Annotated in this window: 62 protein-coding genes and 3 pseudogenes (1 of these 65 running past the window's edge); 24 read left to right on the plus strand and 41 right to left on the minus strand. The window is 66.9% G+C overall.

Features of this window, described 5'->3' with window-relative positions; all coding sequences use genetic code 11:
* From VKI00_RS12030 to hemL, 6 genes and pseudogenes are all read right to left on the minus strand, one after another.
* Positions 1-402 (minus strand): annotated as a pseudogene (locus VKI00_RS12030) (c-type cytochrome biogenesis protein CcsB); the annotation flags it as partial.
* Positions 399-1,958, minus strand: a complete 1,560-nt coding sequence (locus tag VKI00_RS12035; RefSeq protein ID WP_324437758.1) for a cytochrome c biogenesis protein ResB — start codon at positions 1,956-1,958, stop codon at positions 399-401. The gene VKI00_RS12035 and the pseudogene VKI00_RS12030, both read right to left, overlap by 4 nt.
* A 47-nt stretch (positions 1,959-2,005) precedes the next feature.
* On the minus strand, positions 2,006-2,797 hold the full coding sequence (locus tag VKI00_RS12040; RefSeq protein ID WP_324437684.1) for a cytochrome c biogenesis CcdA family protein: 792 nt from the start codon (positions 2,795-2,797) through the stop codon (positions 2,006-2,008).
* A complete protein-coding gene (locus VKI00_RS12045; protein ID WP_324437685.1) occupies positions 2,794-3,408 on the minus strand; it encodes a TlpA disulfide reductase family protein in 615 nt (204 codons plus the stop codon). Before VKI00_RS12045 ends, VKI00_RS12040 begins: the two co-directional genes overlap by 4 nt.
* A gap of 2 nt (positions 3,409-3,410) precedes the next feature.
* Positions 3,411-4,019 carry a histidine phosphatase family protein gene (locus VKI00_RS12050; RefSeq protein ID WP_324437686.1) on the minus strand — a complete coding sequence of 203 codons (609 nt, stop codon included), beginning with the start codon at positions 4,017-4,019 and terminating at the stop codon, positions 3,411-3,413.
* A complete protein-coding gene (hemL, locus tag VKI00_RS12055; RefSeq protein WP_324437687.1) occupies positions 4,019-5,332 on the minus strand; it encodes a glutamate-1-semialdehyde 2,1-aminomutase in 1,314 nt (437 codons plus the stop codon). The genes VKI00_RS12050 and hemL overlap by 1 nt, the downstream gene beginning before the upstream one ends.
* 113 nt (positions 5,333-5,445) lie before the next feature.
* Between hemL and VKI00_RS12060 the strand changes: the two genes are divergently transcribed.
* Together VKI00_RS12060 and VKI00_RS12065 are read left to right on the plus strand one after the other, a co-directional pair.
* Positions 5,446-5,745 (plus strand): hypothetical protein, encoded by a 300-nt coding sequence (locus tag VKI00_RS12060; protein WP_324437688.1) that lies wholly within the window; start codon positions 5,446-5,448, stop codon positions 5,743-5,745.
* Between the two features lie 3 nt (positions 5,746-5,748).
* Positions 5,749-6,972, plus strand: a complete 1,224-nt coding sequence (locus tag VKI00_RS12065) for a hypothetical protein (RefSeq protein ID WP_324437689.1) — start codon at positions 5,749-5,751, stop codon at positions 6,970-6,972.
* Between the two features lie 27 nt (positions 6,973-6,999).
* On the opposite strand, the gene VKI00_RS12070 is transcribed toward VKI00_RS12065, so the two are convergent.
* Positions 7,000-7,488, minus strand: coding sequence for a hypothetical protein (locus VKI00_RS12070; RefSeq protein ID WP_324437690.1), 489 nt, complete (start codon positions 7,486-7,488; stop codon positions 7,000-7,002).
* Positions 7,489-7,794: 306 nt separating this feature from the next.
* The gene (locus VKI00_RS12075) at positions 7,795-8,253 is read right to left on the minus strand and encodes a hypothetical protein (RefSeq protein ID WP_324437691.1); all 459 of its coding nucleotides are present in this window, start codon (positions 8,251-8,253) and stop codon (positions 7,795-7,797) included.
* 98 nt (positions 8,254-8,351) lie between these two features.
* On the opposite strand from VKI00_RS12075, the gene VKI00_RS12080 reads away from it, so the two are divergent.
* The gene (locus VKI00_RS12080) at positions 8,352-8,747 is read left to right on the plus strand and encodes a nitroreductase family deazaflavin-dependent oxidoreductase (RefSeq protein ID WP_324437692.1); all 396 of its coding nucleotides are present in this window, start codon (positions 8,352-8,354) and stop codon (positions 8,745-8,747) included.
* Positions 8,748-8,752: 5 nt separating this feature from the next.
* The gene (locus tag VKI00_RS12085) at positions 8,753-9,628 is read left to right on the plus strand and encodes a hypothetical protein (protein WP_324437693.1); all 876 of its coding nucleotides are present in this window, start codon (positions 8,753-8,755) and stop codon (positions 9,626-9,628) included.
* Here the strand turns inward: VKI00_RS12085 and VKI00_RS12090 are convergent.
* Entirely contained in the window at positions 9,609-10,010 is a 402-nt protein-coding gene (locus tag VKI00_RS12090; protein WP_324437694.1) for a nitroreductase/quinone reductase family protein, read from the minus strand. The two genes, VKI00_RS12085 and VKI00_RS12090, sit on opposite strands and share 20 nt — an antisense overlap.
* A gap of 22 nt (positions 10,011-10,032) precedes the next feature.
* On the opposite strand from VKI00_RS12090, the gene VKI00_RS12095 reads away from it, so the two are divergent.
* Entirely contained in the window at positions 10,033-10,428 is a 396-nt protein-coding gene (locus tag VKI00_RS12095) for a nitroreductase family deazaflavin-dependent oxidoreductase (protein ID WP_324437759.1), read from the plus strand.
* A 108-nt stretch (positions 10,429-10,536) separates the two neighbouring features.
* On the plus strand, positions 10,537-11,586 hold the full coding sequence (locus VKI00_RS12100) for a Kelch repeat-containing protein (protein ID WP_324437695.1): 1,050 nt from the start codon (positions 10,537-10,539) through the stop codon (positions 11,584-11,586).
* On the opposite strand, the gene VKI00_RS12105 is transcribed toward VKI00_RS12100, so the two are convergent.
* The 3 genes from VKI00_RS12105 to VKI00_RS12115 are packed head-to-tail and all read right to left on the minus strand — an operon-like array spanning position 11,564 to position 14,441.
* A complete protein-coding gene (locus tag VKI00_RS12105; protein ID WP_324437696.1) occupies positions 11,564-12,946 on the minus strand; it encodes an amino acid permease in 1,383 nt (460 codons plus the stop codon). The two genes, VKI00_RS12100 and VKI00_RS12105, sit on opposite strands and share 23 nt — an antisense overlap.
* 39 nt (positions 12,947-12,985) lie before the next feature.
* Entirely contained in the window at positions 12,986-13,597 is a 612-nt protein-coding gene (locus VKI00_RS12110) for a helix-turn-helix domain-containing protein (RefSeq protein WP_324437697.1), read from the minus strand.
* Positions 13,578-14,441, minus strand: coding sequence for an oxygenase MpaB family protein (locus VKI00_RS12115; protein ID WP_324437760.1), 864 nt, complete (start codon positions 14,439-14,441; stop codon positions 13,578-13,580). Before VKI00_RS12115 ends, VKI00_RS12110 begins: the two co-directional genes overlap by 20 nt.
* A 147-nt stretch (positions 14,442-14,588) precedes the next feature.
* Here VKI00_RS12115 and VKI00_RS12120 point away from each other — a divergent pair, with 147 nt between their 5' ends.
* The gene (locus VKI00_RS12120) at positions 14,589-15,416 is read left to right on the plus strand and encodes an alpha/beta hydrolase (protein WP_324437698.1); all 828 of its coding nucleotides are present in this window, start codon (positions 14,589-14,591) and stop codon (positions 15,414-15,416) included.
* A gap of 2 nt (positions 15,417-15,418) precedes the next feature.
* Here VKI00_RS12120 and VKI00_RS12125 read toward each other — a convergent pair whose 3' ends face one another.
* The 8 genes and pseudogenes from VKI00_RS12125 to VKI00_RS12160 form a co-directional block, all read right to left on the minus strand.
* Positions 15,419-15,664, minus strand: coding sequence for a hypothetical protein (locus VKI00_RS12125; protein WP_414687176.1), 246 nt, complete (start codon positions 15,662-15,664; stop codon positions 15,419-15,421).
* The gene (locus VKI00_RS12130; protein WP_324437700.1) at positions 15,664-16,215 is read right to left on the minus strand and encodes a DUF3093 domain-containing protein; all 552 of its coding nucleotides are present in this window, start codon (positions 16,213-16,215) and stop codon (positions 15,664-15,666) included. Before VKI00_RS12130 ends, VKI00_RS12125 begins: the two co-directional genes overlap by 1 nt.
* 48 nt (positions 16,216-16,263) lie before the next feature.
* Positions 16,264-16,704, minus strand: coding sequence for a hypothetical protein (locus VKI00_RS12135; protein ID WP_324437701.1), 441 nt, complete (start codon positions 16,702-16,704; stop codon positions 16,264-16,266).
* Positions 16,701-17,633 (minus strand): porphobilinogen synthase, encoded by a 933-nt coding sequence (gene hemB, locus VKI00_RS12140; RefSeq protein WP_324437702.1) that lies wholly within the window; start codon positions 17,631-17,633, stop codon positions 16,701-16,703. The genes VKI00_RS12135 and hemB overlap by 4 nt, the downstream gene beginning before the upstream one ends.
* A gap of 47 nt (positions 17,634-17,680) precedes the next feature.
* On the minus strand, positions 17,681-19,339 hold the full coding sequence (locus tag VKI00_RS12145) for a bifunctional uroporphyrinogen-III C-methyltransferase/uroporphyrinogen-III synthase (RefSeq protein ID WP_324437703.1): 1,659 nt from the start codon (positions 19,337-19,339) through the stop codon (positions 17,681-17,683).
* A pseudogene (hemC, locus tag VKI00_RS12150) lies at positions 19,320-20,301 on the minus strand (hydroxymethylbilane synthase). Before hemC ends, VKI00_RS12145 begins: the two are co-directional and overlap by 20 nt.
* Positions 20,302-20,314: 13 nt before the next feature.
* Entirely contained in the window at positions 20,315-21,664 is a 1,350-nt protein-coding gene (locus VKI00_RS12155) for a glutamyl-tRNA reductase (RefSeq protein ID WP_324437704.1), read from the minus strand.
* 97 nt (positions 21,665-21,761) lie between these two features.
* Entirely contained in the window at positions 21,762-22,025 is a 264-nt protein-coding gene (locus VKI00_RS12160) for a glutaredoxin family protein (RefSeq protein WP_324437705.1), read from the minus strand.
* Between the two features lie 78 nt (positions 22,026-22,103).
* Between VKI00_RS12160 and VKI00_RS12165 the strand changes: the two genes are divergently transcribed.
* From VKI00_RS12165 to VKI00_RS12200, 8 genes are all read left to right on the plus strand, one after another.
* On the plus strand, positions 22,104-22,415 hold the full coding sequence (locus tag VKI00_RS12165; protein WP_324437706.1) for a WXG100 family type VII secretion target: 312 nt from the start codon (positions 22,104-22,106) through the stop codon (positions 22,413-22,415).
* Entirely contained in the window at positions 22,408-22,698 is a 291-nt protein-coding gene (locus VKI00_RS12170) for a WXG100 family type VII secretion target (RefSeq protein ID WP_324437707.1), read from the plus strand. Before VKI00_RS12165 ends, VKI00_RS12170 begins: the two co-directional genes overlap by 8 nt.
* Before the next feature lie 4 nt (positions 22,699-22,702).
* On the plus strand, positions 22,703-25,561 hold the full coding sequence (locus VKI00_RS12175; RefSeq protein ID WP_324437708.1) for an NAD(+)--arginine ADP-ribosyltransferase: 2,859 nt from the start codon (positions 22,703-22,705) through the stop codon (positions 25,559-25,561).
* Positions 25,561-25,983 carry a hypothetical protein gene (locus VKI00_RS12180; RefSeq protein WP_324437709.1) on the plus strand — a complete coding sequence of 141 codons (423 nt, stop codon included), beginning with the start codon at positions 25,561-25,563 and terminating at the stop codon, positions 25,981-25,983. Before VKI00_RS12175 ends, VKI00_RS12180 begins: the two co-directional genes overlap by 1 nt.
* Positions 25,984-26,014: 31 nt before the next feature.
* Positions 26,015-26,386 carry a hypothetical protein gene (locus VKI00_RS12185; RefSeq protein WP_324437710.1) on the plus strand — a complete coding sequence of 124 codons (372 nt, stop codon included), beginning with the start codon at positions 26,015-26,017 and terminating at the stop codon, positions 26,384-26,386.
* A 129-nt stretch (positions 26,387-26,515) separates the two neighbouring features.
* Positions 26,516-27,379 (plus strand): HAD-IB family hydrolase, encoded by an 864-nt coding sequence (locus tag VKI00_RS12190; protein WP_324437761.1) that lies wholly within the window; start codon positions 26,516-26,518, stop codon positions 27,377-27,379.
* Between the two features lie 43 nt (positions 27,380-27,422).
* Positions 27,423-27,935 carry an FAS1-like dehydratase domain-containing protein gene (locus VKI00_RS12195; RefSeq protein WP_324437711.1) on the plus strand — a complete coding sequence of 171 codons (513 nt, stop codon included), beginning with the start codon at positions 27,423-27,425 and terminating at the stop codon, positions 27,933-27,935.
* A 37-nt stretch (positions 27,936-27,972) separates the two neighbouring features.
* Positions 27,973-28,845, plus strand: coding sequence for a cyclopropane mycolic acid synthase family methyltransferase (locus VKI00_RS12200; RefSeq protein WP_324437712.1), 873 nt, complete (start codon positions 27,973-27,975; stop codon positions 28,843-28,845).
* Positions 28,846-28,851: 6 nt separating this feature from the next.
* On the opposite strand, the gene VKI00_RS12205 is transcribed toward VKI00_RS12200, so the two are convergent.
* From VKI00_RS12205 to VKI00_RS12245, 9 genes are all read right to left on the minus strand, one after another.
* Positions 28,852-29,919, minus strand: a complete 1,068-nt coding sequence (locus tag VKI00_RS12205) for a lysophospholipid acyltransferase family protein (RefSeq protein ID WP_324437713.1) — start codon at positions 29,917-29,919, stop codon at positions 28,852-28,854.
* A gap of 22 nt (positions 29,920-29,941) precedes the next feature.
* Positions 29,942-31,000 (minus strand): SDR family oxidoreductase, encoded by a 1,059-nt coding sequence (locus VKI00_RS12210; RefSeq protein ID WP_324437714.1) that lies wholly within the window; start codon positions 30,998-31,000, stop codon positions 29,942-29,944.
* A 146-nt stretch (positions 31,001-31,146) separates the two neighbouring features.
* Positions 31,147-31,248 carry a 30S ribosomal protein bS22 gene (locus VKI00_RS12215; protein ID WP_003402602.1) on the minus strand — a complete coding sequence of 34 codons (102 nt, stop codon included), beginning with the start codon at positions 31,246-31,248 and terminating at the stop codon, positions 31,147-31,149.
* Between the two features lie 198 nt (positions 31,249-31,446).
* Entirely contained in the window at positions 31,447-31,710 is a 264-nt protein-coding gene (locus VKI00_RS12220) for a helix-turn-helix domain-containing protein (RefSeq protein ID WP_324437715.1), read from the minus strand.
* A gap of 138 nt (positions 31,711-31,848) precedes the next feature.
* On the minus strand, positions 31,849-32,724 hold the full coding sequence (gene proC, locus VKI00_RS12225; RefSeq protein WP_324437716.1) for a pyrroline-5-carboxylate reductase: 876 nt from the start codon (positions 32,722-32,724) through the stop codon (positions 31,849-31,851).
* Between the two features lie 91 nt (positions 32,725-32,815).
* Positions 32,816-33,622 carry a thioesterase family protein gene (locus VKI00_RS12230; RefSeq protein WP_324437717.1) on the minus strand — a complete coding sequence of 269 codons (807 nt, stop codon included), beginning with the start codon at positions 33,620-33,622 and terminating at the stop codon, positions 32,816-32,818.
* A 36-nt stretch (positions 33,623-33,658) separates the two neighbouring features.
* Positions 33,659-34,501 (minus strand): sugar phosphate isomerase/epimerase, encoded by an 843-nt coding sequence (locus tag VKI00_RS12235; protein ID WP_324437718.1) that lies wholly within the window; start codon positions 34,499-34,501, stop codon positions 33,659-33,661.
* A gap of 18 nt (positions 34,502-34,519) precedes the next feature.
* Positions 34,520-35,524: a hypothetical protein gene (locus VKI00_RS12240; protein WP_324437719.1), complete on the minus strand. Its 1,005-nt coding sequence runs from the start codon at positions 35,522-35,524 to the stop codon at positions 34,520-34,522.
* Positions 35,521-36,540 (minus strand): Ppx/GppA phosphatase family protein, encoded by a 1,020-nt coding sequence (locus tag VKI00_RS12245; protein ID WP_324437720.1) that lies wholly within the window; start codon positions 36,538-36,540, stop codon positions 35,521-35,523. Before VKI00_RS12245 ends, VKI00_RS12240 begins: the two co-directional genes overlap by 4 nt.
* A gap of 48 nt (positions 36,541-36,588) precedes the next feature.
* Between VKI00_RS12245 and VKI00_RS12250 the strand changes: the two genes are divergently transcribed.
* Complete coding sequence (locus VKI00_RS12250; protein WP_324437721.1) at positions 36,589-37,383, plus strand: hypothetical protein; 795 nt, start codon at positions 36,589-36,591, stop codon at positions 37,381-37,383.
* A gap of 1 nt (position 37,384) precedes the next feature.
* Positions 37,385-38,332 carry a hypothetical protein gene (locus VKI00_RS12255; RefSeq protein ID WP_324437722.1) on the plus strand — a complete coding sequence of 316 codons (948 nt, stop codon included), beginning with the start codon at positions 37,385-37,387 and terminating at the stop codon, positions 38,330-38,332.
* On the opposite strand, the gene regX is transcribed toward VKI00_RS12255, so the two are convergent.
* From regX to VKI00_RS12270, 3 genes are all read right to left on the minus strand, one after another.
* Positions 38,314-38,997: a two-component sensory transduction protein RegX gene (regX, locus tag VKI00_RS12260; protein WP_324437723.1), complete on the minus strand. Its 684-nt coding sequence runs from the start codon at positions 38,995-38,997 to the stop codon at positions 38,314-38,316. The genes VKI00_RS12255 and regX overlap by 19 nt on opposite strands.
* A gap of 49 nt (positions 38,998-39,046) precedes the next feature.
* Positions 39,047-40,273, minus strand: a complete 1,227-nt coding sequence (locus VKI00_RS12265; RefSeq protein WP_324437724.1) for a sensor histidine kinase — start codon at positions 40,271-40,273, stop codon at positions 39,047-39,049.
* A 130-nt stretch (positions 40,274-40,403) separates the two neighbouring features.
* Positions 40,404-41,156: a phosphoglyceromutase gene (locus VKI00_RS12270; protein ID WP_324437725.1), complete on the minus strand. Its 753-nt coding sequence runs from the start codon at positions 41,154-41,156 to the stop codon at positions 40,404-40,406.
* A 144-nt stretch (positions 41,157-41,300) separates the two neighbouring features.
* On the opposite strand from VKI00_RS12270, the gene VKI00_RS12275 reads away from it, so the two are divergent.
* A complete protein-coding gene (locus tag VKI00_RS12275) occupies positions 41,301-42,557 on the plus strand; it encodes an FAD-dependent oxidoreductase (RefSeq protein WP_324437726.1) in 1,257 nt (418 codons plus the stop codon).
* A gap of 35 nt (positions 42,558-42,592) precedes the next feature.
* Positions 42,593-43,369, plus strand: a complete 777-nt coding sequence (locus VKI00_RS12280) for a TetR/AcrR family transcriptional regulator (RefSeq protein WP_324437762.1) — start codon at positions 42,593-42,595, stop codon at positions 43,367-43,369.
* Here the strand turns inward: VKI00_RS12280 and VKI00_RS12285 are convergent.
* The 3 genes and pseudogenes from VKI00_RS12285 to VKI00_RS12295 form a co-directional block, all read right to left on the minus strand.
* Positions 43,366-43,984: pseudogene (locus tag VKI00_RS12285) on the minus strand (YbjN domain-containing protein). The gene VKI00_RS12280 and the pseudogene VKI00_RS12285 sit on opposite strands and share 4 nt — an antisense overlap.
* 52 nt (positions 43,985-44,036) lie before the next feature.
* Positions 44,037-45,380, minus strand: a complete 1,344-nt coding sequence (gene mshA / locus VKI00_RS12290) for a D-inositol-3-phosphate glycosyltransferase (RefSeq protein ID WP_324437727.1) — start codon at positions 45,378-45,380, stop codon at positions 44,037-44,039.
* Between the two features lie 45 nt (positions 45,381-45,425).
* Positions 45,426-46,727, minus strand: coding sequence for an ROK family transcriptional regulator (locus VKI00_RS12295; protein WP_324437728.1), 1,302 nt, complete (start codon positions 46,725-46,727; stop codon positions 45,426-45,428).
* 184 nt (positions 46,728-46,911) lie between these two features.
* Here VKI00_RS12295 and VKI00_RS12300 point away from each other — a divergent pair, with 184 nt between their 5' ends.
* Positions 46,912-47,652, plus strand: coding sequence for an SDR family oxidoreductase (locus VKI00_RS12300; protein ID WP_324437729.1), 741 nt, complete (start codon positions 46,912-46,914; stop codon positions 47,650-47,652).
* On the opposite strand, the gene VKI00_RS12305 is transcribed toward VKI00_RS12300, so the two are convergent.
* Positions 47,630-48,943 carry a L,D-transpeptidase gene (locus VKI00_RS12305; protein ID WP_414687177.1) on the minus strand — a complete coding sequence of 438 codons (1,314 nt, stop codon included), beginning with the start codon at positions 48,941-48,943 and terminating at the stop codon, positions 47,630-47,632. The genes VKI00_RS12300 and VKI00_RS12305 overlap by 23 nt on opposite strands.
* A 46-nt stretch (positions 48,944-48,989) precedes the next feature.
* Entirely contained in the window at positions 48,990-50,063 is a 1,074-nt protein-coding gene (locus VKI00_RS12310; protein WP_414687178.1) for a UDP-N-acetylmuramate dehydrogenase, read from the minus strand.
* 17 nt (positions 50,064-50,080) lie between these two features.
* Between VKI00_RS12310 and VKI00_RS12315 the strand changes: the two genes are divergently transcribed.
* Positions 50,081-50,605, plus strand: a complete 525-nt coding sequence (locus VKI00_RS12315; protein ID WP_324437731.1) for a DUF2505 domain-containing protein — start codon at positions 50,081-50,083, stop codon at positions 50,603-50,605.
* An 11-nt stretch (positions 50,606-50,616) separates the two neighbouring features.
* Here VKI00_RS12315 and VKI00_RS12320 read toward each other — a convergent pair whose 3' ends face one another.
* Positions 50,617-51,051, minus strand: coding sequence for an SRPBCC family protein (locus VKI00_RS12320; RefSeq protein WP_324437732.1), 435 nt, complete (start codon positions 51,049-51,051; stop codon positions 50,617-50,619).
* Positions 51,052-51,325: 274 nt separating this feature from the next.
* Here VKI00_RS12320 and VKI00_RS12325 point away from each other — a divergent pair, with 274 nt between their 5' ends.
* The 3 genes from VKI00_RS12325 to VKI00_RS12335 all read left to right on the plus strand — a co-directional run bounded on the left by VKI00_RS12325 (position 51,326) and on the right by VKI00_RS12335 (position 54,330).
* Positions 51,326-52,162, plus strand: coding sequence for a carbon-nitrogen hydrolase family protein (locus tag VKI00_RS12325; RefSeq protein WP_324437733.1), 837 nt, complete (start codon positions 51,326-51,328; stop codon positions 52,160-52,162).
* Positions 52,159-53,154, plus strand: coding sequence for a DUF2993 domain-containing protein (locus VKI00_RS12330; RefSeq protein WP_324437734.1), 996 nt, complete (start codon positions 52,159-52,161; stop codon positions 53,152-53,154). The genes VKI00_RS12325 and VKI00_RS12330 overlap by 4 nt, the downstream gene beginning before the upstream one ends.
* 465 nt (positions 53,155-53,619) lie before the next feature.
* Positions 53,620-54,330, plus strand: coding sequence for a DUF2993 domain-containing protein (locus VKI00_RS12335; protein WP_324437763.1), 711 nt, complete (start codon positions 53,620-53,622; stop codon positions 54,328-54,330).
* 64 nt (positions 54,331-54,394) lie between these two features.
* Here VKI00_RS12335 and deoC read toward each other — a convergent pair whose 3' ends face one another.
* The 3 genes in view from deoC to VKI00_RS12350 are tightly spaced (at most 4 nt apart) and all read right to left on the minus strand, a layout consistent with a single transcriptional unit that may run on beyond the window.
* Complete coding sequence (deoC, locus tag VKI00_RS12340) at positions 54,395-55,066, minus strand: deoxyribose-phosphate aldolase (RefSeq protein WP_324437735.1); 672 nt, start codon at positions 55,064-55,066, stop codon at positions 54,395-54,397.
* A complete protein-coding gene (locus tag VKI00_RS12345) occupies positions 55,066-55,506 on the minus strand; it encodes a DUF2599 domain-containing protein (protein WP_324437736.1) in 441 nt (146 codons plus the stop codon). Before VKI00_RS12345 ends, deoC begins: the two co-directional genes overlap by 1 nt.
* A gap of 4 nt (positions 55,507-55,510) precedes the next feature.
* On the minus strand, positions 55,511-55,523 hold the end of the coding sequence (locus VKI00_RS12350) for a DUF2516 family protein (RefSeq protein WP_324437737.1). The gene runs 263 nt beyond the window's last position; 13 of the gene's 276 nt are visible here — the last part of the coding sequence; its start codon lies beyond the right edge, outside the window; the stop codon is at positions 55,511-55,513.

Below are 55,523 nucleotides of genomic sequence, written 5' to 3' on the forward strand. Positions count from 1 at the left end.
GTACTGCGGGCGGCGCAGCACGATCGCGCCGGCGACCAGGCCGCAGAAGCAGGTCAGGTTGATGAACTCGTACATGTTGCCCCACGGCACCCGCACGGTGGCCAGACCGCGCAGCACAATGCACAGCAGCAACAGGCAGATACCGGCGTAGACCAGGATCAGCCCGGCCCGCCCGACGCGCTCGTCGAACGGCCGCCGCGGGGCGTCCAACACGACGCCAGGGGTCGCGCTATCGGCGGCCACCGCGCCGGCGCTGACCAACTCGCGTTCGACTCGTCGGCTGCGGGCATAGGCGAGTTCGACGGCCAGCAGCAACAAGGCGACCACCAAGATCACCACCGAGGAAGTGAACGCCAAGTCTGAATTGCGCGCCAAGCCCAAATCGACATGCGAGGTGTTCACTCGAGGCTCCTTCCAGCGGTCCCGACGGGCTCGGCAGTGGCGACGGCCGGCGTTTCCAACCCGTCCAGCAACCGGTCGACGAGCCGCTCGAATTCGTCGCCCCAGCCCGAGTTGTCCGTCCGCGCCAGGCCGCCTAGCTCGACGTTCACCGTACCGGCCGCGGCCGGTACCAGCCGGACCCAGACCCGCCGTCGGCGCACCAGCAGCGAAATCACCAGCCCGGCCATCATCGCGATGGCGAACACCAGCACCCAGATCTGCCCGGGATCGTGCGAAACCTGCAGGTTGACGAACGGAACGGCGCCGTCGAACCGCACGACGGTGCCGGCCGCCGGACCCTGATCGACCCGCACACTGTCACCGACGCGCAGGTTGATCCGTTTGACCCGGGTGAGTCGGTGCTGGTCGATCAGACGCGGATCCAGGGTGTACAGCGACTGCGGCCGGCCGGTGTCCAGGCCGGTGTCGCCCGAATAGATGTCGACCGCGACCGCCGGGGCGTTCAGCGCGGGAAAGCTCGACGACAGCAAGGTGCCCTCGAGCTGCTCGGTCGGCGCAAGCAGACCCTGGATGGCGATCTGGTGCTTGCGCCGTTCGCCGGCGTCCGGATACGCGCCGGCCGGCGGGTCGATACGCGCGACGCCCGACGACAGCAGCGTGCGGGGGTTGTCGGGTCGCCACTGCACCGTCGAGGTGCGGGTCTGCCCGTCGGGGAAGGTCACCGTGAACGTCGGCGCGTAGCCGTGGCCCTGCAAGTAGACCCGGTTGCCACCGACCCGCAGCGGGTGGTTGACCTCCAGCCGGTAGCGCCGCCAACTGTCGTTCGCGAGGTCACGCCCGGCCTGGTAGTCGATGTCGGCGGCGAACGACGTGGCCTGCCCGTTCGAAAGATAGTGCGCGTCAAAGTCCTTGACACGCATGCAAATCGGGTACAGCGACGTGCCGTCGACGGTGTTGCCGGCCCGGAACGAATCGAATGCGGCCGGCGATGCCGAGCACAAACCGGGACCGCCGTCGGCGATCACGACGACGTTGCCCTCGTAGCCGAACAGCTTCCCAGCGGCCACCGCCACTAGCAGGCCCACCAGCGAGAAGTGGAACACCAGGTTGCCGAATTCGCGTAAATAGCCCTTCTCGGCGGAGATTTCGATGTCGTCATCGCTCGTGCGGGTGACCTTGCGCCAACCGTGCAGCCGGTCGGCCATGGTCGCCGCCAGCGTGTCGGGTTCGCCGACGAGCGTGGCGCCGGCGTGCTTGGGCAGCCGAGCCAGGTTGCGTGGAGTCGGCACCGGTGTTGCCCGCATGCTGCGGGCATGCTCGATCATCCGCGGTGTCAGGCAGCCCACCAGTGAGACGAAAAGCAGCGTGTAGATGGCGGTGAACCAGAAGCTGCCGAAAACGTTGAACGCTTGCAGCCGATCCAGCCACGGCCCGATCAGCGGGTGGGCGGCCAGATAGTCGGCGACCTTGGTCGCGTTGAGGCTGCGTTGGGGTAGCAGCGCGCCGGGCACCGCACCCAAAGCCAGCAGGAACAACAGCACCAGCGCGGTGCCCATCGAGGTCAGCGCGCGCCAGGTGTTGCGGGTCAGGGCAAGCAGCCGGGTCAAATCGGCAACCTCACATCGGAGACGAACGCGTCGCGCAGCCAGGATATGAAGTCATTCCACACGCCGCTGACCAGCGCGACGCCAACCGCGATCAGCAGCACGCCGCCGAAGATCTGTAGCGCCCGGGTGTGCCGGCGCAGCCAGGCGAGGCCGGCGACGGCCGAGGCCGACCCAAATGCCAACAGCACGAACGGGATTCCCAGGCCCAGGCAGTAGGCGATCGTCAACACGATTCCGCGGGCCACGCTCGCGCCGTCGGTGGCCGAAGCGACGGTGATCACCCCGGTCAGCGTCGGCCCCAGACACGGCGTCCATCCCAGCGCGAACACCGCGCCCAGCAGCGGCGCGCCGGCCACCGTCGACAACTGCCGCGGCGCGAACCGGACCGGGCGCTGCAGCGCCGGAACGTATCCCACGAACACCAGCCCCATCAGGATGGTGAGCGCGCCGCCCACCCGCTGCAGCAGCAGCTGATCGGTGATCAACGTGGTCGTCATGCCCAGTACGGCGACCGTGCCGAGCAGGAACACGACGGTGAAACCGGCGACGAACAACGCCGCCGACCCGGCGACCCGCCACCGTGCGGCAGGCGGCGCCTTCACCGTGTTTTGTCCGACGCCGACGGCGTCCGCCTCGTCGACACCGACCACCGCGGCCAGATACGACAGATAACCAGGCACCAGCGGCACCACGCACGGCGAAGCGAAGGACACCAGGCCCGCCAATAGGCACACGCCCAGCGCCACGAATATTGGCCCGGCAGCAGCGATTTCGGTGAAGCCGCTCATTGCGGTCTCGGTGGTTCCTGCTGCCCGGTGGGTTCGGACGCGATTCGTTGCACCACCGGCCGCAGGTCCTCGGCGAGCAGCTCACGCAGGAAAACCGCCGCGACCCGATGCTGGCGGTCAAGCACCAGCGTGGACGGGATCACGGTGGTGGGGTACTTGCCGCCGAACGCGATCATGGTGCGCATCGCCGGGTCGTAGATCGACGGGAACGTCACGCTACGGTCCTTGACGAAGTCCTGGGCCGCCTGGCGGTTGTTGTCGCGGACGTCGATGCCCAGCAGCGTGACGCCGTCGGCATGGGTGGCGTTGTACACCTGCTGCAGCTGGGTCACCTCGGCCCGGCACGGCCCGCACCATTGGCCCCAGACATTGATGACGACAACCTTGCCGGCGAACTCGTCGACCGACACGGTGCGCGACGGGTCCATCAGGTCCGGGCCCGCGACCGGTCCGGGCCGGCCGCGGTGGTCGGGCGGGTCGTAGTAAATGTCGGTTTTGCCGCCGGGAGCGACGAATTCGAAGGTGCCGCCCTGAGCGACGGCGTCATCGCCGCTGGAACAGCCGACCACCAGGCCGGCCACCGCCGCGGCGACAAGCGCCGGCCGCCACATGGTCAACTGCCCGCCGGCTCGCTGTAGACCACGTCGACCAGCCGGTCGCCGTCGTAGACCAGCGACGTCACCGACCCCACCGCGCACTGGCGGCGCCGCGGGTCGTGCCAGAGCCGCTTGCCGGTCAGCAAGAGCCGCACCGTCCACACCGGCAGCTGGTGGCTCACGCACACTGCTTCATGGCCGGCGGCCCGCGCGCGGGCCTTGTCCACCGCGGTCGTCATCCGCGCCGCGATCTGCTTGTACGGTTCACCCCACGACGGGGTGAACGGGTTGCGTAGCTGCCACCAGAACCGCGGGTCGCGCCAGGCGCCGTCGCCGGGCCCAATCCGCTTGCCCTCGAAGAAGTTTGCCGATTCAATCAGGTCGGGGTCGGTGTCCAAGGTCAGGTCGTGTCGGCCGACGATGGGCGCGGCGGTCTCCTGCGCCCGCTGCAGCGGGGAGGCGATGACCGCGACGATGTCGCGGTCGGCCAACGCGTCGGCCACTGCCTGAGCTTGCCGAATTCCTTTGTCGGACAGCCGGTATCCGGGCAGCCTGCCATAAAGCACGCCCTCGGGGTTGTAGACCTCGCCGTGGCGCACCAGGTGGATTCGGGTCTGTTCGGCCATCAGGGTGTGCCCTCCTTGGCTGCGGCGGCGGCCGCAGCGGCCGCGGGTAGCGCATCGGCGATCCGGGCAAAGGCGCCGTCGTCGAGCGCCGCCGAGACGAACCATGCTTCGAAGGCGCTGCACGGCGGGTACACACCGGCGTCCAGCAGTGCATGAAAGAAGGACGGGAAGCGCCACGTCTGGCTGGCCCGCGCCGACGCGAAATCGATGACGGGCGCATCGCCGAAGAACACGCTGAGCATATTGCCGGCGCGCGGAATCTGATGCGGCACACCGGCATCCGTCAGCGCCGCGGACAGCAGGGCGGCAAGCCGATCCGCATTGGCATCCAGCGTCGCATACACCGACTCGTCGGCAGCTCGCAGCGTTGCCAGCCCGGCCGCCATCGCGACCGGGTTGCCCGACAGCGTGCCGGCTTGATACACCGGCCCCAGCGGCGCCAGCCGTTCCATCACCTCGGCTCGCCCGCCGAACGCCGCAGCGGGCAGTCCGCCGCTCATCACCTTACCGAAGGTTAACAGGTCGGCGTCGACCGGATCGATTCCGTACCAACCGCTTCGGCTGACCCGAAAGCCCGTCATCACCTCGTCGACGATCAGCAGCGCGCCGTGCTCGGCGGTGGTTTCGCGCATCGTCGCGTTGTAACCCGGGGCCGGCGGGACAACGCCCATGTTGCCGGGGCTGGCTTCGGTGATCACCGCGGCGATCTGATCGCCGAACTGCGCGAAGGTCTGCCGCAGGGCATCAATATCGTTGTACGGCAACACAATCGTGTCGGCCGCGGTGGCGCCGGTGACGCCGGGCGATGACGGCAGACCCAGTGTCGCAACCCCGGAGCCCGCGTCGGCCAGCAACGCGTCGACGTGGCCGTGGTAGCAGCCGGCGAACTTGACGACCTTGGCGCGGCCGGTGAACCCGCGGGCCAGTCGCACCGCGCTCATCGTTGCCTCGGTGCCGGAGTTGACCAGCCGTATCCGCTGCACCGGTGGCACCCGGTCGATGATTTCGGCGGCCAGTTCGGTTTCGGCGGGCGTCGGCGCCCCGAAGGACAGCCCGGTGGCGGCGGTCTTGGCGACGGCGTTCACCACCGACGGGTGCGCGTGACCCAGGATCATCGGTCCCCACGAGCAGACCAGGTCGACATAGCGGTTGCCGTCGGCGTCGGTAAGCCAGCAGCCGTGGGCTTCGGTGATGAAGCGTGGCGTGCCGCCGACCGCCTTGAAGGCCCGCACCGGTGAGTTCACCCCGCCAGGTATGACCGCGCAGGCGTCGTCGAACAGCTTCGCCGAGACGTCGGTACGGGTACTGCACACGTAGACCAGTGTCCCAGCCGCCGGGAGTGGCTTCACTACAGGGTGTAGTTGTCCGTCGCCCGATCGACCGCGGTGACTGGCAGGCCGGTGACGTTCCTGCCTAGGCTTCCGCCATGCAGCAACAGTTGCGTGTGGACACCGCTGGTGTGCAGGCGATGGCCAGCTGCTGGGGTCAGTCGGCTGACGAATTGAGCGAAACGACGGCTCCGACAGGGCTCGGCATGTCTTGTCAGGCAAGCGTGACGGCCGTTAACGCAGCCCACGCCGACGTCACAGCTTTCGCGGCCACGCTGGCGACGCGGGTGGGCGTCCGCGCAACCCGTGTCGCCGAAGCCGACAGCCGCTACGTCGCCACTGAGGCTAACTCCTGCAAAGAGTTGGCCGCTGTGGCCGATCCGGTGACCGGCGTGTAGCAGATGGTGGCCGTAGCAGGGTTTCCCAGCCTGTCGCAGCTGTTGGCTTGGCCCACCGAACATCTCACCGAGGCGGCCGAGCACTGGGAAACCCTCGGCGCTCGCAGCTATGGGTTGGCCAACCAGGTCTGGCGCGACGCGGCATCGGTCGATTGGCAAGGCGAAGCCGCCGACGCGCTGCGCACCGTGACTCACGCCGACATGACGACAACCAGCGCGGTAGCCGACCAGCTGCATGAGGCGGCCAAAGTCGCCCGCAGCGGAGCGTCAGATCTCTACATCGCCCGCTCACGAATGGAGTACGCGGTTGCAGACGCCCGCACCGCGGGGTTCGACATAGGAGAAGACCTCTCGGTCACTGACCGCTCAGGCGGCGGATCACTCGCGCAGCGAGCCGCCCGGCAAGCACAGGCGCAATCGCTAGCCGACGATATCCGTCAGCGCGCTGCCCAACTGGTAGGCCTCGATCAACAAGTCGCTGGGAAGATTACCGCCGCCGTGGCGGGTATCCGTGGCACCTTCCCGCGCAACCCGGCGATCGGGGAGACGCCGAAGGACTACCGGGTCCACGCCGTCGACAACCACACCTTCAAACAAGACCCACCCACACCCCCGGGTCCGCCGGGCAATCCGTTTGCGGGCTGGACCGATGAGCAAATGGCGCAAGTAGCAACCGAAATCGCCCACGGTCACGCCTTAAGGCATTTCCCTGGCGTGACCTCGCGCGACCTGGCCAGGTCGATCTACGACGCGATGAAAGACCCCAGAACGCGGTTCGCTACCAGCATCGACTCTGGCGGGATGGCGCTGCTGCGGCCTGACGGAACCATGATTTTCATCAATCCACAAGACGGCGACAACGGAACCGCCTTCATACCGAAGCCGCGGCCCGGCGACAAATGGCGGACCCCGTTGGAATACTTCGAACAGAACACCAGGGCGCTGGAACCGCTTTCGCCCCCGACGCCGGGAAGGCTGCCACCCCTAACCCCCGGCGAAATGGCACCACCCCGTGCAGCCGCACCTGCTCCTGAACCTTCGCCGCCTCCGCGGCCCGCACCCCCACCGCCGGTTGAACCGCCGGCGCCCAAGCCAGCTCCCGTTGAGCCACCAGCCGGACGTCCGGGTCCCCCGGTAGGGGGCTTTGGTGGCGGCGGTGCTGGCGGAGGCGAGATCCCCGGATTGGGAATCGGTGGCCTGCATACACCGACGGAAGAAGTGGAGTAGGGACCTACCACCGTATGGTTGTGCGGATTACAACCCAGGCGGATAGACACGCCCGTCCTGCTCCCGCCGCACCCTCTCCCCCCACCGTTCGAGCTCCTCGATTTCCTCGGCGGTGCGCGGCCGGCCACCGTTTGGAAACAGCAGCTTGCCAGCCTCGTAGCCGCCGATTTTCCGGCGCCGTTGCAGGCCGCGCAGGAGGCTCACCGCCTCGGTGTCGGAAAACCCGGTTATAGTCGCGAAGTCCAGAGCCGCGCCGACTAGGTCACTGGCCCAAGTGATCTCAGTGAGAAACAGCACTCGCGCCCAGTCCAGATTGCTCAGTGGGTCACCATTTTCCACGGCACGCTGAAGACGCACGGTGAGCTCGCCGAATTCGTCCCACGTCGACAAGCCCAGCACCTGAAACGGAAACGGCGCGTCGGACGCCGACAAACCCCACTGCTGCAAGGCCTGCTCAATGAACTTGCGTTCCCTGTCCGTCAAGTCGATCGCTACCAAATCAGAAGAACTTGTCATCGAGATGATCGTACGGCCAGCATCCGAGATAGGGGTTCAGCAGTGGCTTTGCTCAACCCACGCAGCCACGTCCATTAAGTCGACGACCAAACTGAACTGAGACAGGTTGTGATCAAGCGCGTAGTTGTCAGTTGGTGGGCAACATTGGTCACACCGGTCCCTCGCAGGTCTGGGTGATCCATCTCGCAAGCGCTATCGCATGCGATATCAGACGGGTTTGATGGCGGCACCTGATTCCGCAATGGAGCTGGGAGCGGCTTCATTACAGGGTGTTGTCGTCGAGCATCGACGCCAGTCGGGCGGCAGTTACACCCTCGGCCGCGGCGAAACGCCGCGAAGGTCGGGGGCTCGTCGCGCCTCGCACGCAAGCCGCCGTTCCTCGGCTTCGATGACGGCGGCCTTGGCATCGATCGCCGCCTGCTCGTATCCGCGGCGGCAGAAGTCGGCGACAATGAGCTGGCACATGCGGGTGCACCACTCGACGACTGACTCGTCGTCGCTGGCGTCAGCCCCTGCGCGCATGACCGAATGCAGCCCTTCCAGTTCGGCACCGTTGAGCTGTGCCAGCGGCCGACAGGGTTCGATGCCGGTGACCTCGACGTCCGCGCCGGCCATCACTCTCACCAGCCGGACTAGCAGGATGTCGGACACCGGAGCGGCCCACCGCGCCAGGCCGGCGTGCCGCGACTGCGACAGCTGCCCACAGATGTCGAGCAGCGTGGAGGTGGCCTCTTGGGGCAGATCGTCGACGGGGGGATGGGTCATTGTTTTCCTCCTTGTCGGATATTCGGAGCGGACCTCGTCTTGGCTTTGTGCGGGAAAGGAATGACACGCCGTCGGATGCCTGGGGGTTGGATGGCGGTATGCAATTACCGCAGTGGCTGGCCCGGTTCAACCGGCACTTCACCAATCGCTTCTGGTTGTTGTGCGCCGGTTGGATTCCGGCGCACGGCATCCTCGAGCATGTCGGCCGGCGTTCCGGCAAGCCGTACCGCACGCCGTTGATGGTGTTCAACGCCGACGTCAACGGGCAGCCGCGGTTGGCGATCTTGCTGACCTACGACCCCGACCGCGACTGGCTGAAGAACCTGACAGCGGCCGGCAACGCGCGAATGCGCCGCTACGGCAAGACAATCGGCATCGCCGACCCGCGGGTGGTCGCCCGGGCCGAAGCGGCGCAGCACGTCAGTAACGGATGGCGGCCAATCATCGCCAGGGTGCCGTTCGAACAGGCGGTGCTGCTCACCAAGAGCGGCTGATCCGGGTGTCTCGGCAATCGGCCCGCGAGGTCGCACTCGCCAGCGTCGCAGCCATCCGCAACGACCCGAGTGGACGGCTGGCCCTGATGCGCAGCCAATATCGGGTCCCGCCGGACGTCGACCGCGGCTATCTTCCCTACCGGCAAGCGGCGTCGGCCTTCATGCGATGGCAACTGCGGCGGGGACTGCTCAGCCCGATCGAGTCGGTGACCCCGGGAAGCCCATGGTGGCGGGCGATCAACGAACGCCTGCTCTGCGACGTCGGCGAAGCACGCGCGCTGGCCTTCGGCCATCCCGGACCGCCGAGTTCGCCCACGGTCGCCGCCTGGCTGGAATTCATTCGGCGCCCCGGTGCCCCACGCTGGTATCGGGCGCACAACATGAGCGTCGTCGGCGGGTATCTCGAACACGAACACCTGGCGGCACGCGAAGGCCGGGTCGAGCGGTTCTTCATGAACGTGGTGCTGGCTCGGGTTCTCTACACCCACGCGATGGTCGCCGCGCCGCGGCTGGCACTGGCCTGGCTGGCCCCCGCCGGCCGGCTGCTCGGCGATCCCCGTCTGGGCATGACCGGCATGTTCCTCTCGCTTTCGCGGGTGCTACCCGACCGTTATCCCCTCGGCGACGACGTCGCGCCCTACGCGCAGCTCGAACACGGACTGGGACATCTGCTCGACATCGGCGTCATCACCCCTCGGGTGGAAGGCCTCTACGCGTGGTCGGCCAATGAGCTGAACGCTCCGGGCCTGCGACAGCTGCTGTCCGGCCAGACCCCTTGCTACGCCTGGCCCGCAGTTGACCAACAGCCGTGGAACCCGGCCCCATCGCGGCTGGCCCGGCTGTCGCGAAGGCTTTTGCCGGTCAGGGCGTCGCCTCGGTAAGCGCGAACACCGGATGGTCGGCCGGATCGGGCAACTTGCGAAAGTAACCCGCAACCGCCTTCCCGGCCTTCTTCTGGTAGGCGGTCAGGATCGGCTGGCGTTGCGGCGCAGGCATTTCGCGCGCAGCGTAGGTCACGGCGCCGGACTTGTTGGTCAGTGTGACGGTGGGATTGGCGCGGACGTTCTTGACCCACTGCGACTCGCCGCGGGTGGAGACCAGATACCGAGTGCCGTCGACGTCGACCGTGACGACGGGAATGTGCTGCGGCTCGCGACTTCCCCGCTTGGTCACGGTAAGCGTTTCGCTGTTGCTGACGCCGGTCGCCATCGCGATCCGGTTGAAGACCTTGACGGTGAACCACGGGGGCTTGAGGTAGGCCATGATCTTCGAGTTTGATGGCGGCATGCAACTACCGCAACGACTCGCCCGATTCAATCGACACGTCACCAACCCCATTCAGCGGATGTGGGCCGGTTGGGCCCCATCCTTCGGCATTCTCGAGCACGCGGGACGCCGCTCCGGCAAGCAATACCGCACGCCGTTGACGGTGTTCGACGCCGACGTCGACGGCAAGCCGGGAGTAGCGATCTTGCTGACCTACGGCCCGGACCGCGACTGGCTGAAGAACCTCAACGCCGCCGGCGGCGGCCAGATGCGACGACACGGCAAGACATTCGGCGTCACGAACCCGCAGACCGTGACCAAGGCGGAGGCGGCGCCGCACGTCAGGGGCGCGACCCGGCGGATGTTCGGCAGGTTGCCGTTCGAACAGGCGGTCCTGCTGACCAAGACCGGTTAAGCGCCCGGTTGTCAAAGCGGTCCCGTTGAGACGACGGGGCCGCTTTGATATCTGCAGGACGGTCCGGCAGGGGGCCGCGAAGCAGCGAGGGGATAAACCATGGCCTGGATGGCTGAAGAAGCAGTACCCACCGCAAGCATGGGCTTGGCCGCCGCGGTGAGCGACGCACCGCCCACGGGCTCCGGTCAATGGGTCTATGCGGTCGGCGGCACCAACAGCAGCAATGTCCTTGCTTCGGTGGCCGGCTACGACACGGTCCAAAAGAAGTGGTCTGCGCGCCCGTCGATGCCAACGGCCCGCAGTGGGGTTGCCGCGGCCACCAGCCCCGGTCGGACCCATGTTCTGGGCGGTTTCGACCAAGGTTCGAACTTTCTCACCACCCACGAGGTCTACGAGCCGGCCAACGACGCGTGGTCAACCGCTGCGCCGCTCCCGAGCGCGCGAGCCATACTCGCCGCCGTGACCGGCCCCGATGGGCTGATCTACGCGATCGGTGGCTTCGACGGCAACCCGCTGGCCACCGTCGATGCATACGATCCCGCCACGGACAAGTGGACCTCCAAAGCGTCGATGCACTCGCCGCGAACATGGCACGCGGCAGTCGTCGGCCACGACGGGCTGATCTACGCAATGGGTGGCGGGATCCCCGCGATGCAGTCGTCGATGGAGACCTTCAACGTCAAAACCAACACCTGGACAACCTCTTCCTTCTCGCTCCCGGTTGCGACGTGTGGCATTGCCGCAGCCGTTGATCCCAATGGCTTGATCTGCGTCATCGGGGGCGACACCGGACCGGGTGGCGCGCCCACCCCCAACGTCTACTGCTACAACCCGGCGGACGCTGGTTGGATCACTCAGCCCCCAATGTCGAGTGGGCGCGCGGCACTGGCCGCGACCACCGGTCCCGACGGCCTCATTTACGCGATCGGCGGCACCGATGGCACCAACTCGCTGGCCACCGTCGCGGCATTCACGACCGATAAGTGTTACCCCATCGAGCAGAAGATCGCAGAAGTGCAAAGCGAACTCAGCAACGCGCAGGGCAACCTGGGAGATCTTCCCCCACAGGATCGCGTCGCCGCCGAGAGGCAGATCATCGCACTGGGTGCAGAACTGAGAAGCCTTGGAGCGCAACTCAAGACGTGCCGGGGAGGGTAGCGGAAGAAGCAGCCTCAGGCCCGACCGGTCCGCGCCGCCACTTGCCAACGAAGTACAGCGCGACCACCACGGCCCAGGACAGCAGGCCGAGCCAAAACTGGACACGTGCAGTGCGGTCGAACGCCATCTGCACCAGCACGGCGACGATCGCGACCAGTGTCAGGATCGACAGCACCGGGAAGAACCACATTTTGACGCGCAGCTTTTCCGGCGGCGTCTTTACTCGTAAAACGATCTGCGACAGCGCAATCAGCAAGTAGACGAACAGCACGATGGCGCCCGACGAGTTGAGCAGGAAGATAAACACCGTTCCCGGCGCGATGCCCGACATGATGACGCACAAGAACCCCACCACCGACGAGCACAGAATCGCGACGTAAGGCACGCCACGTCGGCTGAGATCCATCAACCGAGTCGGCCCCTCGCCCCGGCCGGCCAGCACGAACAGCATGCGAGATGAGGTGTACAAGCCGGAATTCAAGCAGGAAAGCACCGCGGTCAGCACGATCGCGTTCATGATGTCATCCGCGCCGCGAAGTCCCATGTGCTTGAACGCCGCGACGAATGGTGACGCACCGGACTCCACGGAGTCCCACGGCTGGATCACGACAAGCAGAAAAACCGAGCCCACGAAGAAGATCGCGATGCGAGCGGCCACCGCGTTGGTGGCTCGCCGAATTGCCCGCTCAGGATCGGGCGTTTCGCTAGCAGCGATGGTCGCAACCTCGGCACCGACCATCGAGAAGATCACCACGACGATTGCGGCGAAAATGGCGCCAACGCCGTTCGGGCAAAATCCGTGATGCGAGCTCAGATTTGAGAAATCGCGATGCCGACCCGGCCACATCCCCAGAACGAACAATGTACCGAGGCCAAGGAATATCAAGATGGTCGCGACTTTGATTCCGGCGAACCAGAATTCGAATTCCCCGAAGGACGACACCGAGTAAAGATTGGTCGCGGTCATCGTCAGCATCAGGATCAGCGAGACCAGCCACAACGGCGCGTGAACCCAGTAGTTCACGACTTTCGCGCCGGCGACCGCCTCGAAGCCAACGACGATCACCCAGTAGTACCAATACAGCCAGCCCACGGAGAAACCCGCCCAACCGCCCAGCGCATCACGCGCGTAGTCAGCGAATGAAGCCGTCGACGGGTTTGCGGTAGCCATTTCGCCGAGCATCCGCATGACGAGAACGACGAGCACGCCGCAGAGCACGTATGTCACAACGGCGGCGGGGCCGGCGGTTCGGATCACCACACCCGACCCGACGAAAAACCCCGCGCCGATGACACCGCCGATGGCGATCATGGTCAGCTGCCGCTGCGACAGTCCCTGGCTCAGCTGCGGCGCGGCCATGACGGGACGCTAACACCTCGCGGTGTGATCCCGCTCGACTCACACCGGGACAGCCCGCAACACGGCAGGCAGGCTTGGCAGGAAATGCTCGGTGGCGAAGGCGCGAATGTCGGCGGCGTTGGTCAGGGGTTTTCGGCTGGGCAACAGCAGCACCATCGCCGCATAGCGCAGGATGGTTTCGGCCAGCTCGTCGATTGCCTGCGCCCCGATCCGTTCGGCAAAGCCGTCCGGGAAAATGATCCGCAATGCGGCCGCCATCCGCTCGACCGCGGCATCCCAGTGCCGGTTGGCCAACTCGATCATCAGGCCGGGCTCGTCGGCGAGCATCCGGGTCAGCACGCGGTGTTGGCGGAATCGCATGATGGACAGCGTGAACGCCTCGACATAGTAATTCGATTGCGGCCGACGGCTTTTCAATTCGTCGGCGATGTCGGCGAAAAGCACCGCGTTTTCCCGGTCGATGACGGCGGCGACCAGTTCGTCGCGTCCGGCGAATCGCCGGTAGATAGTCGTGCGGCTGACCCGCGCCCGACGGGCTACGTCGTCGAGCGCCACCCGGCGGAAGCCGTGCTGTTCGAACTCGACGACGGCGGCATCGAGGATGGCAGTAGTAGCGGGGTCGGCTGGGTTGTTAGCGGGCGTAGCCGGCACTGGCAAACCCGTTGTAGCGCAGCCGCATCGGAAGATGATCCCACAGCCAGTTGACCGGCCGCGACCGCCACACTGCGGCGAAACGCTGGTAGCGACGCTCCTGCCGGTCGCTCCAGGGCAGGCCGAGCAGGGTCCGTGCCCGCGGCGGCAGACCGCCGGTCGTCAGAAACGCCGCGACCGGGTTGAACGCCAGCGAAACCACACGCCACACCAGCGGCGGCACACCCTTGGGGCACGGAAACCCCTTAGTCACATATCCGACACCGTATTTGGCGGTCGGATGGGCGACCATGACCTGGTCAAGCATGTGGTCCCAGTACCGCTGGAACTCGTCGTAGTCGGCCGGCATCGGCCGGTCGCTCACTCCATAACGGCGATACCACGTCTTCGACTCGAGGTAGATCTGCTCCTTCTCCTCGTCGGTGAGGCGTTTGACGAAGGTGTCGGCGAAGTACAGCACCTGCTCGACGAAGGTGGCGTGCGCCCAGAAATAGGTATCCGGATCCAACGCGTGATACCGCGCCGCTTTTCCTTGCCCGGGGGGCATTGTCCCCTTGATGCCGTGATGAAAATCACGCACCTGCTGCCCCGGATGGTCGCCGTCGGCGCCGTAGACGGTCATGAAGATCGGCGGCAGCGAACGTTTGACCCGCGCCGCGGTGTCGCTGAAAAACACCGAGTGGTCCAGAACACCCTGCCCGAGTTCGGCGAGCATGTTCTGCAGCACCGCAGGCCGCGGGCCGATCAGGAACATCCGATTGTCGCCGAAGTACCGCCACACCAACGACTGCGGCCCCAGCGGCAGGGCGTCACCAGTCGTTGGAGACGCGGATGACTCAGTCAGCTCGGCCACGTGGAACAGTGTTACATATTTTGCACTTTGTTCCAACCGCCGGGTTGCCAGCCTCACCGCCAGGGGTTGTTGCCGGACTGTTGTCAGACCGTTGCCGCTCAGCGCCCGTTGGCTTGGCACGATTCGCTGGTGCATCCCATGACCCATCGGACGAACCGCCGGACCGCGCTGCGCCTGGGCGTCACCGGTGCCGGTGCCGCGGGTCTGTGGGCGCTGGGGGCGCTGCCGGATGCGACCCGGGCGGCGCCCGCTCCGCTGAGCAGTCCGCTGCCCACCCGCGAGGAGGGCTCATTCGTCTCCGCAGCGCGCGGTGGAAAGGACACGAAGTGGATCATCGCCCGCCCGCCGGGCCAGACCGGCCTGTTGCGCACGGTGATCGCGCTGCACGGGCTGGACAGCGATGCCGCCGGGGTGATGAGCCTCGGCGTCGAGAGCGCCCTGGCCAAACTGCCCGCAACGGGCAAGCCGTCGATCGCGCTGGTGAGCGTCGACGGCGGCAACGGCTACTGGCGGCCGCGGGCCAACGGCGAAGACTCCGGCGCGATGGTGCTCAACGAGCTGATCCCGATGCTTGCCGGCAAGGGTCTGGACACGTCACGGGTGGCGTTCATGGGCTGGTCGATGGGCGGGTACGGGGCGATGCGGCTGAGCTCCCGGATTGGCGCGGCCCGGACCTTCGCGGTCTGTGCGATCAGCCCGGCGCTCTACCTGACGTATTGGGGAGCGCCGCAGGATGCCTTCGACGGCCTCGACGATTTCCGGAAGAACTCCACGGTGAATCCCGCGGAGCTGACGTCGGTTCCGCTGCGGGTGGACTGCGGGACCGGCGACGGCTTCTACATCGCCACTCGGGAATTCGTGGACCGGCTGCCCAGCCAGCCGGCCGGCGGCTTCTACCCGGGCGGCCACGACGCGGAGTTCTGGCAGCAGCACCTGCCCGACGAGCTGGCCTGGTTGGCGTCCTGAATTCAGGCGGGTCGGCCGCCTCGCCGAAGTCGGGCCACACCGACCACCGCCAGCATGCCGGCCGCCGTCGCCAGCAGCAGCGTCAACAGCAGCAGCTGAGGGTCGTAGACCACCGACGTGGTGACCGGCTGGCCATCGACCACGGGTGCGACGGCCACGGTGGAGCGCACCGCCGACCAGCTGACGGCGCAGCCGACCGCCGCCGCGCAGGCCAGGGCGAGCGCGATGAAAGCCTGAAATCGGGCCATCACCAGCGTGATCCGGCGTCGTCACCGTCGTCGTGCTTATCAGGCGGCGGCCCGTCCGGTTCGACCCGCTCCTCGACCAGTGGGGTCAGCGCGGCGCGCAGGTGCCGGTGTCTCCGGGCCCACGCTTGCGCGGTGCGTCCACCGCTGAGCCGCAGACCGATGCCGGTGCGCCCCTTGGGCACCCCGACCAGCTCACCGAGTGCCCGTGCCGATTGCCAACGCTCCAGGTCCTTTTCGGATGTCAGCGGATGGTCCGCCGGCGGGTATACCTTGACGATCTCGGCCACCTTGATGGTCTCGGTGCCCTGGCGCAGCGCCTGACTGGTCAGTTCCACCGACGTGTGGATGCGGGCCGCCTTGACTTGGAGCGCAATGAAACTCGTTACCAGCACGAGAAAGAGCAACGGGACGCTGATCTGCCAGCCATACCCGTTGGCTTTCTCGAGCCACAGCATGGCCGCGGCCGACGCCGGACCGACCAGCACCCAGTACCAGCTGGCCCCGGCCTCGCGAAAGAGCGGAGCGGCCTCGGTCTTCGTGCCCGCAGTCATCGAAACATCATCCCCTGCTGCGCCCGACGCCAAACCACCTGGGGGTCCCTACCTGGTGAAGTACGTGTGGGCGTCGCTGCGGTGCAGCAGGAACATCCCACCGGCGATCAGCACCGACCCGACGATACCAGCGACACCACAGATCACCGCGAACATCGGCGGCCAGCTCACAGTGAACAGCCTGGTCCCGATGTAGACGACGGTGGCTACGCCGCCGCCGGTCAGCAGAGTCCGGGCCCAGCGATAACCGGCCCGCATCAGGATCAGGAAGGTCACCACGATCGCGCACACCACCGCGGTGAAAAGCCCTGACGCCACCAAGAGCACCGGCGATCGGTGACCGACCGATGATCCGACCATGTCGGCGACGTAGCCGATCACCATCAGCGGCAAGGCCGCGACCCACAGCCAAAAGCCGGTGTCGACGTCGACGGGCCGGGTCTGCGGCTCCGCTGGCCCCGGCGGCCGCGGCGGGACGGGACCCGTCACGACAGCCAGGCCGCCGCTTCGGCGGCCCAATACGTCAGCACGATGTCGGCGCCCGCCCGCCGGATCCCGGTCAGGGATTCCATCGCGGCGCCGCGCTCGTCGACCCAGCCGTTAGCCGCCGCGGCCCGGATCATCGCGTACTCCCCCGACACCTGGTATGCGGCCACCGGCACCGGCGAAATCGAGGCCGCCGCAGACACAACGTCCAGGTAGCCCAATGCGGGTTTGACCATGACGATGTCGGCGCCCTCGTCGAGGTCCAGACGCACCTCGCGCAGCGCCTCGCGGGCATTGCCCGGCTCCTGCTGGTAGGTGCGCCGGTCGCCCGACAGGCTAGAGCTCACGGCTTCGCGGAATGGACCGTAAAACGCCGAGGCGAACTTGGCGGCATACGCCAAGATCACCACATCGGCGTGGCCCGCGGCGTCCAGGCCGTCGCGGATCGCTCCCACCTGACCGTCCATCATGCCGCTCGGGCCCACCACATGCGCACCCGAATCTGCCTGTGCCACTGCCAAATCCACATATCGCTTCAGCGTGGTGTCGTTATCGACCCGGCCGCGTGCGTCCAGAACACCGCAGTGTCCGTGGTCGGTGAATTCGTCCAGGCAGGTGTCGGCCATCAGCACGGTGGCCTCGCCCAGATCCTTGGCCAGATCGCGCAATGCGACGTTGAGGATCCCGTCAGGATCCGAGCCCGCCGAGCCGACTGCATCCTTGTCCTCGTTGCGGGGCACGCCGAACAGCATCAGCCCGCCCACCCCAGCACGTACCGCCTCGGCGGCGGCGGCGCGCAACGAGTCGCGGGTGTGCTGCACCACACCGGGCATCGAGGCGATCGGCCGCGCCTCGTCGATACCGTCGGCGACGAACATCGGCAACACCAAATGCCTTGGCTCCAGCGACGCTTGCGCGACCAACCGGCGCATCGCCGGAGTCGAGCGGAGCCGACGCGGACGCTGCCGGGGGAACGACACTAGCGCCTGCGGCTCTTCTTACGCGGCGGCGGCAACGCGCCCTCGGCGCGCAGCCGGGCGGCATGCTCGGCGAGCGCTTCGATCAGCGGACCCACCGCGGCGGTCTCGGGCTGCACGTCGACCCGCAAACCGAATTCGGCTGCGGTCTCAGCGGTTTTGGGGCCGATGCAGGCGACGATGGTGCGCGCGTGCGGCTTGCCGGCGATGCCCACCAGGTTGCGCACCGTCGAGCTGGAGGTAAAGCACACTGCGTCGAAACCACCGGTCTTGATCATTTCCCGGGTGGCAGCCGGCGGCGGAGCCGCCCGCACCGTCCGGTAGGCGGTGACGTCCTCGATCTCCCAGCCACGTTCGCGCAGGCCTTCGGCCAGCGTCTCGGTGGCGATGTCGGCACGCGGCAGCAGCACCCGGTTCACCGGATCGAAAATGCTGTCGTAGTCCGGGAATTCGTCCAGCAGGCCCAGCGACGACTGCTCACCGGAGGGCACCAGCTCCGGGCTGATACCAAACGCGCGGACCCGGTCGGCGGTCGATTCGCCCACGCAGGCGATTTTCACCCCGGAGAACGCGCGGGCGTCCAGACCGAACTCACCGAACTTCTCCCACACCGCGCGCACGGCATTGGTGGAGGTGAACACCACCCACTGATAGCGGCCGTCGACCAGACCCTTGACCGCGCGCTCCATCTGCGCGGGGCTGCGTGGCGGCTCGACGGCGATGGTCGGCACCTCGATCGGCAACGCGCCGTGCGCGGTCAGCCGCTCGCTCATCTCGCCGGCCTGGTCCTTGGTCCGCGGCACCAGCACGGTCCAGCCGTAGAGTGCCCGGCTCTCCCACCAGTTCAGCTTGGCCCGGTTGTGCACGGTCTTGCCGATCGTCACCACGACCGGCGACGGTGTCGCGGGGTCGGCTGCGACGACCACGGATGAATCCGTCAGCCCGCCCAGCGTGGACTCCACGGAGCGCTGCGCGCAGGTGGTGCCCGAGGACGTCACCACGCACGGCGTGCTGTCGGCAAGCCCGTACTCGATCAGGGTGCGCGCCGCCTCGGCCACGTGCGACGAGGTGGCGTGCAGAATCAGCGGGCCCGGCCCCGCGGCCAGAGCCCCCCAGTCCACGTCGCCGCGCACGTCGGCAACGGTGTGCGACGAGCCCAGCGGCAACCCCGCGTAGGTCGGCACCGCGCAGCCGGCGGCCAGGCCGGGCACCACCTCGAAGTGCAGGTGGCCGCGCGCGACGGCGTTCACCTCGGTGATCACCGCGTCCACCGACAGCGGGTCACCGGCGACCAGTCGCACCACGTCAGTCCCGGTACGGGCCTCGGCGACCAGCGTCTTCGCCACTTCGGCGGGATCGCCCAGCGCCGGCCGGATGTCGGGTCCGACCGACACCACCGCAGCGGGCTGTTCGTCAGTACCGGCTCCCTCGGTGGTTCCGCCCTCCGACGGCACCGGCCCGGCCGGCGCAGGCCCGGACACTGGCGGCAAGTCTTTGCCGATCAACGCCAGCACCGGCTCAGGCACGTCGGGGTCAATGAACACCAGGGGGGCATTCGCAAGCACCGTCGCGGCCCGCGTCGTCAGCAGAGCCGGGTCGCCCGGACCCGAGCCCACGAACATGATGCGGCCGGGCCTCGGCTTACGCCCTCGCGTCGTCATCTGTGTCTCTCCCAGTACTTCCTCGTGCGGGTTTATTACCGCGCCACCGACATGAGTTCCCGTGCCCCCAGTTCGAACAGCTCGGCGGCCACCGAGAGCCCGAGCTCTCGTGCCCGATCCGGACTGCCGACACCGGACGCACGGATCACGTCGGATCCGTCCAGCGCCGCCACGCAGCTGCGCAGCGACAGCTCCTCGAAGACTCGGCCGTCCTCGTCAATGGACTCGACCACCTCGGCGATCGCCCCCACTGGCGCGGAGCAACCCGCCTCCAGTTCGGCGAGCAGGGCACGCTCGGCGGTGACGGCCGCGCGGGTGTCGGCGTCGTCGAGCTCGGCCAGCAGTGCCGCCAGTCGGGAATCCCCGGCGCGGCACTCGACGGCGAGCGCACCTTGAGCCGGTGCCGGCAGCACCTGCACCGGCTCCAGCGTCTCGGTGACGTCGTCGAGACGCCCTAGTCGGGCCAGACCCGCCCGGGCTACCACGATTGCGTCCAAATCACCGCTACTTACCCTGTTCAACCTGGTATCAAGGTTGCCTCTTAGGGGGCGGATTTCCAAACCGAGACCCAGTGCTCTAAGCTGCGCGGCCCGCCGGGGCGACGAGGTGCCCACCACCGAGCCGCTCGGCAGCTGTGCCAGCACTAACCCGTCGCGGGCCACCACCGCGTCGCGGGGATCCTCTCGGGGTGGGATCGCGGCGATCACGAACCGTGGATCATCGGCGGTCGGCAAGTCCTTGTGCGAATGCACCGCCGCGTCCACGCGGCCGTCGTCGATGGCTTCGCGGAGTGCGGCGGTGAAAACCCCGACACCGATGCTGGCGATCGGCTCCGACGAGCGGTCACCCTCGGTGCTGATGGTCACCAACTCGGCGCGATGGCCGTTGGCCGCCAAGGCGTCCCGAATGCCACCAGCTTGGGTGGTGGCCAGCAGGCTGCCCCGAGTGCCTATCCGGATCACGTCTGACAAGCGGCTACTCTGCGGAATCGGTTGGGACAGCGGGCAATTCACCCGCGGTCGCGACGGCGTCGACGGAAGTCTGGTCGAGCTCGAACAACTCGCGCAGCGCCTCGGCATAGCTATCGCCGCCGGGCGCGCTGGCCAGCTGCTTGATCCGCACGGTCGGTGCGTGCAGCAGCTTGTCGACCACTCGCCGCACGGTGCGGGCCACCTCGTCGCGGTGTGCGGCGTCGAGTCCTGGCAGCCGGTTGTCCAGGCGCAACAGCTCCGCCTCGACGACGTCGGCGGCCCGTTGGCGCAGCGCGGTCACCGTCGGAGTGACTTCGGCCATCCGCTGTCCGGCCAGGTAGGTGGCGACTTCGGTGGCGACGATGTGGCGGGCTGCCTCGGTGTCGGCGGACGCGGCACGAGCCGACGGTTCGCGCTGCACTCGGTCCATGTCGACGACCCAGACGCCCGGCAGCCCGGCGACCGCCGGGTCGACGTCGCGCGGCATACCCAGGTCGCAGATCACCAGCGGCTGGTCGGTTTCGTCGCGGCGGGTGGCGGCCAGCGCATGGTGCACGTCGGCCAGCGACACCACCGGACGCACCGCGCCGGTGCAGCTCACCACCACGTCGGCGTCGGCCAGCGCGGAGGGCAGCCGGTCGAGGCCAAGCGCTTCGGCTCCGGCGCCCGATTCGCGGATCCTGCGGGCCAACCGCTGCGCCCGGGGCAGCGACCGATTGACGACGTGGATGTCCCGCACGCCGGCCCGGATCAGGTGAGCCGCCGACAGCGCACCCATCGCGCCGGCGCCGACCACCACCGCGGTCTTGCCTTTCAGGCCGCCAAGCCTGGTGTCGGCCATGCCCAGCGCGACCGACACCACCGACGCGCCCGCGGCGTCGATCGCTGTATCGGTATGAACGCGTTTGCCGACCGCCAACGCGCGCTGAGCCAGCTCGTGCAGCACCCGGCCGACGGTGCGGTTGGCCTCGGCGGCGGCGTAGGCGCGGCGCACCTGGCCGAGGACCTGCTGCTCGCCGATGACGGCGGAGTCCAGGCCACTGGTCACGGCGAACAGGTGCTCGACGGCGGCCTCGCTGTAGCGCACGTAGGCGTATTTGGTCAGGTCGCCCAGCGACATCCCGGAATGCTCGGAGAGCACCTGCCCGATGACCGACAGACCGCCGTGGAAGGCGTCGACCACGGCGTAGACCTCGACCCGGTTGCAGGTGGACAGCACCATGGCCTCGGTGACCAGCGGCGACTGCATCATCTCCTCGATGATCTTGATCTGGTCGGATTCGTCGGTGCTCAGCTGTTCCAGAACGGAGACCGGGGCGCTGCGGTGCGACACCCCAAAGAGCAGGACGCTCACGGCTGCATCACCTGGCCTGCTCCCTTGCTATCACCAGTGATCGAACTGAGGTCCACGGTAGACGTTTTACAGGTGGGCCACCAAATTTGCGCGGTCGTCACCGGGGCCCCTCGAGATCTTTGCGGAGCCGGGGCTCGTCGACTTCCCAGTAGCTGTGCTCGCGGCCGTCGAGCAGGACCACAGGGAGCCGGTCTCCGAACTCGGCGCGCAGGCTGCTGTCGCCCGCCGCGGCGGCGGCGTCGACGTCGGTGGTCGACAAGTCGAAGTCGAGTTCGGCGGCCAGTTGCTTTAGCTGCGCATGCACCCCGTCGCAGATCGTGCAGCCGGCGCGGGTCAACAGCTGCACCTGTGAACGGCTCATCGCCCCAGTGTGGCAGGTGGTGTGTTTTGACGCCGGAGTGAATTGTGCCGCGTGCGTCTGGGCATTAGCTTTACCACTATGGCTGATCCCAGGGTTCTGCGGGCTGATCCCGAGGCGATGCACGGGGTTTCGCAGGCGTTGTCGGGTGCGGCAAAAGACTTGCATTCCAGGCTTATTGAGCTTGATAGCCAGGTCCGCGACATGGTGGCCGGCTGGCAGGGTGGAGCGGGCGGAGCCTATGGGCAGGCATGGGACCTGTGGCATCGCGGAGCCGGTGAGATCCACTTGGGGCTGTCGATTCTGGCGAAGGCGGTCGGTGTCGTCGGTGTTGACTTCCAGACTCAAGAGTCGGCGTCGACCCAACAGCTATGCGGGATTGACCGTGACTGAGCCGTTCAGCGTGGATCCGGAGGCGTTGGCGGATGCGCTGCAGCTGATGGGCGAGTTCGTGCAGCATACGGAAAGCGTGGTCGGTGAAATCAACTCGCTGGTGGCTAATCTCCACCAGACGTGGTCAGGCGAGGCGGCTGCCGCTCACGCTGAGGCACACCGGCATTGGTCGCATGGTGAGAAGACGATGCGAGAAGCGTTGGGGCAGTTGAAAACTGCCGGAACCACGGCGCATCACAACTACACCGGCGCGATGGCAGCAAATCTGGCCATGTGGCCCTGAGCTAATGGCTCCGCTTACCGTCGATCCGGCGGCGCTGGACGGCGCTGGTGCTCAGGTAATTTCGGTTGGCGAGAATCTTGGGTCCGTCGTCTCGACATTGACCTCGGCGCTTGGCGGATGCAACGGGATGGCCGGTAACGATCCCGCCGGTGCGGCATTTGGGCGCAGCTACAACACTTCGGCATCCAAACTGCTCGAGGCAATGGCTACCACCCGTAATGGATTGTGCGGGCTGGGTTATGGCGTGCGCATGTCGGCGCACAACTATTCGGTCGCCGACGCGAATTCAAATGTGTCGGGGCACGGCGAAGCCCTTCCCGCCCCGCATCAAACCGCTGCTGTGCGGCCGGGTGCGACGCCGTCGGCCGTCGGGGAAGGTACCAGTGCGCCAGCGGGCTGGGGATGGGTGGCTCCCTTCATCGGAATGATTTGGCCCAACGGCGATTCGGCGAAATTGCGGGGTGCAGCGGCGGCTTGGATTAGCGCCGGCACCAACTTTGAGGTCAGCGAAATCACGGGTGCCCTCGGACCGATGGGCATTATCGGCGCCCAACAGATACCCGAAGGTTCGGCGATGGCCGCAGCGTTCAGTGAAGCTGGCCGCAGCGCGGGAACGATCTTGCAACAGTGCGTGTCCATCGCGACTCAGCTGACTGCCTATGCGGCCAAGATCGATGCGGTTCACGCGGCGATCCTGGATTTGTTGTCGCGTATATGCGACCCGACGACTGGGCTCAAAGAGGTCTGGGAGTTTCTAACCGATCAAGACGAAGACGAGATCAGGAAAATCGCCAACGATATTCGCACGATCGTCAACAACTTCACCGCGGAAGTCGATGCGCTGCGCCAACAAATCGCCACCGCAGTCACCGAAGCGGAGACGATTCTCACCACCATGGGTCGCTACGCCGAGAAGGAGTGGGATCAGTTCCTGCACGGCACCCCAGTCGGTCGGGCCATCAACCAGGTGGGCCAGTTCGGCAAGGGCCTGGCCGAAGAGGCGGGCGGTCTGATCAAGGATGGCTGGACCTACGGGGCGATACGACCTTTCGTCGATCCAAAAGGCTGGTACGACTCCTGGTCGCAGATGATCGACGGGATGGCTCCGCTCGTCGGTCTCGGCGGCGACCACGCGCCCGGTGTCGCAGACGCGTGGAAAACCCTGGGTAAGAATGCCGTCCATTGGGACGAGTGGTCAACCAACCCTGCCGAGGCCGCCGGCAAGAGCACCTTTGACATTGCTTCGCTGTTTGTTCCTGGTGGCGGTGAAGCAGCGGCGGCCGCCAAGGGCGCTCACGTTGCCGCTGACGCAGCGGAAGCTGCAGCGAAGGCGGCCCCCAGGGAAGCCGAGGCGATGCGGGGGCTCGGTGATGTGGCGAAATCCGGTCCTGCTGCACCGGCACCGCACGTACCGCACGCGGAGCCCCCGCCCGCGCCTCACGACCCGGCACCGCACGATCTGGCGCCCCAAGGCCCGTCGCCGCATGGCCCAACCGAAGCCAAACCCGCACCAGCACCCCACGACACGCCACCGCACAGCCCAACCGAATCGAAGGCGCCGGCCGCCGACAGGCCCGGGCCGGGCGAGGGTCCCAAGCCGCCGGTTGAGCCAGCTGCACCAGGGCACGGCCCGCCGCCACCCCCACCGCCCCCACCCGGTGGAGGCCCACCGCCGCCACCGGGAGGAGGCCCCCCGCCGTCCGCCGAACCCCACCCGATGTCAGCAACTCCATCCGGCGACAGCCCGCCAGCGGCGGCCGAGCCACCCGCGCCATCACCGCCGCCCCCATCGGGCGAAGGTCCGCCGCCGGCCGCCGAGCCGCCGCACCCAGCGGCGACAACTCCACCCGGCGAGAGCCCGCCACCGGCGGGCGAACCACCCCAACCAGCCGCGACAACCCCACCCAGCGGAGAGCCCACGCCGCCAGGTGTGCCACACGAACCAGTGGCGTCAACGCCATCAGGAGAAGGCCACGTCCCAGCAGCTGAGGATCCTCACCCGACGGCGACAGTTCCGTCCGGGGTGGACCACACGCCAGTGGACGCGGTACCCCAACCCGCAGCGGCAGTTCCATCCGGGTTGGGCCACCTACCGCTTGGGGGCGAACCTGTGGCGGCGTCTGCCCCTCCGACACTCGCGCCAGGGTTAGCCGGTGCACGTTCGGCTGAACTCGCGCCTAAAGCCGCTTACGCACCACAGCCCAGACCCGCGGAGGCTGGACGCGCTAGCCATTGGCCAGGTGCACAGCACTCGTCGGAGCGGCCGTTGACCCACAGCCCCGAGCCCGGCGGTGGGCGTCCGGCCGAACCACCACCACCTCCACGGGCACACGGTGGCGCACCGGGCGATCACCCACCCGAACCACCCCCACATCAAGGCTCGCATCACGGACCGGGGGACGGCGGCGGACCGCACGAGACACACCCACCAGGCCACGACGTGCCTCAAGAAATTGCGACACCTAGTCGTCCAGAGTTCAATTTGACCAACCCGTTAGAGCACATGAGCCCAGAGTTGCGGGCACTCTCCGAACAACACTTCAATGGCAGCGGCAGAACCGTAATCGGACCATTTCGGCCGCCGGGCGGCGGACCGTCATACATCGAAATGGCGGACGCCCTCGACGCGAGCTACTTCGATATCGAGGACGCTTGGGAGGCGGCTACGCCGATCGAGAGAATCGCCGCCAACCAGCACGCACTTGACCTGGCAATCGCGAATCATGACACCATCACGCTGTCAGTGCCGTTTGGGAAGATAAGCCCAAATAGCTTCACGGGTGCAGAGATTCGGTATTTTGAGTCCCACGGATACAGACGGGTAGGCGATACCTTGGTTCCACCGACAGAAGGAAAACTGTAGTGAAGTCGCTCCTGGAGTTCTTCTTGAAATATTTTGACTTCCTTTATCTGAACCGCCATTACCACATTACCGATTCCACGACCACAGGCGCCCAGACAATCAACGCCTCGTTAACAGTGACAGGTCCCACAATCAGCTGGCAGATCACTAATGACAGAGGACAGATTCTGTTTAACTTAGCGCCAACTAAGCTGGCCGCTCCCCAAAACTGGTTCCGTGCATCGATAATTCGGCAGCACTTGGATGGCTTTGACGAAAGAAATCCAATTTCGCCCGTCGAGGCTGTAGCCTGGTTGCGTGACAACATATCCCGGATAGAAGACCTCTTCTCCGACTCATCAGCCGCACAAGCTTGTCAAGACCTTACCGCCCTCGAGAATGCAAATGCTGACAAATATTGGGGCCCCTCGAATGACAAGTAGCAGTCACAGGATTTTGGGTTGGCATTGCTGAATGGATTTGAACGCCCCGTCGGGGCTTATCAAGGCCTTCTTCGACGTCTACCAAGAACTCACCGTGATCGGGATTGTGCTACCGACCGGCTGGTTCGGCAAACCCTACGACAACTACTACTCACTCATTTCGATCGATATTGATTCCGAAGCCGGCAAACTCAGCCTCGATTTGACTAGGGATGTGCTTTCCTTCGAACCAATGAATGCAAAGCTCAACGAGAGCAGGCGAGAGCTCGTGGTCGGTGTTCAGTCGGGAGAGATGATGGCGATTGGCGGCACGCAGCGATTCGGCTCGGGCGAGGTCGTCTTCTGCGTACCGGAAGACCCGTATGGCAGCGCCGCCCTAGAGGCGAGCAGCCAACTCCGGTGACCTCCCCTGCGCCACCGGCCTTGCCGACCACCCCAACGCGCGACGGCCGGATACTGTTGAAGGGTGAGCGCTCCCGGCGGCTCGGACACCGTAGAACCCGGCCCCAATGCAGGACCCGACCCGGCTGAGCTGGAACTGGAGACGCTGGCGGCCAACGCCAGCGCCGACCGCGCGCTGGTGGACATCCAGACCGACGACACCCCCGGGCCAGAGCAGCCGCCGGTCGACCTGACCGCGGCGGCGTTCTTCGACGTGGACAACACGCTGGTGCAGGGCTCGTCGCTGATACATTTCGGCCGCGGCTTGGCCGCTCGCAAGTACTTCACATATCGCGACGTGCTCGGATTTGTCTACGCGCAAGCCAAGTTTCAGCTCATCGGACGGGAGAACAGCGACGACGTCGCCGCGGGCCGACGCAAGGCCCTGGCCTTCATCGAAGGCCGGCGCACCGAAGAGCTGGAGAGACTCGGCGAAGAGGTCTACGACGAGATCATCGCCGAGAAGATCTGGACCGGCACGCGCGATCTGGCGCAGATGCACCTCGATGCCGGCCAGCAGGTCTGGCTGGTCACCGCCACACCGTACGAACTCGCCATCACCATCGCCCGCCGGCTCGGCCTGACCGGCGCGCTGGGCACGGTCGCCGAATCGGTCGACGGCGTGTTCACCGGCCGGCTGGTCGGCGAGATTCTGCACGGCCCCGGCAAGGCGCACGCGGTGCGCTCGCTGGCCATCCGGGAGGGTCTCAACCTGAAGCGCTGCACCGCCTACTCCGACAGCTACAACGACGTGCCGCTGCTCTCCCTGGTCGGGACGGCCGTCGCCATCAACCCCGACAGCCATCTGCGTGACTTTGCCCGCAAACGGGGCTGGGAGATCCGTGACTTTCGGACGGCGCGTAAGGCCGCCCGGATCGGCGTGCCGTCGGCCTTGGCGCTGGGTGCAGCGGGCGGTGCACTGGCCGCGGTCGCGTCCCGACGCCAATCGCGCTGATAAGCTGCGCCGCTGAGCACCCCCTAAGAGTGGAGATCAACGCATGTCACTTCCCGAGGGCGCCGAAGGACTCATCGGAACGCACTACCGGTTCCCCGACTACTTCGACGTCGGACGCGAAAAGGTCCGCGAGCTCGCACAGGCCGTCAAGGACGACCATCCGTCGCACTATTCCGAGGCGTCGGCCGCCGAGGCCGGCTACGACAGCACTGTGGCATCGCTCACCTTTCTTGCGGTCGCCGGACGGCGTGTTCAGCTGGACGTCTTCACCAAGTTCGACATCCCGATCAACCTTGCGCGGGTGCTGCACCGGGACCAGAAATTCGTCTTTCACCGGCCGATCATGGCCGGTGACCGGCTGTATTTCGACACCTATCTGGACAACGTCATCGAATCCCACGGAACCGTAATCGCCGAGATCCGCAGCGAAGTCACAGACGCCGACGCCAATCCGGTGATCACCAGCATCGTCACCATGCTCGGCGAGTCGTCCAACCCTGATGCGGACGCAGCTGCGACGATTGCAGCAATTGCTTCTATCCGCAGCGGCGCATAGTGTCGGCCGGGACCTGTTAGGGGGAGAGCAGAAACCGATGAGCACGAATCTCACGCCGCACTTCGACGACGTCCAGTTGCACTACGACCTTTCCGACGACTTCTACCGGCTCTTCCTGGACCCCAGCCAGACCTACAGCTGCGCGTACTTCGAACGCGACGACATGACGCTGGAAGAGGCCCAGCTGGCCAAGATCGACCTGTCGCTGGGCAAGCTGGGCCTGCAGCCCGGGATGACGCTGCTCGACGTCGGCTGCGGCTGGGGCGCCACGTTGCGGCGTGCCATCGAGCGCTACGACGTCAACGCGATCGGCCTGACGTTGAGCAAGAACCAGGCCACACATGCGCAGAAATCGCTCGACGAGCTGGACACCCCACGTTCCAGGCAGGTCCTGCTGGAAGGCTGGGAGCAATTCCACGAACCGGTGGACCGAATCGTCTCCATCGGCGCATTCGAGCACTTCGGCTTCGACCGCTACGACGACTTCTTCAAGATGGCTTTCACCGCGCTGCCGGCCGGCGGCACGATGCTGCTGCACACGATCGTGGTCCCCGCGGTCGAGGAAATCCAGCAGCGCGAGATCAAGATCACGATGACGCTGGCACGGTTCGTCAAATTCATGATGAACGAGATCTTTCCCGGCGGCCGACTGCCCAACGTGGCGCTTGTCGAAAAGCACGCGGACAAGGCCGGCTTCGAGGTGGCCCGTGTGCAGTCGCTGCGGCTGCACTACGCACGCACCCTGGAGATCTGGGCGGCGGCGCTGGAGGCGCGCAAGGACGAGGCCATCGCGATCCAGTCGGAAGAGGTCTACGAGCGCTACATGAGGTACCTGACCGGCTGCGCCGACCTGTTCAGCAAGGGCAACACCGACGTCTGCCAGTTCACGTTGGTCAAACCGGCGGCGTAGGCGGGCTCAGCCGAAGAACATGTTGCGGCGGCCGGCCAGCAGCTGGTAGAGCGTCTGCTGAATGGTCTCGCGCACCTGATCGGTCAGTTCGAAGGTGACCATCGGATCTTCGGCGTCAGCGGCCGCGTAATGCTCGGTGGAGATTGGCTCGCCGAAGGCGATGTGCCACTTCGATGGCAGCGGCACCAGCCCGGCGGGACCGGCCAGCGGGAATAGCGGCGTGATCGGGAAGTAGGGCAGACCGAATAGGCGCGCCAGCAGCCTGACGTCGGCCAGCATCGGGTAGATCTCCTCGGAGCCCACGATCGAGCACGGCACGATGGGCGCCTTGGTGTGCAGCGCCGCCGCCACGAAGCCGCCGCGGCCGAACCGCTGTAGCTTGTAGCGGTCCTTGAAGCGCTTGCCCAGCCCTTTGTATCCCTCGGGGAACACCGCGGTCAGTTCCCCGGAAGCCAGCAGCCGGTGGGCGTCGGCGGTGCACGCCATGGTGTGACCCGCCTTGCGGGCAGCCTCACCGACCATCGGCAGGTCGAACACCATTTCGGCGGCCAGCAGCCGCAGATCGCGATGGGCCGGATGCTTGTCGTGAACAGCTACCGAGGCCATCAGCCCGTCGAACGGCAGCACGCCGGCGTGGTTGGCCACCACCAACGCCGCGCCGGTCTCGGGCAGATTCTCGACTCCGCTGACCTCGACCCGGAACCACGACCGGAAGAAGAACCTGAGCAGCGGCCGCACGATCGCGTCGTTGAAGTGCGGATCGAACCCGAACTCGTCAACGCTGTAATCGCCGGTCAGGCGTTGCCGCAGAAACTCGGCGACGGCACTGACCTTGTGCGTCAGCTCGTTGGCGGGCTCGTGGGTGTCGGATTTGCCGCCGGCAGCGCGACGGTGCTGGTCGATCTCGCGGACCACGGCGGCGATCTGATCGGCCGAAGCGCGCGAGCCGGGTTCGGAAAGCAGCGAGGGATGTTGACGAGAAGTTTGGGTACGTTGGTCGGCGCGCCGCTGCGCCGCTGCACGGCTCGAATTCGAGTGCAACGGAATAACTTTCGCCTTCGAATCGCCCGCCATTAAAAGACCCTGCCCCCACCCCTTAGTTGATTTTGGTTCGGCCACCAAGGCGCTGCGCTGCTGCCACGGCCCGACCTTCGATCGAGCGTACCCACTCTGGATCGATAATGGGAGTTAAACCTCGGCCGCGAACATAATCGTCAAAAGCCTCCGCAGTCGACCACTTGGGATGGTATCCGAGCTCCTGTCGCATCCTGGTCGTGTCCATTACCCGGCCGTAACTCAGGTAGTCCAATTGCTCACGGTTGATCTCGGTGTAGTGGTTGGCTCGTCGTATTGAGTCCAGCGCCCACAGCCCGAATCCGGGCACCGGCAACGGGACTCGCCCGGCGCGGCGGATCGCCTGCGACAGCATGATGACCCCGTTGGCGCCGATGTTGAAGGTGCCCGCCTTGCCGGCCATCACGGCGCGCTCCAGGGCGCCCAGCGCGTCCTGCTCGTGCAGCAACTGCAGCCGTGCGTCGCGGCCGAGCACCGTCGGGACCAGCGGCCCGGCCAGGTATCGCGACAGCGTGGTCTCCATCGCCGGACCAATCATGTTGGCCAGCCGCAGAATCGTCACCGCGATATCGGGCCGACGCCGGCCCAGCCCGCGGGTGTAACCCTCGATGTCCAGGCTGTCTTTCGGAAACCCTTCGCGGAACGGACGACGGCTGCTGCTGTCCTCGGTGAACATCACCGGATCGTGCGGACTGGACCCGTAGACCTCTGACGTCGACTTGAGCACCACTCGACGCACCGACGGCGCCTTCTGGCAGGCCGCAAACAGCTGCATCGCGCCCAGCACGTTGATTTCTTTCAACGCTGCGCCGCCACCGGAGCGCGGCGCAAACGACGCCGCCGCGGCGTGCACCACGGTGTCGACGTCGCCATTTCGAATCACCTTGGCGACAAACGGGTTGCGGATATCGGCGCGGACGAACTCGGCACGGCCCATCCGGCGAAGCATGTCCTTGCTGGGCGCGATCGCGTCAACCGCGATGACCCGGTTGATCAGCGGGTTCTGCGCCAGGCGTGCGGTCAAGTAACCACCCAAGAACCGGCAAGCACCGGTGACCAATACGACCTTCGGGTAATGCACGGAATCACTCGCACTACCGTCAGTGCCACTTGTCCGGGTGCCCGTTCCGGTGTCTGGTTCACCGCCCGACAAATCCACGTTGCTAGCCTAGCGACCTCTCAGCTGCCGAGGCGTCTCCTGCGACCTGCGGCAACCGTTGGCGGAAGTTACTTTCCGAGTTTTCTGCGCTGCACCCGGGTACGGCGAAGCAGCTTGCGATGCTTCTTCTTCGACATCCGTTTGCGCCGCTTCTTGATTACTGAACCCATAACTCCGCTATCTGTGTGACGGCACGAGTCCGCCATGGTCGACCATGTGCAACAACCCGCACACTCTACCCGGGTGGGCGCGTCGAACACCAAAACCACCGATCACTCGCGCAGCATCCGATGACCGCGAGACTTAAGCCACTGCGACGCCTATCGGCGTGTCCGCGAGGGTTAAGTGTCGCGGTCCAACTGCCGGCGTTAGCCAGCGTCGAAGTAGGAGCTCTCCAGCATGTCGTGCACGGCCTTCGCGTGCACCCGGAAGGATCGCCCCACTCGGACTGCCGGCAGCTCACCGTTGTGAACCAGCCGGTAGACCGTCATCTTGCTGACCCGCATCAGCGCTGCCACTTCGGCCACAGTCAGGAATTGCGTCCGGGGCGGCTGGCCGTCTACGGAACCTGTATCACGTCCCGATTTACCGCCAGCCGAATCCCGTGCCGATGGCCCGTTCATAGACGTCATCGCAACCCAATCAGTCAGGCATCTGCAGTCCCAGCGGCTTCCCCTCCGCTGGCACCCACAGGTGCATACCAAGAGGAGAATAGCGGGACTAGTGGGGTTACTGCGACGGGTGAGAGCAAATAAATAAAATTCTATAAATTACTCTGATGTAATTCTTAGCTGCTCAGAGCGTGTTTTTGCGGCCCGCACGGCCTCGTCGACGGCCGCCCGCAAACCGCGGCCTTCCAGTTCCCGCAGCGCAGCCGCGGTAGTACCGCCGGGCGAGGTAACAATCGCGCGCAGCCGCGCGGCGGTGGTGTCCAGGGATAGGTCCGAGGCCTTCTCACCGGGTGCTCCGCGGTCCTGCTCCATTCGGTCCAGCAACATCGCCGCCGACCCGGCCATCGTCTGGGCGACCAACTCGGTGGCCACCGAGCGGCTCAACCCGACTCCGAGGGCGGCGTCCACCAACGCCTCGACCATCAGGAAGAAATACGCCGGACCGGAACCGGATACCGCCGTCACGGCGTCCAGGTGTTCCTCGGGCACCGTCAGCACGGCACCCACCGAGTCGAACAGCGCAGCGACCTCTTTGAGCTGCTCATTGGTCGCGAACCGGCCCTTGGCCATGGCGCTGATCCCGGCGCCGACCAATGCCGGCGCGTTCGGCATCACCCGGACCACCGGCGTCCCGGCCGTCAGTTTGGACTCCAGGTAGGCCGTGGTGACCCCCGCCGCGACGGTGATCAGCACCTGCTCGGGGACGTCGTCGCTGGATTCGGCGGCCAGCGCGGTGATCTCGGCGACCACCGAAGCGACGTCGGAGGGTTTCACCGCGATGATGACAAACGTCGCGTTCTCAACCGCATCATGCACTGAGGTCACCAGCACCGAATACGTCTCCGCGAGGTATCGCGCGCGATCGGGCATCTTCTCGGCCACCACCAGGTCCTTGACTTGGCGGCCGGCGCGCAGCAAGCCCGACAGCAGGGCCTCGCCCATGCTGCCCCCGCCGACGATCGCGATTCTCGCCATGTCGCACAGCATGGCAGACGACTAAGGGTTTCGCGGGTACCGGGCGATCGCAAGCGCGGCGAAGCCGGGCGCAGCGGGTCGCCCGCGATACTCAGGCCTGCGCCGCGGGGACCATCGCCAGCTGGCGGGCCTGCACCACAATGCGGCCCTCGCAATCGACGACGGTGTGGTCCTCGTCGAACCAGTCTTGCCCGATCTGCATGCAGGTGCACACCACCCGCAACCAGCCGTCCGCCGGCACTGCCCGCAGGTACGCGGTCAGCTGCACCGTCGGCGCCCAGCCAGTGCGGTTCACCGCGAAAGTCACCGGCGCCGAAACATCTCCGCACATCAGCGCGAACAGCACGTCGGGCGCCAGGCCGCGCGGCCGCACCCACAGCTGGATCACCGGTGGCCGGCCGTCGGTGGGGCACAGCGTGGTGATCAGGGGCCGCACATCGCAGCCCTCGGCCAGGTTGACCAGCCCGGCCAGCGGGTGGCCGGGACCGATCGGCGCGACATAGCCGGGCGGCTCGGGGTCCATCAGGCCCACCACCGGATTGGCCGACAGCAGCGGCGGTGCCAGGTGCTCGGGCTCGCCGAGTGTGATCACGGCGTGCACGGCGGCGCGGTCACCCTGAATGAGCTCCACATCGACGACGCTGATCCGGCGTCCGCGCTTGCGGATCGACGTCACGAGCTGCATCGGGCCGGGGTCGGGCGCCGACAGGAAACTGCCGGACACCGCGACAGGCTCGACGCGCCCACCGTGGGCGCTGCGGGCGGCGTTGGCGCACAACGCCAGCATCGCCCCGCCGTGCACCTTGGGCCCGATGGTCCAGTGCTTGTTCAACTCACCGGCAAAGACGCCGGGGTCGACCTCGCGCAGCGCCATCGCAGAGCTGAATAACGCGGTCATGAACTCCTGCGGTTTCCTTCGGGTTCCTTTGGGCGCTCAGCGCAGCAGGTACGTGCGGGCGAATTGCAGCGACTCGGCCAACACGGCCTCACGCTCGTGGGTCGAACCCGCTCCGGACGTCGACACCTCGAGGATGACATGGCCGGCGAAGTCGCTACCCGCCAACATCTCACACACCTCGACCACCGGCTGGGTGCCCCGGCCCGGCGCCAGATGCTCGTCGGCCGGCAGTCCGCTGCCGTCGCACAGGTGCAAGTGCACCAGACCCGAGCCCATCCGGCGCGCCATGTCCAGCGCGTCGGTACCCGCCGTTGCGGTGTGCGACAGATCCAGCGTGTAGTGCGCGTGGTTGCCGTCCAGGGGGTCGTAGGACGGCGCGAACGCCGAGATCCCCGGCCCGGGGCCGCCGCCGCGTTTGCGCATCCGTTCCTTCAACTGCTCGGCCCGAAAGAACCGGTCCGCCCGGAACGGGAACATGTTCTCCACGGCCACCAGCACGTCGCTGGTTGCCTCCAAGTTGGCGACCTGCTCGGTAAACCCCTCGACGTAGCGCCGTTGCCAGCGAAACGGCGGATGCACGACGACGGTTTGCGCGCCGAGCTGTTCGGCGGCCCGCACGCTGCGTTCAAGCTTGGGAATCGGGTTGGCGCCCCACACCCGCTGCGAGATCAGCAGACACGGCGCGTGCACGGACAGCACCGGCATCCGGTAGCGCTGCGACAGTTTCTCCACGGCGTCGATGTCCTGGCTGATTGACTCGCCCCACACCATCAGCTCGACGCCGTCGTAGCCGAGATTGGCCGCATACTCGAAAGCGGCCTCGGTCCTCATCGGATAGACCGAGGCCGTCGACAGACCGACCTTGATTGCTGGGCGCACGCGAGTTCTGCTGCGCGCCTAGCCGGATTGCAACAGCGCTAACGGCCCCAGCGTGACCAGCGCCCCCACAGCCACTGCGATCAACGTGCTGGCGATGTCCTCGGTTTTGCGCACCACCCGGACGCCGACCACCAGACCGAGAATGACGAGCACCGAAAGTACCAGCGCCACAATGTTGTTCCACCGCCACAGCTGGTCGAACGCGATGAACAGCCCGGCGCCGAATCCAACGGCCAGAATCGACTGCAGGACAACCATTCCGCCGGCCCGCATGGTCTCGCTGCGGGACCACGTGGCGGAATCCGCGCCGTGAAGATCGGCGATGTCGTCCTCGGGGTAGTCCTCCTCCTCGGCGATGTCGCGGTAGTCCGCGCCAGGATGCGGTTCGAAGTCCTCAGCGGCGTCCTTGCCTCGTGAGCGACCGGCAGCGGAACGCAGGTACGAGCGCACGTAGGCGGAGTCTTCGTTGGCGAGTTCGGCGTCCCGCACCTCGGTGTCCATCACGTCCACCGACATCCCCGCGTAGTCCTCCACCGGGTCCGGGTTCATCCCCTCGGCGCCGGATCGATCCACCGACTGGTCTTCGCCGCCGGAACGGCCGCCGTTGGCGCCGACGGTGTTGCGCGACGGCAGCGGGTAGGGACTGCGCTCGGGACGCGAATCCCGCGACTCTGGCCGTGGTTCACGCGGACGAGGGGGCGGCGACTGCGGCCAACGCGGCTCGGCTTCGGACCAATAGCGCGACTTCTCGTCCGCCGCGTCGGAAACCAACTCGTCGAGCCGAGCAGACCCGTTGGCGCGCTGCGCATGCGGTTCGGGAGTCGACTCACCGGTCGCTTCGGGTTCGATGTCGTCATCGGTGATGGGTATTTCACCGGTCAATTCGGCGACAGTCACCGCATCGGAGTTGCCGCGACGTCGGCGACGGCGGTTAGGAACCGGGGCGCCGATCGTGCCATTCTTGGCCAACAACTCGGCAACCGAGATGGGTCTGGTATTCGCGCTGTCGTGTGATTCGGTCATCGTGTGTTGCCTCTCGATCGGTCAACCGCATTCCGATCAACTCGCTGGCTACCAGCATCCCGCACAGAAGTCTCGACGAGGGCGGTTCCGTCAGCTTCGCTATCGAGTTTGCGCAAAATGAGACCTTCTCGAAGCGCCCACGGACAAATATCTACCGTTTCTATCGACAGCGCTCGCATACTCGCCTCTGCGACCAAAGCTCCCGCCACAATTTGCGGCGCTCGCTCGGCGCTAACTCCTTCCAATTCCGCACGGTCAGCGGTCGTCATCCTAGAGATGAAAGATATGAGTTGTCTGAGGCCGTTGGCGGTGAGTGTCCTCTTCACGCGCGGTCCCGCGGCCGACGGCGCCGCACCGGTCAGCCGGGCCAGCGAACGGAACGTCTTCGACGTCGCCACCGCAAGGTCGGGGGTGCCGGCATCGAGCATTTTGGCGCTGGCGTCAGCCAGTTCGGAGTCCAGCCAGTCACGCAGCATCGCCACCCGGCGCCGGCCGGGGGGATCATCGTTGAGCCATTCGCGGGTGAGCCGCCCGGCACCCAGCGGCAGCGACAACGCGACCTCGGGTTCCTCGTCGACGCCGATGGACAACTCCAGCGAGCCGCCGCCGATGTCGAGGTTGATGATCCGGCCCGCACTCCAGCCATACCAGCGACGCACCGCCAGAAACGTCAGCCGCGACTCGTCGACACCCCGCAGCACTTGCAGTTGGACCCCGGTCTCTTTGCGGACCCGGGCCAGCACGTCCTCGGAATTCTTGGCGTCGCGGACCGCCGAAGTGGCGAACGCCATCAATTCGGCGCAGCCCGAGCTGTCCGCGATTTTTTCGAACTCGTCGATCGTCTCGATCAGCTTGTCGGCGCCGCGCCGGGTGATTTTGCCGGAACTGTCGATCGACTCGGCCAACCGCAGGGTGGCCTTGGTCGAACTCATCGGCGTTGGATGTCCGCCGCGGCGGGCGTCCACCACTAGCAGATTGACCGTGTTGCTGCCGACGTCCAGCACTCCTAATCGCACGAAACACAACCTTACGGCTGAGGCGCTGCAGCGCTGGATTCGACTACCGTGAAAACCGTGGCAGATTCGCAGCCCCATCACCCCGGTGAAGTCGAATTGGACTTCGCGCGCGAATGGGTGGAGTTCTACGACCCGGACAATGCCGAGCATCTGATCGCCGCCGACCTGACCTGGCTGCTCTCCCGCTGGACCTGCGTGTTCGGCACTCCAGCCTGCCAGGGCACCGTCGAGGGGCGTCCTGACGACGGATGTTGCTCGCACGGGGCGTTTTTGTCCGACAAGGACGACCGGGCCCGGCTGGACGACGCTGTGTCCAAGCTCACCGATGAGGATTGGCAGTTTCGCGAAAAGGGCTTGAGCCGCAAGGGCTATCTCGAACTCGACGAGCATGAGGGCGAAGAGCAGTTCCGCACCCGCAAGCACAAGGGCGCGTGCATCTTCTTGAACCGGCCGGGGTTTCACGGCGGCGCGGGCTGTGCGCTGCACAGCAAAGCGCTGCGCCTCGGCGTGGCACCGCTGACGATGAAACCCGACGTCTGCTGGCAATTGCCGATCCGCCGCAGCCAGGAATGGGTGACCCGCCCGGACGGCACGGAAATCCTGAAGACCACCGTCACCGAGTACGACCGCCGCGGCTGGGGTGCCGGCGGCGCCGACCTGCACTGGTACTGCACCGGCGATCCGGCCGCCCATGTCGGGGCCGAGCAGGTATGGGTGAGCCTGGGGGCCGAACTCACCGAACTGCTCGGCGAGAAGGCCTACGCGGAGCTGGCGGCAATGTGCAAGCGGCGCAGCGCATTAGGGCTCATCGCCGTCCACCCCGCAACGCGAGCCGCTGAATAGCGTGGAGCTGCACTCGGCTGCCGCACCACGTTGGCGCGGCCAGCCCGGGCGCCTGGAGGTCTGGTATGCGACGCTGTCGGATCCCGCAACGCGGGCCGCGCTCTGGGTCCACTACGAGACGGTGTCGCCGACGTCGGGCAGCGCAGAGGGTCCCTATGCGCACGGCTGGGCGAGCTGGTTCCCCGCCGACGGCCCACCGCACACCGAGCGTTTCGGTCCCGAACCCGCAGCGCCGGCCACGGGGCCAGTTTGGCTCAAGGTTGCCGATGCTCGAATCGCCTTGGCGGAGCTGGCCGGACGAGCCGGGTCACTGGGGTGGGACCTGACCTGGACGGACACCGGTGGGCCGCTGTGGACCTTCCCGCGGTCGGCGTGGGAACGCGAACTGCTCCCCGGCGCGCAGGTGGTGCTCGCCCCGACCGCAGAGTTCACCGGCTCGCTCAGCACCGGCGACACCGCTCACCGCGTCGACCGGTGGCGCGGTGCAGTGGCGCACATCTACGGGCACGGCAACGCGAGGCGCTGGGGGTGGATCCATGCCGACCTCGGCGACGGCGACGTGCTGGAAGTGGTCACCGCGGTGTCGCGCAAAGCCGCCTTGCGCAGACTCCCACCGATGGCATTCGTACGGTTCCGTATCGACGGAAAGGATTGGCCGGCAAGCGGTTTGCCATCGTTACGGATGCGGACCAGGCTGGGCTTGCGGCATTGGCAGCTGGCAGGACGTATCGGCGGAAGCCGGGTGCTGATCCGTGTCGACCAGCCCGCCGAGCGATGCGTGAGCTTGGGCTATACCGATCCTGACGGCGCCGCCGCGGTGTGCACCAACACCGAACAAGCCGACATTCACGTCGAGATCGACGACCGCCGCTGGTCGGTGATCGGCACCGGCCACGCCGAGGTCGGCTTACGGGACGCGTCGGCGCCCGGTCAGCTCTCGAGTTTGTAGCCCAGGCCGCGCACCGTCACCAGATGTATCGGGTTGGCCGGGTCCGCTTCGATTTTCGACCGCAGGCGCTTGACGTGTACGTCGAGTGTCTTGGTGTCGCCGACATAGTCGGCGCCCCACACGCGATCGATCAGCTGCCCACGAGTCAGCACCCGTCCGCTGTTGCGCATCAGGTACTCGAGCAGGTCAAACTCCTTGAGCGGCAAGGTGATCGGCTCACCGTTGACCGAGACGACGTGGCGCTCGACGTCCATCCGCACCGGCCCGGATTCCAGCACGCCGTCGGTGACCTCGGAGTCGTCGTCGCCGCGGCGGCGCAGCACCGCCCGGATCCGGGCAATCAGCTCACGCGCCGAATATGGCTTGGTCACATAGTCATCGGCGCCCAGCTCCAGGCCGACGACCTTGTCGATTTCGCTGTCACGCGCGGTCACCATGATCACCGGCACGCTGGAGCGCGATCGCAGTTGCTTGCACACGTCGGTGCCAGACATTCCCGGCAGCATCAGATCGAGCAGCACGATGTCGGCGCCGGCCCGGTCGAACTCGGCCAGCGCGGATGGGCCGTCGGTCACCACGGTGGCCTCGAAACCCTCTTTGCGTAGCAGAAACGCCAGCGGATCAGCCAGCGATTCTTCGTCCTCCACGATCAGGACACTGGTCACGGGCGCCACTCCTCCTCATCGCTTCGCTCTGCATCGTCGTATGCGCAGGTCATCGGTGTAGTTCTTCCTCTCGTTGGGGAACCTTGGGTCGGATTTCGCGCTGGGGCGGTTGGTCGGTCTGTTCACACTCGCCGTCGTATGCCGGGATGGACAACGTGAACGTCGACCCCGTTCCCAGCTGGCTCCACAACCCGATCGTGCCGTTGTGGTTGGCCGCGACGTGCTTGACGATGGCAAGGCCGAGCCCGGTGCCACCGGTGGCCCGCGAGCGCGCCTTGTCGGCGCGGAAGAACCGCTCAAAGACCCGCTCCTGGTCTTTGCGGGCGATGCCGATGCCCCGGTCGGTGACCGCGATCTCGATGTTCTCGCCGCGGCGACGGCGGCTGATGGACACCAGCGAGCCGGGTGGCGAATACGCGATCGCGTTGGACACCAGGTTGGCCAGTGCGGTGACGAGCAGGGCCTGTTCGCCCAGCATTCGCAGACCACTCGGTTCGTCGGTCCGAACCGTGATATCGGCGTTGTCGGCCGGCACCTTGTGGCGTGAAATCGCTTCGGACACAACGATGTCGACGTCGACGGCGTCCATATCCGGCAACCGCTCCGCGCCCTGCAGCCGGGACAGCTCGATCAGCTCGCTGACCATGTCACCTAGCCGGTTGGCCTCGACGAGCACCTTCTCGCCAAACCGCCGCACCGTCTCGGGGTCGTCCGCGGAGGCCAGCAGGGCCTCTGCGAGCACGGCCATCGCGCCGACCGGCGTCTTGAGCTCGTGGCTGACGTTGGCCACGAAGTCGCGCCTGGTGGCCTCCATCCGTGCGTATTCGGAGTGGTCGTAGACGAAGACCACGGCGAACCGGCGATCCTCCTCGCTGAGCAGCCGGGCCTGTCCGTGCACCGACAGGCCCGATCGTCCCGGAACGAGCCGCTTGCCGGGCAGCAGGTCGAACTCGACGTCGGCGCCGTCGCCCAGGGTCTGGCGCGCCGCCTTCCAGGCCTCGTCGTCGAGCTGACGCTCGCGCACCAGGCCGAGCTCTTTGGCCCGGCTGTTGTGATAGACCACGTCGCGGTGACGGTCCACGACTGCGGTACCAAGCGGCATCAGCGCAACAATGCGCTCCAACATTTGCGCGACGGTGATCCCGGCGGCTTCGACGGCCACCCGCTGGCGTCGCTCCCGACCCCGCGGTGCCAGTCGTGCGCCTAAGCCGACGCCGACGGCCAATGCCACGAGGAACAACACCCCGGCCAGTGACAGGACCGAGAACACAGTCACATTAAAATCCTACAAATCCGGTGAACGCCGACCCAGCAGCGCAAGGCCAAAATCGGACATGTCACACGCGACAAGACAGGTGTTCCACGGCTGTTCATGCCACGTTTGCCCTTCGCCCAGGAAAGCGGGGCTACCGCGCGCCTTGGCTGGCCACCGCCGCCGCGCCCGCGGCAGCGGCTTCCGGATCGAGATAGCTGCCGCCGATGACCGTGGGCCGCATATCGGCGTCCAAGTCGTAGCGCAGCGGAATGCCGGTGGGGATGTTGAGTCCCACGACGTCCTCGTCGGACATGCCATCCAGATATTTGACCAGGGCGCGCAACGAATTGCCGTGTGCGGCGATCAGCACCGTCTTGCCGGCCCGCAGATCCGGGATGATGACGTCGGTGAAGTACGGCAAGAACCGGGCCACCACGTCGGCGAGGCATTCGGTCAGCGGACCGCCGCCGATGTTCGCGTAGCGGGGGTCGGTGTCCTGGCTGAACTGGCTGCCCTTTTCGATCGGCGGTGGCGGGGTGTCATAGCTGCGCCGCCAGGTCATGAACTGCTCGTCGCCGTAGCGCTCCTTGATGTCGGCCTTGTCCAGGCCCTGCAGCGCGCCGTAGTGCCGTTCGTTCAGCCGCCAGCTGCGCCGCACCGGAATCCAGTGCCGGTCGGCGGTGTCCAGCGCCAGGTTCGCGGTGGTGATGGCCCGTCGCAGCAGCGAGGTGTACACCACGTCGGGCAGCAGATTGTGCTCGGCGATCAGCTCACCGCTGCGCAGCGCCTCGCCGCGGCCCTTGTCGGTTAGGTCGACGTCGACCCAGCCGGTGAACTGATTGCTCGCGTTCCATTCGCTCTCGCCGTGGCGGAGCAGCACCAGCGTGGCGACCGCGTTTCCCATGGTGGCAAGTCTCTCACCCCTCGCCGGCGGCCTTCGGCGGGACCGGGTCGCGGTGAGGTGAGTCACATCGGGCTTGAGACGATTGATACCGGTATACAGTTACTCCGTAACCGAGTATCAGAGCGTCCGGCCGAGGAGGATTCGATGAGCGAGAAGACAACGTGCATAGTCGTCGGCGGCGGCCCTGCCGGAATGGTGGCGGCTCTACTGCTGGCCCGAGGGGGCGTGGAAGTGACCGTGCTGGAGAAGCATGCCGACTTCCTCAGGGACTTCCGCGGGGACACCGTCCATCCCTCGACGCTGCGGCTGCTGGATGAGCTCGGCCTCTTCGAACGGTTCGACGCGCTGCCGCACACCAAGCTCACCGGATGGGGATTAGACCTGCCCGATGGCCGTAAAGCGCCCGTCATCGACTTCACTCGGCTGCGCTTGCCTCATCGCTACATGGCGATGGTGCCCCAGTGGGACCTGCTCGACCTGCTGGCCGAAGCCGGGCGGGAGGAGCCGACTTTCACCCTGCGGATGAGCACCGACGTCACCGGGCTGCTTTACGAGGCAGGCCGCGTCGTCGGAGTGCGCTACGACAGCCCCGGTGGGCCGGGCGAGCTGCGCGCCGACCTGACGATCGCCTGCGACGGGCGCTGGTCGCTGTGTCGGCGCGAGGGCGGCCTCGTCCCGCGCGAGTACCCGGTGGACGCCGACGTGTGGTGGTTCCGGCTTCCGAAGGCCGAGGGCGTCGGCGACACTCTGCTGCCACGGTTCAAAGACGGCTTGTTCCTCGGCGTCATTCCGCGCAAGGACTACCTGCAAACCGGCTACTTCCTCCGCAAGGGCGCGGACGCCCAGCTGCGGGCTCGAGGCATCGAGGCGCTACGCCGCGACATCGTCACCGCCATTCCCGAGCTGTTCGAGGCCGTCAACGGCCTGGAATCGATGGATGACGTCAAGCTGCTCGACATCCGGCTCAACCGGCTGCGGCGGTGGTACACGAACGGGCTGCTGTGCATCGGCGATGCCGCGCACGCCATGTCCCCGGCCGGCGGTGTCGGCATCAACATGGCCGTCCAGGACGCGGTGGCTGCGGCGAGGCTGCTGGCGGCACCGCTTCGCGAACACCGAGTCACCGCCAGGGACTTGGCCGCCGTCCAGCGCCGCCGCGAGTTCCCCACGGCAGTCACCCAGACGTTTCAACGCTTCCTGCATGCGCTGATGCGCCGCGCGATCGATTCCGGCAAGACGCCATCACCCAACAAGCTGTTGCGCGTCGTGGCTCGCTTTCCGCAGCTGTCGGTGATCCCCGCGTACCTGATGGGCGTCGGCGTCAGGCCTGAACACGCTCCGGAGTTCGCACGCCGGGCACCCCAACCGGTATCCGCGATTAGCTCCAACGAAAGGGATTGACGCTCATGGCATTTGCTGCGTCAACGGTTGGCGAAGTGCCCGCCGACGTGGTCGAGGCCGCGCTGCGTGCCGCCGAGAGCCTCGGGCGGGACGTCGCCGATGTACCGCTGATCGCCATCGCTCGCGAGGCCGGGATGTCGCGCAGCACGCTGATCCGGCGGTTGAACGGCTCCCGGCAGCCGTTGGACGACGCCGTGCGCGCCGCCGGAGTGGAGCCCGGCGGCCGGCCGCCGGTGCGCGAACGCGCTGTGCTTGCGGCGGCGTCGCTGATCAGCGACCGCGGCCTGGCCGCCGTGACATTGGAAGCGGTTGCAGCGCAAGCCGATTGCTCAGTACACAGCCTGTATGCGGTGTTCGGTGGCCGCGACGAGTTGTTGCACAGGGTCTTTGACCGCTACGGCCCGATCCTGGATCTCGACGAGGCGGTCTCTGACCAGAATGCCGAGCTCCGCGAAACCGTGCATCGGGTCTACCGGGTACTGGCAGAGGCGTTCAGCCGCGAACCGCGGGTGGCGCCGGCGATGCTAGCCGAAGGGCTGGCCCGTCCGACCTCACCTGCGGTGCAAGCGCTTTTGCAGTACCACGTGCCGCGCATGCTGGCCGGCGTGGGCCAGTGGCTGGCGGGTGAAATCACCGCGGGGCGTATCCGAGACCTGCCGTTGCCGTTGCTCATTCAGCAGATGCTAGCGCCGATCGCCGTGCACACCATGGTTCGGCCAGCCGTCGAAAACATCCCCGAGATCGAACTGCCGGAGTTGGATCAGGCGTGCGTGGTGTTCGCCGACGCATTCCTGCGCGCGGTCGCGACTTAGTCGTCGTCTTCGTCGAGTTGGTTGCTCGACTCTCCCCCGCAAGCGGGAGGTGCCCCCACCTCATCGCGCTTCGCGCTCTGCATCGTCGTCTTCGATCAGGTGGGCGAACGCCTGCAGGTTCTTCAGCGACTCACCGCGGGAGACCCGCCACTCCCATTCCTTTTGGATCGACGACCGAAAACCCAACTCCAGCAACGTGTTGAAGTCGGTATCCACCGCTTCGAGCACCTGCCCGAGCACCCGGTCGATCTCGGCCGCGTCCACCGACGCCAACGCCATTCGGCCCACCAGGTAGATGTCGCCCACGTTGTCCAACGTGTAGGCCACCCCGTACAGGCGGCGGTTGCGCCTGAGCAGAAACCGGTAAACGCCTTCGTGGTTCTCGTCGGGCTTGCGGCACACGAACGCCTCGATGCGCACCGAGTGCTCGCCGATGCTCAGGATGGTGTTGGTCTTGAGCTTGCGTTCCCCGGGCAGCTCCACGATCAGTCCCGGCAACCCGCCGTGCGAGCCGGGATGCCGTGAATACGTCAGGTCGCTGGCGTCCAGCGTGTCCTCGATCAGCTGCTGAACGTGCGGCACCGGCGGCGCCCCGCGATCGCCGGCTTGGGTCATTGGCGCCACTCCTCGATCCCGGCCACGCCGGCATCATCATCGTCGGCGCACGTCATGCCCAAGCCTCCCGCCGCGTTGGCCGTCTTCTGGCCCGCCGGGCCAGCGACAAATCGCTCACAGAACGCCGCGCGGCGGTGAATTCGCTGATCGCCCGCCGGTAGCTGGCCAGCAGCGCGTCGACGGTGTTGTCCCAGGAGAACGTCGCCGCATGCTCGACCGCAGCGCGGCGCATCGCCGCGGCACGCGGTCCGCCGAGCCGCAACATGTGGTCGATGGCATGCGCCCACCGGTCGACATCGTGACCGGACACCAACGTGCCGCTCACCCCGTCGCGCACCGCCACCGGTAGCCCACCGACCGCAGCCGCCACCACCGGCGTGCCGCAGGCCTGCGCCTCCAACGCGACCAGACCGAACGACTCCGAATAACTGGGCACCGCAACCAGGTCGACAGCCTGGAACAACGTGGCCAGGTCTTCTCGCGACTGCGGGGGCAGGAACGTCACCCGGGCAGTGATACCCAATTCGTCGGCGAGCCGAACAAGACCGTCCGGGGCGGCTCGTCCGCTGCCCGACGGCCCGCCGGCTACCACGACGTGCACCCGCGGCAGCTTGGCCGCCGCGCGCAGCAAGATGTCGGGGCCCTTCAGCGGTTGAATTCGCCCGACGAACGCCACCACCTCGCCGTCGGCAGGTAGCCCCAACTTCGCCCGGGCGGCGCGGCGGTCACCGGGCCGAAACACCCCCAGGTCGACGCCAGGGTGGGCGACGTCGATCCGGGCGGGGTCGGAGTGATGTAGCGAAATCAGTTGTCCGGCTTCGTCTTCGGTGTTGGCGATCAACCGGTCGGCTTCGTCGACCACCTGCTGCTCGCCGACGGTGCGCAGCGGCGGCTCGGGTATGTCACCTTCGGCCAGGGCGGCGTTCTTCACCGCGGCGAGCGTGTGCGCGGTGTGCACCAACGGCACCGACCAGCGGTCGCGGGCCAGCCAGCCGACCTGACCGGACAGCCAATAATGCGAATGCACAATGTCGTAATAACCCGGTTCGTGGGCGGCTTCGGCGCGCAGCACTCCGGCGGCGAACGCGCACAGCTGCGTCGGCAGATCGTATTTGTCCAGCCCTTCGAACGGCCCGGCCACCACGTTGCGCACCAACACACCGGGTGCCACCTGCACGATCGGCGGATCGGTGGACGCGGTGGCCCGGGTGAAGATCTCCACCTCGACGCCCCGTCGAGCAAGATGAAGCGCACTCTGCAGCACGTACACGTTCATCCCACCGGCATCCCCGATGCCCGGCTGGGCCAGCGGCGATGTGTGCACCGCCAGCACCGCGATGCGGCGCGGATCGGTCAACTCGGAGGTGTCCAGCCGAGAAAAATCAGTGTGGCCCACGGTCTCATCTTTGCAGGACCGCTCCGCGTGCCCCGAAGGCGCAGGTCAGGCCGGTGTCTCGGTGGCAGCCTCCAGCGCGACGACCGGCGGTCGGGCGCGACGCATGGCACTAAGCGGGTCGGCGTACAGCCCGGCCAGCGACACGATGCCGGCCCCGGCCTCCTGCACCCGGTTGCCGAAGGCGGTGACCCGGATGTCGCGCGGCGGCAGCACCGAGCGCGCGACGAACGCCGCCTCCACGTGCTCCATGCCCTCCGGATACTCGGTGAACGCCTGCCCGCCGACCACCAGGTCGTCGGGGTTAAGCAGATCGCGCAGCAAGGCGACCGCTTCACCCAGCACCTTGGCCCGCTCGGCAAGCAGGTCTGTGGCCTGCTGGTTGCCACTGCGTGCCGCACGCAGCAACTCGGTGACGGTAGCGGTGGATCCGGGATTACCGGCCGGCAGAATTCGCATCCGGCGCGCCGCGGCGAGCACGGCCTCGTCGCTGACGGTGGATTCCAACAGCCCGGAACCACCCAGCAACTCCGACTGCACGGGCAGGTTGGCGATGGTGCCCGGTCCGCTGGCGGGACTGTGCACGCGCCCGCCGATCGACAGCGCATAACCCACGGTTTCGCGCGCGTAGACGTAGAGGCTGGTGGTCGCGTTGGGCCCAAACCGGCGCATACCGAGCAGCAGTTCCGCCGCGGCCATCGCGTCGACGTGGGATGCCACCGACACCGGCAGACCCAGCGCCTCGGCGAACACGGGTCCGACCGGCGCGTCGCGCCAGCTCAGCCGGGCGTGGTCGACGTGCCCGCTGGCGCCGTCGACGATGCCGCCGATCGCCACCCCGACCCACAGCGCCCGCCGTCGATGCCACCGCCTCAGGTACCGCCGGGCGCCGTCGGCCAACGAGGCCAGCGCGGGCTCCTGGGCACTGCGCGGTGTCGGGGTTTCGACGGCGTCCAGGGTGCGGCCCAACAGGTCGGTGGCCACGATGCTGGTGGTTCGGGCCCCGATGTGGATGCCCAGCGTCAGAAACGGCTCGTGGTTGACCTCGACCGGCACCCGGGGACGCCCGATGGCACCGGAGACCGCCAGGTCGGCGCGTTCCCGCAGGATGCCGGCCTCTAATAGGGCGGTGACCTGGCGGTTTACCGTCGCAATGGAAAGCGAACTGATCTGGGCGACGCCGTCGCGGCCAATCGGGCCGCGTAGCCGCACGGCCCGAAAGACCGACGCTGCGGCGCCGTCGGACAGCTGCAGCAACGGCGCAATAACGCGGTGGCGCCCGGGTGGTCTGCGGCCGGGCCGGCCGTTGGGCTGGCTATGAGGGTGGGAAGTGAATGTGGTTGAGCGCACGTGGTGTGTCCTTGTCTGAGTTCCGATGGCGGTCCATGCCGCGCATCGTGGCGAGCGCTTTGGGAGGTCGCTCAGGCGCGGCTAGCTGCGCTGCAACAACACGCGCAGTCCGCGAACGGACAGGCGCCGAACAAGGCACTGGAGTACACACGAGGAACTTAGCACGGTTACTAGAGTTGTTCAGGTGAATGACACTGAGCAACGGATCGCGGTGGTCACCGGCGCCAGCGCCGGTATCGGCGAAGCAACCGCGAGAACTCTTGCCGCGCAAGGTTTTCACGTGGTCGTCGTGGCACGTCGAGCCGACCGCATCAATGCCCTGGCGGCCGAGATAGGCGGAACCGCCATTGTGGCCGATGTCACTGATGGTGCGGCGGTTGATGCGTTGGCGGCTCAGCTGAAGCGGGTGAACGTGCTGGTCAACAACGCCGGCGGGGCCAAGGGCCTAGAACCGGTTGCCGACGCCGACCTGGAGCACTGGCGGTGGATGTGGGAGACCAACGTGCTGGGCACGCTGCGGGTCACCCGTGCGCTGCTGCCTAAGTTGATCGACTCCGGGGACGGCCTGATCGTCACCATCACTTCGGTTGCGGCGATGGAGGTTTACGACGGCGGCGCCGGCTACACGTCAGCCAAACACGCACAGGGCGCGCTGCATCGCACGCTACGCGGCGAACTGTTGGGAAAACCGGTGCGGCTCACCGAGATTGCTCCCGGAGCGGTCGAAACCGAGTTCTCACTGGTCCGATTCGGTGGCGACCAGCAGCGTGCCGACGCCGTCTATACGGGCATGACGCCGTTGGTGGCCGCCGACATCGCCGAGGTGATCGGGTTTGTGGCGTCCCGGCCGTCGCACGTCAACCTCGACCAGATCGTCATCCGGCCGCGCGACCAGGCAACCGCTAGCCGCCGGGTCGGCCGCTAGGTGTCGTCGGGGTGCCCGACAGCGTCGGCGCATTGTGTGGGGTGGCCGGGGCGCTGCGGGGTATCGACACCGGCGACGGCTTGGCTCCGCTGGCCGGCGGCAGCGCCGACATGCCCACCCAGGTGTCCCAGTCGACGGCCCAGTCCCAAATGTCGCCGTCGGAGTAGGACAGCTCGATCGAGCTGCCGGTCACCTCGACCGGGTCGCCGTAGATCGCGCTGCTGAAGTACTGCTGGGCATCGGCGGTCGACAGGTTGATGCAGCCATTGGTGACGTTGCTGTTGCCCTGCGCGCCGGCGCTGGCCGGGTTGGCGTGGATGAACTCGCCATTGTTGGAAATCCGGACCGCCCAGCGCTCGTGTGCATTCGAATAGCCGGCGGCCGGGTTGGACATGTAGAAGTCGGCGTACTTCTCGGTGACCACGTGAACGCCGTTGCGGGTGACGTTGCGGGCCTTGTCGGCTTCGCCGTAGCTGCACGGGAAGTCCATGATGACGCCCTCGTCGCGGACCACCTGGATGCGGTGTGAGGACACTTCGGCTTTGACGACTTGGCGGCGACCGATCTCGATGGCCAGGCTCATGTCCTGCTTGCCGTAGGCGCCGTCGCCAAACGCCAGCCCGTAGAGCTTGGCGTCGACGTTGACCTTGGTGCCGGCCGGGTAGTACTCGCGGGTGCGCCAGTGCACGCGGGCGCCCCCGACTTCGTCGGGCAGCCACGCCCAGCCGCCCTCGACGGGCGGCTCGGTGGTGACTTTCAAGGCCCGCTCGACGGCGGCCTTGTCAGCGATCGGCGCGTCGAATTGGATGATGACCGGCGCCGCGACGCCGACGGTCTGCCCGTCGGCGAGCTGAAACCCGCCGTCGATCACCTTGGTGGGCGCCACGGTGGTGAGCTTGCCCTTTAGCGGGACGGCCTTGCCGTCGTGGCCGACCGCCGACCCGCTCCAGTTGTATGTCGCGTCGTAGCCGAGCGGCTCGGTGATGGTGTAGATGGTGCGGTCTCGATTGAGCGCGCCGGCGACCACCTTGCCCGACGAGTTGGTCAATGCGACGTGCTGGAACCAGCCGTCGCGCACCTCGACAGTGATCGGCGCGGTGGGCAACACCTCGGTGGTCTTGTCGGCCGGGCGGAACGTCACGCTGACCTCGGCAGGCGGCTTGGCCTTCTCCGATTGCTTACTCGACCCGCCGAAGCAGGCGGCCAGCACGTTCGGCGCGAAGATGCCGACCGCAAGGGTCGTCAAAGCCCGGCGCCGATTCACCGGCGTGAGGCCGCGCGCGGTATCCACGACTCAAAAGATACCGGCGAAATTGACCCCGGCTCGCACACGCGGATTAGAACGAGCAGCCGACCAGCACCGGCTCGGGTGTGAGTGTGACACCAAACACATCACAGACGCCGTCTCGGACGGTGCGCGCCAGCGAAATCACGTCGTCGGCGCTGGCCTCGCCGCGATTCGTCAAAGCAAGCGCATGCTTGGTCGACAGCCGAGAGCGCGCGGTTGGGACGTCCGGATAACCCTTGCCGAAACCCGCTTGCTCGACGAGCCAGCCGGCGGCGAGTTTGACGCCGTCGGGCGCCGGATAGTGCGGCACCGCGCGGCCGACGCTGTCAGCCAGCTGGCGGTAAAACTCCGGCGCGACAACCGGATTGGTGAAAAACGAGCCCACACTCCAGGTGTCGTGATCCGCCGGGTCGAGCACCATGCCCTTGCGGGCGCGCAAACTCAGCACAGCGTCCCGGACGGTCGCGGGATCCGCGCTCTCCCCCGCCGTCGCGCCCAGCGTGGCGACCAATTCGGCGTAGCGCAGCGGCGCGCCGCGGCCCGAAGCGTCCAGCGCGAACTCGACCTCCAAAACGATGGCCGCGTCGGAGTGTTTGAGCACGCTGGTGCGATACCCGAACCCCAGCTCACTGGGTGGCGCCCAGCGCACCGCGCCGCTGCGCCGGTCCAGCAGCCGGACCCGCGTGATGGTGTCGGCCACCTCGGCTCCGTAGGCGCCGACGTTTTGAACCGGCGTGGCACCCGCCGAGCCGGGTATGCCGGAGAGGCATTCCAGCCCGCCCAGTCCCGCGGCGATGGCCGCGACTACCACGTCGTCCCACACCGCCCCGGCCTCGGCCCGCACGATGTTGCCGTCGACGCTGATCTTGTCGGTGGCCAACCGCACGACGGTCAGATCGGTCAGCGTCTCGGCGATCACCACATTCGAGCCGCCGGCCAACACCAGCAGCGGCTGGCAACCCTCGCCGTCGAGCCGGCGCAGCGTGGCGACCACCTGCTCGGTGCTGGTGCAGGTGATGACCCGCGGTGCGACCGGGCCGACCCGCAACGTGGTCAGCGGCGCCAGCGGCACCGCTTCGTCGACGCGCGCACCGGCGAAAAGTGTTCCCACCACGAGTCGCAACGGTAGCCTGACCTGCTATGCCGCGTTCGTTCGACATGTCCACCGACTATGCGGTGACCGTCGAAGAGGTTCTCCGGGCGTTCAGCGACGAGCAGTACTGGTTGGCCCGCCTCTCAGATTCGGGCGCCGACGACACCACGCTGGATTCGATGCAACTCGGCGGTCCGTCCGGCAACGATGGCAGCATCGACGTGATCACCACGCAGGTGCTGCGCGCCGATCGGCTGCCGGGCCTGATCACCCAATTCCACCGTGGCGCTCTGCGGATCCGCCGCGAGGAGCGATGGGAGCCGATCGCCAACGGCTCGGCGACCGCGAACGTCACCGGATCGATCCTGGATTCGCCCGCGTCGTTGACGGGCAATGCGGTGCTGGAGCCGGTGGCGGAAACCGGCGGGGCCCGGATGAAGCTGCGGGCTACCATCGAAGTGCGCATCCCGCTGGTCGGCGGCAAGCTGGAGAACTTCATCGGCAACCAGCTCGTCGAGTTGCTGATCGCCGAGCAGCGTTTCACCACCACCTGGATCGGTGAAACCGGGTAGCAAGATCGCGCTCAGGCGCGGCCTTCCGCGGCGTCGATGGCGCCGTTGAAGAGGTCCCCGATGACCCTCTTGAGCACCGGTGTTAGCAGCCAATCAAGACCGGGGATCTTGGGTGTCGACCGCAGGTGCCAACTGACCGCGGTTCCCGTGCCGGCTTCGCGCAACTCGATCGTGCCGACATGATCCCGGACCGGCGCCCCGGAGACCAACTTGTACGCGTAGCCCGTAGGTCGCTGATACTCGATGATCTCTTCGACAATTGCGGGCCCAACCGCTTCGAGGCGCCTGACCGCACCGACACCGTTCGGCGCGGGGACTCCCTCGCGATCCAGCGTGCTGCGACGGCACAACCGCGCGTGGTCCGCGATCGCGCGGTGGTCGGTGAGGGCGTCGAACACCGTCTCGATCGGCGCCGTCGTGGTCCGGGTGAGAGTGAACTCGATCATCGGCCCACCACGCTCCCGAATACCCAGTTGTCCACCGTCATGGTTCCTCTCTTCCGCTAGGTCACTGAATTCTGGCATCCGCGGTTTTCGCCTCGCGCTTGATGGGGGTGACCCGCTGCGCCCGGCTTCGCCGCGCTTGCGATCACCCCTAGCCTGCATGGGGGTGACCCGCTGCGCCCGGCTTCGCCGCGCTTGCGATCACCGCTAGGCTGCATGGGGGTGACCCGCTGCGCCCGGCTTCGCCGCGCTTGCGATCACCCCTAGGCTGGCGGTCATGCGGATCGCGGTAGCACAGGTCCTCAGCGGCACTGATCCGGCCGACAACCTGCAGTTGGTGCGGGACTACACCGGGCGGGCCGCCGACGCCGGTGCGCGGTTGGTGGTGTTCCCGGAAGCGACGATGTGCCGGTTCGGGGTTCCGCTGGCGCCGATCGCCGAGCCGGTCGTCGGCCCATGGGCCGACGGTGTGCGCCGGATCGCGGCCGATGCCGGCATCACCGTGATCGTCGGCATGTTCAGCCCGGCCAACGACGGGCGGGTTTTCAACACGCTGCTGGCGGTGGGTCCAGAAGGGACGGGCGCCGTCAATCGGCTGGACAGCCACTACGACAAGATTCACCTTTACGACGCCTTCGGCTTCACCGAGTCGCGCACCGTCGCACCGGGCCGAGAGCCGGTCGTGATCGCCGTCGACGGCGTCTGGGTCGGGTTGACCACCTGCTATGACCTTCGTTTCCCCGAGCTCTTCACGACGCTGGCGCGCCGCGGGGCCCAGCTGATCGTGGTCAGTGCATCGTGGGCATCGGGCCCCGGCAAGCTGGAGCAATGGACGCTGCTGGCCCGGGCCCGGGCGCTGGACTCCACCAGCTATATCGTCGCGGCCGGGCAGGCCTACCCGGGTGAGCCGCTGGCCTCGGAAGCGCCCACCGGGGTGGGCGGCAGCCTGGTGGTTTCGCCGTTCGGCGAGGTGGTGACGTCGGCGGGAGCCGACCCGCAGCTGCTGGTCACCGACATCGCGCTGGATCGGGTTTCCGAGGCCCGCGAGAAGATCGCGGTGTTGCGCAACTACTCAGCCTGCGCTCATGGCGATAAGGCAGAATCGCGCAGGTGACGAATCCGCAGGGACCCCCGCATCAGGACCCGTCGGTATGGGCTCGTCCGGGCGCCCAGGGTCCGGCTACCCAGCCGGCGCCGCACGCCGAGTCGCCCACCCAGGTGGCTTCCGGCCACGGCGGGCCGCAGACTGGTTACGCGTATGAACCACCGGCCCAGCCCACGCAGCAGACGTTGCCGCCGCCCACTCTGGAGTTCCCGGCTGCGTCGCCGTACGACCAGCCGCCGTCGCAGGACCCGCCGGCCGTGAAAACCAAACGCCGCTTCATCGGCGACCCGGTGTCGATCATCTTGGTTCTGGTTATCGTGACGGCGTTGGCCGTCGCGGGTCTGATCGCAGGCGAGCTGTACGCCCGCAACCGCGCCAACAGCGTGGTGGCCGCGGCCACCCAATGCGTGGTGCAGGACAAAGCCAAAGTGTCCTTCGGTCCGAGCCCATTCCTGTTGCAACACTTGCGCGGTCACTACAACGGCATCTCCATCCACACTGCCGGAAACCAGATTCGCAGCGCCAAGGGCATGAAGGCCGACGTCAACATCAACAACGTCGACCTGCACGGCAGCGGCGACTCGAAGGGCACCATCGGCGAACTCGATGCCGCCATCACCTGGACGTCGGACGGCATCAAGGAAACCTCACAGAGTTTTCTTCCGCTGATCGGCAGCTTGGTCAACAGTGTCTCGACTGACCCCAGTGCCGGCACCGTCGAACTCAGCGGGGTCCTGGGCACCGTCACCGTGAAGCCGACGATCGCGAGCAGCGACTTGTCACTGCAGGTCGTCAAGGTCACCGCGTTGGGCGCAACGCTGCCGCATGAGACCGCGCAAACGGCGGTGGACACCTTTACCGCGACGCTGAACAAGGAGTTTCCGCTGGGTATTCACGCCGACAGCGTGCAAGTCACCAATGACGGTGTGGTGGCCCACTTTTCGACGCGCAACGCCTCGATCCCGACCGCCCAGACCGACCCCTGCTTCGCCCATGTTTAACTCAGACGGTCTGGGGTACAGGGAGTCGCACTCATGACGAACTCGCGAGGGCCATCGAGCGACGACCCGTCGGAATGGGCTCGTCCCACCAGGCCGCCCGGGCCCCCCAACCGGGGTGCGCCGCCGCGCCGTCAGCCCCCTGTGCCGCCGTCCGAATCGCCGACTCGCCACATCCGTCAGCCCGGCCGCCAGCCGGATCCGGCCGTCCGTGATGCGCCGCGTCCGCAACAGCCCGGGCCGCCGAATCGCCCACCGCAGCAACCGGTTCCGCCGAGGAGCGATCTGGGTCCCCCGCAGAATTGGCCGCCGCAACAACCGGGTCTGCCGCCCAATCCACGGCCGCGTCAGCCCGGTCCGCCACCTCCGCATGAAAACACCACCACCACCCGGATATCGACACCGCCTCCGTTGGCGGACCCACCCGCGACCGGCAAGCGCGGCTTTTTCGCCAACCGGACGGCGATCATGTTGATCCTGGCGATCGTCGTGCTGCTGGTCCTCGCGAGCGCGATCGGCGCCGAGCTGTATACCCGCCACCTGGCGAGCAGCAAGGTGGCTCAGGCGGTCCAGTGCGAGGTGCAGGACACCGCCAGCGTCTCCTTCGGCGCAGCCCCGCCGGTGCTGTGGCAAGACCTGTCCAGGCACTACAGCGACATCTCCGTGCAGACCGCGGGCAATCAGGTGCGATCAGCCAAAGGCATGAAGGTGAACCTAGACATCCGCGACATTAAACTCAACAACACCAACAACTCTCAGGGCACGATCGGGTCGCTGAGCGGCACCGTCTCCTGGTCCGCGGACGGCATCAAGCAGTCGATCCAGGCCGCCCTCCCGCTGCTGGGGAAGTTTGTCAGCGGCGACGTCACCACCAACCCGGGTGACGGCACCGTCACGCTGAAGGGCACGTTCGACAGCGCCACCGTCAAACCGCAGATCGTCAACAACGGGCTGTCGCTGCAAATCGTCAGCCTGACCGCGCTGGGCTCCACGATGTCGACGAACACGATCCAAACGGAGCTGGACAACCTCACGTCGAAGGCGACCCAGAACTATCCGCTGGGCATCCACGCCGACAGCGTGCGGGTCACCAGCACCGGGATCGAGGGCGCGTTCTCGACCAGCAACGCGACCATCCCCGCCGGCGGCAGCCAGGATCCCTGTTTCAGCAACCTCTGACGGGCCTAGCCGGTCGACGATGCGGGCCGACGAAGCGGCCCGCTGAGGAGCCGGGCAATCGGGCCTAGCTCAGTCCGTCGAGCACCGCGCGGGTGCCCGACAGCCCCAACCGGGTGGCGCCCGCGTCAAGCATCGCCAGCGCATCGGCGGCAGTGCGGATGCCGCCACTGGCCTTGACTCCAAGCCGGCCGCCGACGGTGTCGGCCATCAGCGCGACGGCAGCGATCGACGCCCCGCCCGCCGGGTGAAATCCCGTCGATGTCTTCACGAAATCCGCGGCGGCGTCTTCGGCGGCGCGGCAGACGTCGATCAGCAGTTGCTCGTCGGCCAGCGTCAACAGTGCCGCCGACTCGACGATCACCTTGAGCACGGCGGCCGGCACGGCGGCGCGCACCGCCGCGATCTCTGACCGCACCGCGTCGACGTCACCGGCAACCGCTGCCCCGATGTCGATGACCATGTCGATCTCGCTGGCGCCGGAGGCCACCGCCAGCGCTGCTTCCCGCGCCTTCATCTCGGGTAGGTGCTTGCCCGACGGGAACCCGGCTACCGCGGCGACCCGCACTCCCGCGCCGGTGGCATCGGGCACCATCGACGGCGAGACGCAGACGGCGTAGACGCCCAGCGCAGCGGCTTGGGCTGCCACCGCGGCCACATCGGCGGCGGTGGCCTCGGGTTTGAGCAGGGTGTGGTCGACGACGGCTGCCACTTGCTCGCGGGTCGGTCGGCCGGGCATCAGAAACGCTCTTCGGAACCGCCGGGGTTGCATCCGGAGCCGATCATCGCGGTGTCGTCGACGACGGGCCGCCACGGCTCCAGGTTCCAGCTGACCTTGCCGGGTTGCAGGACCTCGGCCAATTCCCAATGGCAGAGGAATTGCTCGCGCATGCCCGGTGTGCCGGCATCGGGTGCCAGTGCGAGCACCTCGGACCACGCTTCGTCGGCGTCGGGCCCCGCCGAACCGAGGCTTCTGGCGGCCGCACGCCCGGACGCCGTCGGATAAACCCGCAGGCTGGGCAGGTGGTTCCACCGGGCCCACTGCGTGTGATCGACGAACGGCGGCGGGTACCGGGGATCCTGCGGCGCTCCCGCGCCGGCGGCGCCCGGATCGGCAGACGCCGGCGCGGCACCCGACAGCACGACGATCGCGGTCGCCGCCAGGATCACAAATCGCATGCCGCTATCGCGACTTG

The organism is Mycobacterium sp. (genome assembly GCF_035314665.1).
In the GTDB taxonomy this organism is placed as follows: domain Bacteria; phylum Actinomycetota; class Actinomycetes; order Mycobacteriales; family Mycobacteriaceae; genus Mycobacterium.

Coding starts and splice junctions, on each gene's coding strand:
- VKI00_RS12035 (WP_324437758.1), bottom strand. CDS start 1,958: ATGGGCACCGCGCTGGTGCTGTTGTTCCTGCTGGCTTTGGGTGCGGTG.
- VKI00_RS12040 (WP_324437684.1), bottom strand. CDS start 2,797: ATGAGCGGCTTCACCGAAATCGCTGCTGCCGGGCCAATATTCGTGGCG.
- VKI00_RS12045 (WP_324437685.1), bottom strand. CDS start 3,408: ATGTGGCGGCCGGCGCTTGTCGCCGCGGCGGTGGCCGGCCTGGTGGTC.
- VKI00_RS12050 (WP_324437686.1), bottom strand. CDS start 4,019: ATGGCCGAACAGACCCGAATCCACCTGGTGCGCCACGGCGAGGTCTAC.
- VKI00_RS12060 (WP_324437688.1), top strand. CDS start 5,446: ATGCAGCAACAGTTGCGTGTGGACACCGCTGGTGTGCAGGCGATGGCC.
- VKI00_RS12065 (WP_324437689.1), top strand. CDS start 5,749: ATGGTGGCCGTAGCAGGGTTTCCCAGCCTGTCGCAGCTGTTGGCTTGG.
- VKI00_RS12070 (WP_324437690.1), bottom strand. CDS start 7,488: ATGACAAGTTCTTCTGATTTGGTAGCGATCGACTTGACGGACAGGGAA.
- VKI00_RS12075 (WP_324437691.1), bottom strand. CDS start 8,253: ATGACCCATCCCCCCGTCGACGATCTGCCCCAAGAGGCCACCTCCACG.
- VKI00_RS12080 (WP_324437692.1), top strand. CDS start 8,352: ATGCAATTACCGCAGTGGCTGGCCCGGTTCAACCGGCACTTCACCAAT.
- VKI00_RS12090 (WP_324437694.1), bottom strand. CDS start 10,010: ATGGCCTACCTCAAGCCCCCGTGGTTCACCGTCAAGGTCTTCAACCGG.
- VKI00_RS12095 (WP_324437759.1), top strand. CDS start 10,033: ATGCAACTACCGCAACGACTCGCCCGATTCAATCGACACGTCACCAAC.
- VKI00_RS12100 (WP_324437695.1), top strand. CDS start 10,537: ATGGCTGAAGAAGCAGTACCCACCGCAAGCATGGGCTTGGCCGCCGCG.
- VKI00_RS12105 (WP_324437696.1), bottom strand. CDS start 12,946: ATGGCCGCGCCGCAGCTGAGCCAGGGACTGTCGCAGCGGCAGCTGACC.
- VKI00_RS12120 (WP_324437698.1), top strand. CDS start 14,589: ATGACCCATCGGACGAACCGCCGGACCGCGCTGCGCCTGGGCGTCACC.
- VKI00_RS12125 (WP_414687176.1), bottom strand. CDS start 15,664: ATGGCCCGATTTCAGGCTTTCATCGCGCTCGCCCTGGCCTGCGCGGCG.
- VKI00_RS12130 (WP_324437700.1), bottom strand. CDS start 16,215: ATGACTGCGGGCACGAAGACCGAGGCCGCTCCGCTCTTTCGCGAGGCC.
- hemB (WP_324437702.1), bottom strand. CDS start 17,633: ATGCGCCGGTTGGTCGCGCAAGCGTCGCTGGAGCCAAGGCATTTGGTG.
- VKI00_RS12145 (WP_324437703.1), bottom strand. CDS start 19,339: ATGACGACGCGAGGGCGTAAGCCGAGGCCCGGCCGCATCATGTTCGTG.
- VKI00_RS12160 (WP_324437705.1), bottom strand. CDS start 22,025: ATGAGCCGTTCACAGGTGCAGCTGTTGACCCGCGCCGGCTGCACGATC.
- VKI00_RS12165 (WP_324437706.1), top strand. CDS start 22,104: ATGGCTGATCCCAGGGTTCTGCGGGCTGATCCCGAGGCGATGCACGGG.
- VKI00_RS12175 (WP_324437708.1), top strand. CDS start 22,703: ATGGCTCCGCTTACCGTCGATCCGGCGGCGCTGGACGGCGCTGGTGCT.
- VKI00_RS12185 (WP_324437710.1), top strand. CDS start 26,015: ATGGATTTGAACGCCCCGTCGGGGCTTATCAAGGCCTTCTTCGACGTC.
- VKI00_RS12195 (WP_324437711.1), top strand. CDS start 27,423: ATGTCACTTCCCGAGGGCGCCGAAGGACTCATCGGAACGCACTACCGG.
- VKI00_RS12200 (WP_324437712.1), top strand. CDS start 27,973: ATGAGCACGAATCTCACGCCGCACTTCGACGACGTCCAGTTGCACTAC.
- VKI00_RS12205 (WP_324437713.1), bottom strand. CDS start 29,919: ATGGCGGGCGATTCGAAGGCGAAAGTTATTCCGTTGCACTCGAATTCG.
- VKI00_RS12215 (WP_003402602.1), bottom strand. CDS start 31,248: ATGGGTTCAGTAATCAAGAAGCGGCGCAAACGGATGTCGAAGAAGAAG.
- VKI00_RS12220 (WP_324437715.1), bottom strand. CDS start 31,710: ATGACGTCTATGAACGGGCCATCGGCACGGGATTCGGCTGGCGGTAAA.
- proC (WP_324437716.1), bottom strand. CDS start 32,724: ATGGCGAGAATCGCGATCGTCGGCGGGGGCAGCATGGGCGAGGCCCTG.
- VKI00_RS12230 (WP_324437717.1), bottom strand. CDS start 33,622: ATGACCGCGTTATTCAGCTCTGCGATGGCGCTGCGCGAGGTCGACCCC.
- VKI00_RS12240 (WP_324437719.1), bottom strand. CDS start 35,524: ATGACCGAATCACACGACAGCGCGAATACCAGACCCATCTCGGTTGCC.
- VKI00_RS12270 (WP_324437725.1), bottom strand. CDS start 41,156: ATGGGAAACGCGGTCGCCACGCTGGTGCTGCTCCGCCACGGCGAGAGC.
- VKI00_RS12275 (WP_324437726.1), top strand. CDS start 41,301: ATGAGCGAGAAGACAACGTGCATAGTCGTCGGCGGCGGCCCTGCCGGA.
- VKI00_RS12315 (WP_324437731.1), top strand. CDS start 50,081: ATGCCGCGTTCGTTCGACATGTCCACCGACTATGCGGTGACCGTCGAA.
- VKI00_RS12320 (WP_324437732.1), bottom strand. CDS start 51,051: ATGATCGAGTTCACTCTCACCCGGACCACGACGGCGCCGATCGAGACG.
- VKI00_RS12325 (WP_324437733.1), top strand. CDS start 51,326: ATGCGGATCGCGGTAGCACAGGTCCTCAGCGGCACTGATCCGGCCGAC.
- VKI00_RS12335 (WP_324437763.1), top strand. CDS start 53,620: ATGTTGATCCTGGCGATCGTCGTGCTGCTGGTCCTCGCGAGCGCGATC.
- deoC (WP_324437735.1), bottom strand. CDS start 55,066: ATGCCCGGCCGACCGACCCGCGAGCAAGTGGCAGCCGTCGTCGACCAC.
- VKI00_RS12345 (WP_324437736.1), bottom strand. CDS start 55,506: ATGCGATTTGTGATCCTGGCGGCGACCGCGATCGTCGTGCTGTCGGGT.